This is a genomic window from Paenisporosarcina sp. TG-14, assembly GCF_000297555.1.
Classification (GTDB): Bacteria; Bacillota; Bacilli; order Bacillales_A; family Planococcaceae; genus Paenisporosarcina; species Paenisporosarcina antarctica.
In genome coordinates this window covers 1-42,130 of sequence record NZ_AMGD01000009.1, presented here as the reverse complement: position 1 = coordinate 42,130, position 42,130 = coordinate 1, and the positions used below count along the sequence as shown (strand labels likewise).

Annotated in this window: 43 protein-coding genes; 8 read left to right on the top strand and 35 right to left on the bottom strand. The window is 36.3% G+C overall.

All coding sequences use genetic code 11. The features are described 5' to 3' along the window. Positions 1-87 precede the first annotated feature (87 nt). The 20 genes from C406_RS0104260 to C406_RS0104165 form a co-directional block, all read right to left on the bottom strand. Positions 88-804, bottom strand: coding sequence for a DUF881 domain-containing protein (locus C406_RS0104260; RefSeq protein WP_017379356.1), 717 nt, complete (start codon positions 802-804; stop codon positions 88-90). Continuing rightward, positions 785-1,573 carry a cell division protein FtsQ/DivIB gene (locus tag C406_RS0104255; RefSeq protein WP_017379355.1) on the bottom strand — a complete coding sequence of 263 codons (789 nt, stop codon included), beginning with the start codon at positions 1,571-1,573 and terminating at the stop codon, positions 785-787. Before C406_RS0104255 ends, C406_RS0104260 begins: the two co-directional genes overlap by 20 nt. A 22-nt stretch (positions 1,574-1,595) precedes the next feature. Beyond that, a complete protein-coding gene (gene ftsW / locus C406_RS0104250; protein WP_017379354.1) occupies positions 1,596-2,681 on the bottom strand; it encodes a putative lipid II flippase FtsW in 1,086 nt (361 codons plus the stop codon). Between the two features lie 22 nt (positions 2,682-2,703). Beyond that, positions 2,704-4,056, bottom strand: coding sequence for a UDP-N-acetylmuramoyl-L-alanine--D-glutamate ligase (gene murD, locus C406_RS0104245; RefSeq protein ID WP_017379353.1), 1,353 nt, complete (start codon positions 4,054-4,056; stop codon positions 2,704-2,706). Next, a complete protein-coding gene (gene mraY / locus C406_RS0104240; protein ID WP_017379352.1) occupies positions 4,057-5,028 on the bottom strand; it encodes a phospho-N-acetylmuramoyl-pentapeptide-transferase in 972 nt (323 codons plus the stop codon). A gap of 42 nt (positions 5,029-5,070) precedes the next feature. Further along, entirely contained in the window at positions 5,071-6,990 is a 1,920-nt protein-coding gene (locus C406_RS0104235; protein WP_017379351.1) for a penicillin-binding transpeptidase domain-containing protein, read from the bottom strand. Between the two features lie 57 nt (positions 6,991-7,047). Then, positions 7,048-9,174 carry a penicillin-binding protein gene (locus tag C406_RS0104230; protein WP_337471367.1) on the bottom strand — a complete coding sequence of 709 codons (2,127 nt, stop codon included), beginning with the start codon at positions 9,172-9,174 and terminating at the stop codon, positions 7,048-7,050. Positions 9,175-9,245: 71 nt separating this feature from the next. Beyond that, positions 9,246-9,614: a cell division protein FtsL gene (gene ftsL / locus C406_RS0104225; protein ID WP_017379349.1), complete on the bottom strand. Its 369-nt coding sequence runs from the start codon at positions 9,612-9,614 to the stop codon at positions 9,246-9,248. Beyond that, a complete protein-coding gene (gene rsmH / locus C406_RS0104220; RefSeq protein WP_017379348.1) occupies positions 9,615-10,565 on the bottom strand; it encodes a 16S rRNA (cytosine(1402)-N(4))-methyltransferase RsmH in 951 nt (316 codons plus the stop codon). Positions 10,566-10,755: 190 nt separating this feature from the next. After that, positions 10,756-11,187, bottom strand: a complete 432-nt coding sequence (mraZ, locus tag C406_RS0104215; RefSeq protein WP_017379347.1) for a division/cell wall cluster transcriptional repressor MraZ — start codon at positions 11,185-11,187, stop codon at positions 10,756-10,758. Positions 11,188-11,364: 177 nt separating this feature from the next. After that, positions 11,365-12,978, bottom strand: coding sequence for a bacillithiol biosynthesis cysteine-adding enzyme BshC (gene bshC, locus C406_RS0104210; RefSeq protein WP_017379346.1), 1,614 nt, complete (start codon positions 12,976-12,978; stop codon positions 11,365-11,367). Positions 12,979-13,063: 85 nt separating this feature from the next. Further along, positions 13,064-13,471, bottom strand: a complete 408-nt coding sequence (locus tag C406_RS0104205; RefSeq protein ID WP_036654112.1) for a DUF3397 domain-containing protein — start codon at positions 13,469-13,471, stop codon at positions 13,064-13,066. Beyond that, a complete protein-coding gene (locus tag C406_RS0104200) occupies positions 13,446-14,396 on the bottom strand; it encodes a ketopantoate reductase family protein (protein ID WP_017379344.1) in 951 nt (316 codons plus the stop codon). Before C406_RS0104200 ends, C406_RS0104205 begins: the two co-directional genes overlap by 26 nt. Positions 14,397-14,516: 120 nt before the next feature. Further along, a complete protein-coding gene (locus C406_RS0104195) occupies positions 14,517-16,058 on the bottom strand; it encodes an acyl-CoA carboxylase subunit beta (protein WP_017379343.1) in 1,542 nt (513 codons plus the stop codon). A 45-nt stretch (positions 16,059-16,103) separates the two neighbouring features. Further along, positions 16,104-16,316 (bottom strand): acetyl-CoA carboxylase biotin carboxyl carrier protein subunit, encoded by a 213-nt coding sequence (locus tag C406_RS0104190; RefSeq protein ID WP_017379342.1) that lies wholly within the window; start codon positions 16,314-16,316, stop codon positions 16,104-16,106. Next, positions 16,313-17,671, bottom strand: a complete 1,359-nt coding sequence (locus C406_RS0104185) for an acetyl-CoA carboxylase biotin carboxylase subunit (protein WP_017379341.1) — start codon at positions 17,669-17,671, stop codon at positions 16,313-16,315. Before C406_RS0104185 ends, C406_RS0104190 begins: the two co-directional genes overlap by 4 nt. 165 nt (positions 17,672-17,836) lie before the next feature. Then, on the bottom strand, positions 17,837-18,217 hold the full coding sequence (locus C406_RS0104180) for a hypothetical protein (RefSeq protein WP_017379340.1): 381 nt from the start codon (positions 18,215-18,217) through the stop codon (positions 17,837-17,839). A 76-nt stretch (positions 18,218-18,293) separates the two neighbouring features. Beyond that, entirely contained in the window at positions 18,294-19,055 is a 762-nt protein-coding gene (locus C406_RS0104175) for an enoyl-CoA hydratase/isomerase family protein (protein ID WP_017379339.1), read from the bottom strand. Between the two features lie 86 nt (positions 19,056-19,141). Beyond that, positions 19,142-19,315 carry a 50S ribosomal protein L32 gene (rpmF, locus tag C406_RS0104170; protein WP_017379338.1) on the bottom strand — a complete coding sequence of 58 codons (174 nt, stop codon included), beginning with the start codon at positions 19,313-19,315 and terminating at the stop codon, positions 19,142-19,144. 22 nt (positions 19,316-19,337) lie between these two features. Then, positions 19,338-19,868 (bottom strand): YceD family protein, encoded by a 531-nt coding sequence (locus tag C406_RS0104165; protein ID WP_017379337.1) that lies wholly within the window; start codon positions 19,866-19,868, stop codon positions 19,338-19,340. Positions 19,869-19,991: 123 nt separating this feature from the next. Here C406_RS0104165 and C406_RS0104160 point away from each other — a divergent pair, with 123 nt between their 5' ends. Further along, a complete protein-coding gene (locus tag C406_RS0104160) occupies positions 19,992-21,203 on the top strand; it encodes a nucleotidyltransferase (protein ID WP_017379336.1) in 1,212 nt (403 codons plus the stop codon). Between the two features lie 2 nt (positions 21,204-21,205). On the opposite strand, the gene C406_RS0104155 is transcribed toward C406_RS0104160, so the two are convergent. Next, positions 21,206-22,255: a SepM family pheromone-processing serine protease gene (locus C406_RS0104155; protein WP_017379335.1), complete on the bottom strand. Its 1,050-nt coding sequence runs from the start codon at positions 22,253-22,255 to the stop codon at positions 21,206-21,208. Between the two features lie 157 nt (positions 22,256-22,412). Here C406_RS0104155 and C406_RS0104150 point away from each other — a divergent pair, with 157 nt between their 5' ends. Next, positions 22,413-23,246 carry a hypothetical protein gene (locus C406_RS0104150; RefSeq protein ID WP_237740506.1) on the top strand — a complete coding sequence of 278 codons (834 nt, stop codon included), beginning with the start codon at positions 22,413-22,415 and terminating at the stop codon, positions 23,244-23,246. A 22-nt stretch (positions 23,247-23,268) separates the two neighbouring features. Here the strand turns inward: C406_RS0104150 and coaD are convergent, their stop codons facing one another. After that, positions 23,269-23,754 (bottom strand): pantetheine-phosphate adenylyltransferase, encoded by a 486-nt coding sequence (coaD, locus tag C406_RS0104145; RefSeq protein ID WP_017379333.1) that lies wholly within the window; start codon positions 23,752-23,754, stop codon positions 23,269-23,271. After that, positions 23,747-24,316 carry a 16S rRNA (guanine(966)-N(2))-methyltransferase RsmD gene (gene rsmD, locus C406_RS0104140; protein ID WP_017379332.1) on the bottom strand — a complete coding sequence of 190 codons (570 nt, stop codon included), beginning with the start codon at positions 24,314-24,316 and terminating at the stop codon, positions 23,747-23,749. Before rsmD ends, coaD begins: the two co-directional genes overlap by 8 nt. Positions 24,317-24,433: 117 nt before the next feature. Here rsmD and C406_RS0104135 point away from each other — a divergent pair, with 117 nt between their 5' ends. Beyond that, a complete protein-coding gene (locus tag C406_RS0104135; protein ID WP_017379331.1) occupies positions 24,434-24,823 on the top strand; it encodes a DUF7147 family protein in 390 nt (129 codons plus the stop codon). Position 24,824: 1 nt separating this feature from the next. Here the strand turns inward: C406_RS0104135 and C406_RS0104130 are convergent, their stop codons facing one another. Continuing rightward, positions 24,825-25,097, bottom strand: a complete 273-nt coding sequence (locus C406_RS0104130) for a YlbG family protein (RefSeq protein WP_017379330.1) — start codon at positions 25,095-25,097, stop codon at positions 24,825-24,827. Between the two features lie 490 nt (positions 25,098-25,587). On the opposite strand from C406_RS0104130, the gene C406_RS0104125 reads away from it, so the two are divergent. After that, on the top strand, positions 25,588-26,496 hold the full coding sequence (locus C406_RS0104125; protein WP_017379329.1) for a glycerophosphodiester phosphodiesterase: 909 nt from the start codon (positions 25,588-25,590) through the stop codon (positions 26,494-26,496). Positions 26,497-26,581: 85 nt separating this feature from the next. On the opposite strand, the gene C406_RS0104120 is transcribed toward C406_RS0104125, so the two are convergent. Both C406_RS0104120 and C406_RS0104115 read right to left on the bottom strand, forming a co-directional pair. Continuing rightward, complete coding sequence (locus tag C406_RS0104120; RefSeq protein WP_017379328.1) at positions 26,582-27,031, bottom strand: YlbF family regulator; 450 nt, start codon at positions 27,029-27,031, stop codon at positions 26,582-26,584. A 462-nt stretch (positions 27,032-27,493) separates the two neighbouring features. After that, a complete protein-coding gene (locus C406_RS0104115) occupies positions 27,494-28,954 on the bottom strand; it encodes a UDP-N-acetylmuramoyl-L-alanyl-D-glutamate--2,6-diaminopimelate ligase (protein WP_017379327.1) in 1,461 nt (486 codons plus the stop codon). Positions 28,955-29,065: 111 nt separating this feature from the next. Here C406_RS0104115 and C406_RS0104110 point away from each other — a divergent pair, with 111 nt between their 5' ends. Then, positions 29,066-29,809, top strand: coding sequence for an amino acid kinase family protein (locus C406_RS0104110; protein ID WP_017379326.1), 744 nt, complete (start codon positions 29,066-29,068; stop codon positions 29,807-29,809). Here the strand turns inward: C406_RS0104110 and C406_RS0104105 are convergent. Continuing rightward, complete coding sequence (locus tag C406_RS0104105; RefSeq protein WP_017379325.1) at positions 29,803-30,879, bottom strand: CAP domain-containing protein; 1,077 nt, start codon at positions 30,877-30,879, stop codon at positions 29,803-29,805. The two genes, C406_RS0104110 and C406_RS0104105, sit on opposite strands and share 7 nt — an antisense overlap. A gap of 151 nt (positions 30,880-31,030) precedes the next feature. On the opposite strand from C406_RS0104105, the gene C406_RS0104100 reads away from it, so the two are divergent. Next, on the top strand, positions 31,031-31,396 hold the full coding sequence (locus C406_RS0104100; RefSeq protein ID WP_017379324.1) for a YugN family protein: 366 nt from the start codon (positions 31,031-31,033) through the stop codon (positions 31,394-31,396). Positions 31,397-31,499: 103 nt separating this feature from the next. Then, a complete protein-coding gene (ytvI, locus tag C406_RS0104095) occupies positions 31,500-32,558 on the top strand; it encodes a sporulation integral membrane protein YtvI (protein WP_017379323.1) in 1,059 nt (352 codons plus the stop codon). 44 nt (positions 32,559-32,602) lie between these two features. On the opposite strand, the gene C406_RS0104090 is transcribed toward ytvI, so the two are convergent. From C406_RS0104090 to cyoE, 7 genes are all read right to left on the bottom strand, one after another. Continuing rightward, positions 32,603-33,064 carry a DUF420 domain-containing protein gene (locus tag C406_RS0104090; protein WP_017379322.1) on the bottom strand — a complete coding sequence of 154 codons (462 nt, stop codon included), beginning with the start codon at positions 33,062-33,064 and terminating at the stop codon, positions 32,603-32,605. A gap of 39 nt (positions 33,065-33,103) precedes the next feature. Continuing rightward, entirely contained in the window at positions 33,104-34,018 is a 915-nt protein-coding gene (ctaG, locus tag C406_RS0104085) for a cytochrome c oxidase assembly factor CtaG (RefSeq protein ID WP_017379321.1), read from the bottom strand. Positions 34,019-34,336: 318 nt separating this feature from the next. Beyond that, on the bottom strand, positions 34,337-34,669 hold the full coding sequence (ctaF, locus tag C406_RS0104080) for a cytochrome c oxidase subunit IVB (RefSeq protein ID WP_017379320.1): 333 nt from the start codon (positions 34,667-34,669) through the stop codon (positions 34,337-34,339). Position 34,670: 1 nt separating this feature from the next. After that, positions 34,671-35,297 (bottom strand): cytochrome (ubi)quinol oxidase subunit III, encoded by a 627-nt coding sequence (locus tag C406_RS0104075; RefSeq protein ID WP_017379319.1) that lies wholly within the window; start codon positions 35,295-35,297, stop codon positions 34,671-34,673. Continuing rightward, positions 35,297-37,162, bottom strand: coding sequence for a cytochrome c oxidase subunit I (gene ctaD, locus C406_RS0104070; protein ID WP_017379318.1), 1,866 nt, complete (start codon positions 37,160-37,162; stop codon positions 35,297-35,299). The genes C406_RS0104075 and ctaD overlap by 1 nt, the downstream gene beginning before the upstream one ends. A 34-nt stretch (positions 37,163-37,196) precedes the next feature. Next, positions 37,197-38,285: a cytochrome c oxidase subunit II gene (gene coxB, locus C406_RS0104065; RefSeq protein ID WP_017379317.1), complete on the bottom strand. Its 1,089-nt coding sequence runs from the start codon at positions 38,283-38,285 to the stop codon at positions 37,197-37,199. 98 nt (positions 38,286-38,383) lie between these two features. Beyond that, the gene (gene cyoE / locus C406_RS0104060; RefSeq protein WP_017379316.1) at positions 38,384-39,301 is read right to left on the bottom strand and encodes a heme o synthase; all 918 of its coding nucleotides are present in this window, start codon (positions 39,299-39,301) and stop codon (positions 38,384-38,386) included. A 320-nt stretch (positions 39,302-39,621) separates the two neighbouring features. Between cyoE and C406_RS0104055 the strand changes: the two genes are divergently transcribed. Then, the gene (locus C406_RS0104055; RefSeq protein ID WP_017379315.1) at positions 39,622-40,539 is read left to right on the top strand and encodes a COX15/CtaA family protein; all 918 of its coding nucleotides are present in this window, start codon (positions 39,622-39,624) and stop codon (positions 40,537-40,539) included. A gap of 100 nt (positions 40,540-40,639) precedes the next feature. Here the strand turns inward: C406_RS0104055 and C406_RS0104050 are convergent. Beyond that, positions 40,640-42,130, bottom strand: a 1,491-nt coding sequence (locus tag C406_RS0104050; RefSeq protein ID WP_017379314.1) for a biotin/lipoyl-containing protein, incomplete at its 5' end; no start/stop codon positions are given.

Here is a 42,130-nt window from a genome sequence, read left to right as displayed (position 1 = left end):
AGCTTCAGAACCTCAGACGAAAGAAGCTTTCGTATCGGTTCTTCCAGCGCCGGGGTTGAGCTAGATGGCGCTTTACGCCTTTCAATGTTATAACGCGGGCATTTGTACTTTTGATTTTTTTTCAATTGTTACTACAATATTATCGTTAACTAATTGGTCTAATACTCCACCTGTAAGTTGGAGTGATGGTACTAAAACTGATGGATCACCGATTGCTTCGATAATGAATGGTGCAGGAAATTGTTGTCCATCTACAGTAATAACAGGGCCGTTACATTTAATATACGAATTTGCATGAAGTCGTTGACCATTAATAGTGATCGCTTCTGCTCCTGATATTTTCAATTCATTTAACACTTGAAAGACATGACTTTCGTGGACGATATAGTCATTCGGATTAACTGATGCTGGATTATACTCTGCATCTTGAAGCTGCACTTTTACACCTTCACCTGTAGCTGGAAGCATGCCAATCAATAGGCGTAAATCTTCAGCCTCACCAATTAAACTCTCATATTGTTCTTCACTACCCGAAAGAGACTTTTCAATTTCTCTTACTTCAAGTTGTCTCGTTAGTAGTTCATTTTCCAATTCTTTATTACGTTCTTTTTGGTGAATTAGATCTTCACGATAGCTTTCCTCTTTTTCAAAGTACTTGCTACTGTCAGCTACTCCACTTAGCTTCTTGCTGCTAGATAAACTATAGGAATAAGCTAAAATAAAACCTAAAACTAAACATACTAAGGAAAAAATAATACGTTTGTTGACAAGTGATCGAGTTTGTTTATTCTGGAGTTTCTTCAATTTCCTCCTCCTTAGGTTGCGGATTATACACGTCTAAATATGTTTGGAAAAATGAACCCACTTCAATATCTATGACACCTTTTTCGGTTTTACCAATTTGTGCAATTATTGACGGGTAATAGTTCATTTTATCAGCAAATGACGAAATAACGGCTCTTACTTCATTTCCATCATTCATAAATAGTCTAATACGATAAGGATCAACTTCTGAAGGAGTTGATTCAATTTGAGATATCATGGATAATACTTCACCTTTTACTTTCGCAAGTTCTTTTACCATGCGCATTGTGATTTTTTGATTCTCAAAATTACTTAATAAAGGTGCATCCAGCGGTGCAATCGTATGATCAGATTGAAAGACTGAACCATTTTCAAGCACGATATCATAACCAGATTCTGATTGAATATACGCCGATTTTTTCCATTCTTTCACAACAATAGTTACGGAAGTGAATCCACTTCGTTTGACTATAACATCTTGAATCCACTCGTTTTTTTGTAAATGTTTTTCTGTATTGCTTGTCCTAACTTCCCACATAGATTGTCCATTTTGTATACCACTTTGTTCAATATAGTCATCACTGGATGCTAAATCTGCTCCAATAACAACTATCTTTTGTACATGACTATACGGAGATTGAAAATAGAGGAGACCAAGTAAAGTTAGCAAGAAAATAACGAGTAATAACGTGAACTTGCGATTTGTTCTCTTTTTCCGCCGCTCCCTAAGCGTTGGTATTCGGTCTTCAATATCGATAATCTTATCCACGTTATTCACTCCTTTCATAACTCTATATGTCTTTTGAAAAACGAAGAATGAGTCCTACTATTAGCCAAGTTGACAGTAGTGAAGAACCACCATAACTTATAAATGGCAAAGTCACTCCTGTCACAGGAAATAACCCAACGACAACACCAATATTTAAAAATATTTGGAAGCCAATCATGGACTGAAGTCCTGCTATTGCAAAAAAACCAACTTTTGTAGGCGCGAGAATAGCTAATCGGTAACCTGTGTATAAGAAAAGTATAAACAAACTAATAAGAATTAGCGCACCAAAAAAACCCATTTCTTCTACAATTATAGAAAAGATAAAATCATTTTGAGGTTCTGGTAAATATAAAAACTTTTGCCTACTGTTACCAAATCCATGCCCGAATAAACCTGATGGGCCAATAGCTAGAAGAGATTGAATGCCTTGAAATCCACTGTTTAACGGATCTGCCCAAGGGTCAAGAAATGCATATATACGCTGTAATCGATAGGGTGCTGATGCGATTAAACCAACAATTCCTAGTACACCAATTACCCCAATACTAACAAAGAAGCGCATGGGTAAACCAGCAATAAATAAAAGAGAAAATCCACCTACTATTAATAAAAAAGCAGTTCCAAAATCAGGTTGCACTAAAATGATACCAGCTGGAACTAGACAAATAAGTAATGGTCTTATAAAGGACTTAGTCTTGAGATTTGTACCTTTTGCTAGAATACATGCCAAAAATCCTATGACTGAAATTTTCACAAATTCAGCAGGTTGCAAACTAAAACCAGCTATTTGAATCCAGCTCTGCGAACCATTTCGAACTACACCAAGACCAGGGATATAAACGGCAAATAATAAAAGTATGGATAAAATATAAGCACTTAACCAAAATTTATGATTACTTATAAAATTGGCTTTCAAAATTATCCACGCACAAAGCATCCCTAAAGTTCCATAAAAAAATTGTTTCCAGAAGAATGGTAGGCTATCTTCGTAATGGACTTTCCCCCAGTAGGAACCGGCAGAATAAACAAAACAATAACCAATAACGGTTAATAGTAAACTCGTAAACAGAAAAATATGTGTAGGTTTTTTCTGCAGTTTTGGCATCCTTTCATCTGGTATTTATATATTATTTAATTTGAAAAACAGCTTTGATAAAATCGTTTCCTCGCAACTCGAAGTTTGCATACTGATCCCAACTTGCACAAGCAGGTGAAAGTAAAATAATATCATTAGGTTCTGATATAGCTGTTGCCACCTTCACTGCTTGTTCAATATCATCTACTTTTTTCAAATAATCTACACCGCAGGATGCTGCAAATTCAACGAGACGACTACTTGTTTCTCCAAATGAGACTAAAGCTTTCACATGCTCCATATAAGGTCGCATTTCTTCGAATGAATGTCCTCGCTCTAAACCACCAGCTATTAAGATTACAGGCTGTTCAAATGCCGCTAACGCACTTTTGGTTGCTAACGTGTTTGTTGCTTTTGAATCATTGTAGAATTTACGTTTCTTCCACTCACGTACGAATTGTGTGCGATGTTTCACTCCTGTAAAGGACGTCAAGACATGTTGAATTGTTCCTTTAGGACAACCCATTAAAATAGAAGTCGCAACAGCTGTTAGTATATTTTCAAGATTGTGCTCTCCAGGTAATGCAATCGTTTTTCTCTCTAAATAAGGTTCACCCAGCCAATAAATAGTCGTGGCGTCTGCACTTATTCCTTCTGCTCTTCTACCTTTAGTTGAAAATGGCAAAAGTTTTGCCTTTGTAAGTTCTGCATATTTAACAACAGCAGGTTGATCAGCGTTATAAATAAATAAATCTTCATTCGTCTGATTTTTAGTTACCGCAAATTTTGCATCCGCATAATTTTCAAACGTACCATGGTAATCCAAATGGGATTCATACAAATTGATAAGAATCGAAATTTTCGGTTGGAATTTATTAATTCCCATCAACTGAAATGATGAAAGTTCAGTTACAATCACTTGATCAGCTTGGGCATCTTCAGCAACTTTACAAGCAACTGTTCCTATATTCCCAGCAATTAAAGGTTTTTGACCACCTTGATTTAACATGTGGAATAGCAAAGTCGTAGTGGTTGTTTTACCATTCGAACCTGTTATCCCAATAAATGGAGCTTCACTAATCATGTAAGCTAATTCCATTTCTGTCCATACTGGAATACCTCGTAATATAGCATCACTAACAATAGGATTATTATAAGGAATACCTGGATTTTTAATTACATATTCAAATCCTTCGTCAAGTAAATCCTCTGGATGTCTTCCACAAATAACAGTAATGCCTTTACTTAATAAGTTCTGCGCGTCCGGACTTTCATCAAATGGCTTTGCGTCATTAACTGTAACAAATGCGCCTAATTTATGAAGAAGTTCAGCTGCCGCAACACCACTCTTTGCAAGTCCTAGCACAAGTACTTTTTTTGATGTGAATTCAGAAATGTAATTCATTTATAATACCTCCAGCATAACTACGATAAAAGCTGCTAGGAAAGCAGTTGACCAAAAGACAACAACTATTTTCCATTCAGACCAACCTGACAATTCAAAATGATGATGGATAGGACTCATTTTGAAAATTCGTTTGCCCGTTGTTTTAAAGCTGATAACTTGTATGATAACCGATAACGTTTCGACAACAAAAACTACACCAATGATCACCAGCAAAAGCTCTTGTTTAACTAAAATAGACCCCATTGCAAGGGCACCACCGAGAGCAAGTGAACCTGTATCACCCATAAATATTTTTGCAGGATTTGCATTAAAAATTAGGAACCCAAGAAGTGCTCCTGTCACAGCAAAAGCAAATATAGCAATATCTTGTTGTTGATAGATTAAGGCTAAAACGCCTAATGTAGTAAATGCAATTGATGCTGTTCCAGAAACAAGACCATCTAGACCATCCGTTAGATTCACAGCATTTGAAAATCCAACAAGCCAAAAAATCATAAAAGCAATATACGCTATCCCAAGATCAATCGACCAACCAGTAAAAGGGACACTAACTGTCGTTTCAAATGGACCTTGTATAAGTAGCATAAAAGAAGCAATAGCTATCACAATTTGCCCGATTAATTTTTGTAGTGAAGTCAATCCTAAATTGCGTTTAAGGGCTACTTTAATAAAGTCATCTAAAAACCCAATGAGACCAAATCCAACAAACACTAAAACTAAAACAATCGTTTGTGTGGTTAACATTTCTAAGTAAAAGGCAACTCCTAGTGTTGTTAAGACTATAGAGATAATAAAGACAAATCCACCCATAGTAGGTGTGCCTGCTTTTTTCATATGAGATTGTGGACCTTCTTCTCGGATACTTTGACCAAATTTCATCCGTTTGATTACCTGAATAAAAAGTGGGGTTAAAAGAACCGTAAGTAAAAAGCCGATTCCTACAATCATAAATGTTGTTACGAGTGTCATGTGTAATCTCCTTAAAATAAACGATTGTATTCTTAATTTCTATTATTCACCTAAGTATAAATGAATTGTACCGTCTATAGACAGTAAACTTTCTGCTTTGGGTATTTGGGATACAATTTTTGTCCCAGTACCATGCCATTCAATTTTAAAGGGCTCTTCTATCATCACAATTTTACTTTTCTCTTGCCCGACGAGTTCAGGAACTCTTCGTTCTATAGAATCTCCCCATCTATACTCTTTTTGGATTTGATCTTTGTTGTAATTAAATCCTATAAAAGGCGCACTATCTTCAAGAATTTCCCCTACAATAGGTGCTGCAATAACTCCGCCAAATTGTACAATATGTTTTGGATTGTCTATAGCTACATAAACGACTATTTCAGGGTCGTTAGCAGGGGCGAATCCAATAAACGATACAATGTACTGTCCTTCAACGTACCGACCATTAACAGCCTTCTGTGCGGTCCCTGTTTTCCCGCCAATCCTCATTGTATCACGAAAAGCATTACGTCCTGAACCATTTGCCACAACAGACTCTAACGCTTCCCGAACTTTTTTTGATGTATCTTCTGATATAACTTGTCGTACTTTAGTTGGTTTATTTTCTTTTATTACTTCGTTCGTTTGTTCATTATAAATCCTTTTCACTACATACGGTTGAAACAAAGTTCCCCCATTGACAGCTGCTGAAACGGCTTGAACTTGTTGAATTGGGGTCGTCGATATTCCTTGACCGAAAGAGGTAGTCGCATGTTCAACTGGTCCATATGCTTCTTCAGAGAACAAAATACCTGTGGACTCTCCAGCAATGGAGGATCCTGTTTTTTGCCCAAAACCGAAATCACGTATGTATTTCGATAGCTTCTCCCGACCAACACGTTGACCTAGTTCAATAAAACCTGGATTGCATGAGTTTTCAACCACTTCTAAAAAGGATTGCTCTCCATGTCCTTCTCTTTTCCAACAACGTAATCTTGTACCCTCTACCATTGCATAACCAGGGTCGTAGAATGAATCCTTTTTCAAATCTACTTTTCCTTCTTCAAGCGCAGCGGCAAGCGTAATAATTTTAAATGTTGACCCCGGCTCAAATGTCATAGACACTGGCAAGTTTTGATTATAAACGCTCGGACTTACTTTAGCATATTGTAATGGATGAAAAGTAGGAAAGGATGCTATAGATAGAATCTCACCCGTTTTCGGGTTCATTGCAATTCCCATAGCTTGGTCAGCATCATACTTTGTCATTGCTTGGGAAAGCACACGTTCAACAACCTCTTGAATATCTAAGTCAATCGTTAAATCTACTGTCGCACCATCAGTCCCTTTGCCCCATCCGTCATTCACATGAGGTAATGAATTCCCTTTAGCATCAGTAAATAAGCGTAATGTCGATTGTCTTGATGTCAAGTACTTATTATATTGAAATTCAATTCCGGCTAAGCCTTGATGATCATATCCAGTAAACCCAATAAGACGTGACAATAAATCATCATGTGGATAATCACGCACATAATCAACACCTGCATACAAACCAGGAATTTGCATTGATTGTACTTCAAGCGCTTTTCCAAGATCAATATTCTTGCCTTCAGGTGCCAATTTAATTAGAAAAGTTTTTTTACTCATTTGCTCGACTAGCTTTTTTTCATCGATATTTAAAGCCACACTTAGTTTGGTTGCAGCACTTTCAACATCTTCGTTTTGAGCAGGCATAAAATAAAGTGTCGGGGCAAGCTTACTCCCAACAATCAATTCTCCATCACGATCTCGAATGTTCCCTCTGGTTTGTGAAAAAGGTATTTCTCGATCCCAATTCTCTTCTGCTTTTTGCGTGAGCCATTCATACTGAAAAAACTGCATAACAATTAGTTTCCCTACTGACGCGACACTTAAGCAAAAAAATAATAAAACCATTGTCCGAACTCTAATTTTCAATTGATGAGGCACTCCTGCCTTCATATATCCACACCTTGTTTTATATCAGCGTATGATAGAAAAGGAGTGCCTATTCACTGTTTATTCTTCAGGAGGTGTTTCCTCTTCATCTTCTTCTGTTTCTTTTTGGACATTTTTATTGGTTTCTTCTGGCGTTTGTAATTTAATAACAATTGGTGTTTGTTTTTTTGACACTGTCCCTTTGGTGACACTTTGACTTACAACATACCCGTCTCCGAGCACTTCAATGTTTAGTCCAGATAACACTTGATAAACTAAAACATGTCGTTTTGACCAATTTGTAAAATCAGGAATCGTTATAGGACCATTAGTTTTTAACAAAACTAGACTTCCAGGAAGAGTTTCAGTACCTGAAGCAGGGAATTGTTCTTTTACTTTGCCAGTATCACCAATTAAAACTGGATTTACTTTTTGTTCGACCATTTGATTTTGGGCAACGGTAACATCTTTCCCCTTAACTTCTGGAACAGTAACGGTAGGGATAGATTTTACTTCTTCAGGTTTAATATTCATGTACTTTAAACTATTTTCTGTAACGGATCTAAAAATCTCCGATACAGGCATAGAACCCACTTCATTGACTTCTAGTTTAGGTTTGCTCACTGCAATGTAGACAACAAGTTGAGGGTCTTCAGCAGGGGCCATTCCAATAAATGAATACAAGTAACTATCTGTACCCGATAAATAGTTCCCTTTACCATCTGGTTGTTGAGCAGTACCGGTTTTACCTGCAACTGAATAATCGCTTAGTTCAAACCTTTTGGCAGTTCCATTTTCAGACGTAACAGTTGAAGCTAATAGCTCTCGAACTTGTTTTGCGGTTGCAGCAGATATAGGCTTGCCTGCTTCAATTGCTTTATGATTACTGACTACTTCTTTAGTCAGAGGATTTACCACTTTATCAATAACATATGGTTGCATCATAATACCATCATTAGCAATTGCTGTTGTAGCTTGAATTATTTGCATCGGTGTAACAGTAGACCCTTGTCCGTATGTGGTTGTTAAACGGCTGATAGGATTATCTTCAACAATTTTCCCTGAAGCTTCGTTAGGTAGGTCAATACCTGTTTGTTCACCAAAACCAAATTTCTTCACATATTCTACAAACGTTTCGCCTCCTAAACGTTCTAGTAAATAGGCCATCGCCACGTTTGATGAACGTTGGAATCCTTCTAAATAAGTAATTGTTCCCCATCCCACACGATTATGATCACGGATAATTCGGTCATACATTTTATATTGACCAGATTTGTACCAAGCATTCGGTTCCCATTTTCCTTCTTCAATTGCTGCAGCTACAGTGAAAGCTTTCATAGTAGATCCAGGTTCAATCGTATTTTCGATTGCCTCGTTTAACCAGTTTGTCGTCAAACCTTCACGTGTTTCTGGGTCAAAGGACGGTCGCTGACTCATACCTAATATTTCACCAGTTTTTGGGTCAGCTACTATTGCGAGCATTTTTTCTGGTTGGTATTCTTCTTCCACCCGACTCATTGCATCTTCTAAAAAGTTTTGCACTTTTTTATCAAGTGTGACATGAATATTGTAGCCATCTTGTGCAGGTGTTACCATCTTTTCAGAGTTCGGTAACAAATACCCCCACAAATCACTATCATATTGCACTTTGCCATTTTTACCCGTTAGTTGTTTATTATAAATCGATTCAATTCCCATTTTCCCGTTAGTTTTGAATGATAAATCTTCTTGTTCCTCTTTTACAGCAAAACCAATTAAGTGAGAAGCAAATATACCATTTGGGTAAAAACGTTTTAAATCTCTTACAAAGACAATTCCAGGTAAATTCTGCTCCGAAATTTCCGTCATGACTTTATGACTAATATCACGACCGCTAGAACCAAATTCTACTTGGTAAGGGCCTTCTTTAGATAAGCGTTCCACTAATTTTTCTTTGGATATTGGTAAGTATTTAGCTAGTACATCAGCTGTTTTATCCACATCATTTACATGTTTTGGTTTCTTTGCATTTGTAGTAGCTTTCGGACTTATGACAGCTATTAAACGATAACTTAATGTGTCTTCAGCGATTACTTCATTATTTCTATCCACAATTTTCCCGCGACTTGCATTAATTATTTGTTCTCTTTCATATTTAGCGGCAGCCTTAGCAGCAAGTTCTTGACCATCTGCTTCTCCTGTGACTTGGATAAAAATAATCCGTGACAACAATAAAAAAAAGAGCCCTCCGTAGAACAAAAACATCAGAAAGGCTCCCCATTGAAATCTAAACTTCATTTTCATTGTCCCTGTACTACTTTCACATTTTGCTCGTTAAGTTTGAAACCAAGTCCTTTTGCTTTTTCCCATACACGTTCATATGTTGAAAGTTCGCTTACTTGAATAGACAAATCTGTATTTTGTTTTTTCGTTTCATCAATTCGTAGGTTAATTGTTTGTATGTCTTGAGTTGATGAATGAATACTTGCTTGCGTTTGTAAAATCATCACACATAACAGTGCAACTACAGATACAAATAGGACAAGTAGAATTTTTTCACCTTTTGTTACTTTTTTTCTATTAGATTTAATCTCGGGTTTGAATCCAGGCTGCGGGTTAAAGACAGGCTGCTTTATGTAAGTAGATTGTGTTCTAGCATGCATTGCCATCTAATCACGTCCTTTATCAATTATTTTTTCTACAATTCGAAGCTTAGCTGAGCGAGAGCGATTGTTATGCAGTAATTCTTCTTCACTTGGTAAAATAGGTTTTCTTGTGATTAACTTCAAAATTGGTTCCATACCCTCTGGAATGACTGGTAAGTTTGGTGGTAAATCTGGGTATGATGCTGCTTCTTTAAAAATGGTTTTCGTAATACGATCCTCCAGTGAGTGGAACGTAATCACGCTGATTCGACCATTTAATGCCAGCATTTTAATAGCATCTTGAAGAGATTCTTCGGCAGCCCCAAGTTCATCATTAACTGCTATACGAATGGCTTGGAACACCCGTTTAGCAGGATGACCGCCTTTTCTTCTAGCTGGGGCTGGAATGCCGTCTTTAATTAATTCAACAAGTTGTCCTGTTGTTTTTATTGGAGCAATTTCTCTCGCTTCTTCAATTTTACGAGCGATTCGTTTAGAAAATTTTTCTTCTCCATAACGATAGAAAATTCGAACCAAATCATTAAACTCCCAGTCGTTAACAACATCATATGCTGAAAGTGTTGCTGTCGTATCCATTCGCATATCTAGTGGTGCATCATGGTTGTAACTAAAGCCTCGTTCTGGTGTATCTAGTTGTGGTGAAGATACACCTAAGTCGTAAAGAATACCATCCACTTTTTCAATTCCTAGTGCTTGTAATTCTTCTTTTATGTCTCGAAAATTCGCATGGACAAACGTTATTTTATGAAGATGGTCTGCTAATCGTATTTTGGCGTTATCAATTGCTATTGTGTCTTGATCAAAGCAAATCAATTTCCCTTGATCACTTAGTTGTTGTACTAAATATTCACTATGTCCTGCTCCGCCTAAGGTGCAGTCGACATATATCCCATCTGGACGAATGTTCAATCCGTCCACAGTTTCCTGAAGTAATACAGTAGTATGGTTAAACAAAGGATCGTCCTCCTCTTTAAAGTCAAAAATTTGTGTTGCCGTATTGCCTCTATTCGTTATGTCTAGCTCTGCAGGTTAGAACGCGTGCCCATTTATAGGGTCATGAAGGCGTTGCTACAAAATTTCTCAACACTCAATTTTGCGACGAGTAACCGCAGAAGCAGGACGTCGCGATTTTAGCATTCGAACCTTATATATCAAAACCAATCATATTTTCTGCTAAGTCATTAAACGAGTCTTCAGATTCATTGAAATAGGATGTCCAAGCATCTTTCGCCCAAATTTCAATTCGACTTGAAACTCCAAGTACGATACATTCTTTTTCTACTTTTGCATGAGCTAATAAATTACTTGGGATATTAATACGACCTTGTTTATCAATTTCAACTTCTGTTGCGCCTGAAAAGAAGAACCGCGTGAATGCACGAGCATCTTTTTTTGTCACAGGTAGAGCCTTTAATTTTTCTTCGAGTTTTCGCCATTCATTCATAGGATAGCCGAATAAGCAGTTATCAAGACCACGTGTAATTACAAATGTCTCTTCAAGGTGCTCGCGAAATTTTGCCGGAATTATAAGTCGGCCTTTCGCATCAACACTATGTTGATATTCTCCCATGAACATGTTACTCACCCCACTTATTGTCATTAATGTACCACATCCCCCCACTTTCCTCCACCAGTTTTTTAAAATTTCTTACGATACACCAAAAAATGTGATAATAGTACTTGTTGAAACGTCTAAAAAACCTTTTCCCCCATAGAAAAAAGCCGTCTCATAAAAAATAGACGACTTTTAATATTAAAATGAAAGTATTGTATGTTTCCCATTAAATTCGAAAGGTTGTGAAAGTAGCTCCTCAATAAATGTTGGACCCACTTCATTTAAAAATAGCAACGGACTAAACCATCTTTCTTGTAAGGTGTATTCTGGAAAAAGAATACCCTCGATATGATTGTACTTTCGTATCTTCACTTCATGACGTAACAAATCCGTATCTTCTATTTTTCTGCTCAAATAGGTAAACTGCTTGTCATGAAGTTGTAAATTTTTCTTTGTTAATAGATTAAGTTGTTTATCTTTTGCTAAATGATCTTCTAACTTTTGGTATTGTTCAATTAACGTCAGTTTCATTTCTTGAATCATTTCTTCTGCAACAACATCTTTAATATCATTCATAAATGCTTGTTTGTGAGCCTGTAAATCAGCATTAAATACACTTTCCACTCGGAGGTCTATCTCGTCTAAATAGCGCGAAGACTTTCCATCTACTAGTGTAATAGACAGGCGTGGGACCATGACGGGTAACTCCATGTCAAAATGTTCAAACATGGTCTTAAATGCAGCCCAATATGCTAATTCCCCCGGACCTCCAACAAATGCTAATACAGGGAATACCATTTCCTGCATTAGCGGTCGGGTAACTACATTATTACTTAAGCGTTCAGGATTATTTTTGGCGATGTCAAGTAATTGTAGTTTTGAAAATTGATAGCCTGCTACTTCATTTACAAATACTCCATTGTGATGCTTCAATAAGAAACGCTCCCCATTTTCAACAATAAACAAGTTGGCACTATCTTTTGATGCTTGAATAGGCTGACCATAACCTGCTTGTTGAAAACTAGTTTCTTGTTCTACAACTAGTGAAGCAATTTCTTGAGCATGTTCAATCATTTTCACAAAATATGGAGATTCATATTGACGAAGTGGTTGGTATGCGGCATCAATTAATAACAAACCTTCTTTTGCAAAAAAATCATGCATCATCACTGTGAAAAATTCGCTATAAGTAGACACGTGTTGTGCCATTTTTAAGTATTTTTGAAGCATTTGTTTTGTATAAGTCGTTTCAGTAAATTGCTTAAAGACATCACGAATGAATAATTGTAATTTTTCAACTTCCACAGCGGTATGAGAAGCCATTTGCTTTCGATTTGGTCGATCATTATACGTATGTTTTTGTAATTGTCCATGATTTGGAGTGAAAGTAGAGTTAATTTCATCTAAGTCATGGTCCTCTCCAGCAATCCAAAAAACTGGTATAACCGGAATTCCTAAAGCTTCACGTTGTTGTTTGGCTAACAATACAATTGATATTGCTTTATGTATGGAATACATAGGACCTGTAAGTAATCCCGCTTGCTGACCGCCAATGACTACTAGGGCATTTTTTTCTAACTCGCCCAAGTGTAAATCAACTTTATCGCTTTGCGGAAGAAACGCCATGTATTCGCGTATTACTTTTGTCAGTTGCCCTCGGTTTACTGGATGCGATTTCAAAGATAATGCTCGATTTTTATATGAATACTCATTGGGTAAAAAATGGAAAAAATTTAAAAGTTCTTCCTTTTGATTATGGAAATCAACTAGGAAAGAACTACTATTTGGTTGATCAATTTGGTCGAATTTCAATGTGGTAAACTCCTTTTGCGTCTAAATACAAACCGATTATATCATTTGACGACAAGACAGGAAAAACAAACGACTTATAAAGTATTTAATTTAAGTACTTTACTAATCTCACTATTAGACCTAAACACCACACTGCAAAGTAAGTGAGAGTCAGAACTAAAAACAGAAATCTCCATATTTTTTTAATTAGAGGGAGTAATTCAATTTCATTTTTTGATTTCCAATCAAGAAATGTTAATATGGCGCTTATGATTAACGCCATTGCCACTATGCTTCCCCTTGTTTCTATTTGAAATAATGACTGAATGGCAATTGGAACAGTAAAGAACAGTAAGAAGGTCGTCACATCTGCTGCATGTCCAAAAGCTTTTGAAGATTTACCAGTTACTTTTCTTGAGATTATGAAGACTATTAAAAACATGACTATAGGAAATACTAATAGAAAACTGATAACGGATTGAATAACATTACTCAAAAGATTCACCTTTTTCATCAATAGCTAAAACTAAATAATATAGTGTTCTTAAAAGCGGTAAATCTCTCTCTTTAGTTGCAGCCATTTGCAGTAACACCCCTACAATTGATTCAATTTCACTTTTCCGATGATTTAGTCGATCTTGCAGCATAGAAGAATAATTTTGTGATGTTTTGACACAAAGTCCCTTTACGTCTTCAAAAGTAAGTGTTTGTGAAATTTCTGGAAAACTCAACAGAATTTCTTCAAATATAGACTTCATTAGATGAAAAGCATGACTATTTGTAATCAGTTCCCCATTTTTTATTTGTAATATCGCGGTTATTGGATTTATACAAGCGTTCAAAACCACTTTTCGTAAAACAATATTATAAGCGTCCTCTACCATCTCACTTTGAAAGAAAGGAGTTTGAAAGATTGATATATCTATGGGTGCCTTCGATGTCATAATATGAGGGGCAATTTTTGTTAACCCTACTCCTTTATGAAGAACAGTAGTCGCATCTTGCTTCACCGCGCCATGCTCAATGGTAGCTATGTATATCTGTTGATGTTTTAATCGATTAATCCATTGAAGATGAGCAAGTCCATTTTGAACAAATACCAGAGTTGTAGATAGTGGCAGCGATTGTAATTCCTCTTCTATGTTAGTTAATTGATGATATTTAACCGCAACTATCCATAGAGCCTCTGTTGGTGCTTGTCCAAAATCCGCAAAAGCCTGGACTTGCCTATTTACTTTCTCGCTATTTGGTTGAATTAGCGTAATACCTTGTAATCTAAGCTTCTCAGCCTGCACGGTCGATCGTGTTATGTATGTAATTTCATGATTTCTCTCACTTAAATATGAGCCAATGAGTAAACCAATGGCACCCGCTCCAACAATGACCACTTTCAATGCATAATCAACTCCTACTAATTGTTTAATATATTTTTCATTCAAACAATATCCACTCAGAATAAACTGATATTTTCTATCATAAGTCTAAACTTCAAAAAAAAGAAGACCTATTTACATAGGCCTTCTTTTACATAGTAAGCTCCTACTCTAGCTCTTACCTGTTTATACTGGATAAACAGGATGTTTACGAGGCGGTTGAGGAATATGTTTCGTACTATAGGCTTGGAAACGCATCGCAAGAACTTCACGTAAATTACTTGGTGCAACAATCTCATCAATAATCAATTCAGATGCTAATTTATAAATATCAATTTCTTCTTTATATTCTTGATGTTTTTGTTGAACAAATTTCACGCGTTCTTTCGGATCTTCGATTGCCTCTATTTTGTTCGAAAACACAGCATTTACTGCTGCTTCTGGACCCATTACTGCAATTTGAGCAGTAGGTAAAGCGATACAAACATCTGGTTCAAATGCTGGACCAGCCATTGCGTATAACCCTGCCCCGTAAGCTTTTCTTACGATGACTGAAATTTTTGGCACTGTTGCAGAACTCATGGCCATAATTAATTTAGCGCCATGTCGAATAATTCCAGCACGCTCAACTTTTGTTCCAATCATAAATCCAGGAACATCTGCTAAGAATAACAAAGGAATGCCAAATGCATCACATAAATTAATGAATTTCGCAGCTTTGTCAGCAGAATCTCCAAATAATACGCCACCTTTAGCTTTCGGTTGGTTCGCAATAATCCCGACAGCTCGTCCTTCAATTCGCGCAAGGCAAGTAATAATTTCCGGAGCAAATAATTTCTTCACATCAAAGAGTGAGCCTTCGTCAATTAATTGATCGATGGCTTCATACATATCAAATGGTGCATTTTGATTTTCTGGAATAATCGCTTCAAGTGTGCGACCTTCTTTATTAGCTTTTGGTTCTACCATTTTCGGCTTCTCAGTAAAGTTTGCTGGGAAGTAAGCCAAATAACGACGAGCTTCAGAAATAGCTTGTTGTTCACTAGTTACTAATACATCGCCACAACCACTAACGGAACAGTGCATGCGAGCTCCGCCCATTTCTTCTAATGTAACTTTTTCACCGATTACTTTTTCTGCCATACGCGGTGATCCTAAGTACATAGAAGCATTGCCTTCAACCATAATGACGATATCACAAAATGCAGGAATGTAAGCTCCTCCAGCTGCAGATGGTCCGAATAGTAAACAGATTTGCGGAACAAATCCTGACATTCGTACTTGGTTATGGAATATTTTACCTGCTCCGCGTCGGTTTGGGAACATATCTAATTGATCCGTAATACGTGCTCCAGCTGAATCGACAAGATAAAGCATTGGCACTCGTGTTTTCTCTGCTATCTCTTGAATACGAATGATTTTTTCAACAGTACGAGATCCCCATGACCCTGCTTTAACTGTTGAATCATTTGCCATTACACATATTTGTTGTCCACCGACTTTGCCGGTTGCTGTTACGACACCATCCGCCGGAAGATCTCCCGCTTCACAGTTTGCAAAACGACCATCTTCTAAATACTCACCATTATCAAAAAGTAACGCTAAACGATCACGGACAAATAATTTATTTTGTTCGACCATTTTTTCATGATATTTCGAGTGACCACCTGCGAAAATAGTCGTTAGCTTTTCTTCTAAGCGTTCATTGTATGTTGTTTTCTGCGTCAATTATATTGCCCCCTTTGTTTCAATCTCACATACCCCGAGTGAGTTTTATTCGAATGTTACAAGTACGTCGCCTTCATTTACGAAGTCGCCTATTTGAGCATTAACTTTCACAATTTTACCTGCTGTTTCTGCTTCAACCGGAATTTCCATTTTCATTGATTCTAAAATCATGACAGTTTGTCCTACCGTTACTTCTTCACCTTCTTGAACGATGATATTAAATACTGTTCCTGCCATTGTAGATTGGACTTGTTTCATTTTATTTCCTCCTTTTGTTGTTCGAGCCATTGCGGCAATACCGCAGTAGTATAAGTTCCATCTTGGAATGCTTTTGCTCCTAAAAATTCTTGGAACAAATGTACATTTGTTTTAATACCTTCAATCGTAACAGATGAAAAGAATTTTTGTGCTTTAATAATCGCTTCATCTCGTGTTTCAGATTGAATAATTACTTTTGCAATCATTGGGTCATAGAAAGGCGTTACTGTATTTCCTTCTTCATAACCTGCATCAATTCGGATGTCTTCTGTTGATCCCCATTGAAGTTTTTTAATATTTCCTGGAGAAGGGAAGAACGTTTTTGGATCTTCAGCATAAATTCGAAACTCAATTGCGTGTCCTTTTGACTGTATATCTGCTTGATTAATCACCGGAAGAAGCTCGCCCTTAGCGACTTTTAATTGCCACTCTACTAAGTCAAAACCTGTTACTGCCTCCGTCACTGGGTGCTCAACTTGAAGTCTTGTATTCATTTCTAAGAAATAGAATTGATTATCTTCATCCACAATAAATTCAACAGTCCCTGCATTACGATAATTTACTGCTTTAGCAGCATCAACTGCCGCTTGTAATAATCGTTCGAGAGCAGGTTTCGGGAAATTCGGTGAAGGAGACTCTTCAATCACTTTTTGGTTACGACGTTGAACTGAACAGTTTCGTTCAAACAAATGCACAGTATTACCGTGTGTGTCACCGAAAATTTGAACTTCAATGTGACGTCCGCCAGAAATATACTTTTCTAAAAAGACGACATCGTCTCCGAAGTAAGCCTTTGCACGTGTTTTCACGGAAACAAAGTTCTGACTGAGCGCTTGTTCATTATCACAGCGAATCATACCGATTCCACCGCCACCACTGCTTGCTTTAAGCATGATTGGGTAACCTATAAGTTTAGCTTCTTGGATGGCCTCTTCAAGCGTTTCTATACCATCATCAGTACCTGGCACTACCGGCACACCTGCTGCTTTCATCGTTTGACGAGAACCAATCTTATCGCCCATAGTATCTATTGTTTGTGGATCTGGACCGATAAAAATCATGCCCGCTTCTTCAATCTTACGCGCAAAACTTGAATTCTCTGACAGTAGACCATAACCCGGATGAATAGCGTCAACCCCTTCACGCTTAGCTAATGCTAAAATATCATCCACTTTTAAATACGATTGTTGCACTTGGCTTGGACCAATTAAAAATGCTGAGTCTGCTTCTTTTACATAAGGTAAATCAGCATCTGCTTCAGCATAAATTGCTACTGTTTCAATATTTAACTTTTTACATGTTTTGATAATACGTCGTGCAATTTCTCCCCTGTTTGCAATTAACACTTTTTGCATTAGTTGTCCCCCTAAGTTATTCGAACATTAAGTTCCATCTACCTTAGTCTATACGAAAAATGAAAACTATTTCAAGTTTTATTAAAGAAATATTCAAACTAGACAAAAAAATAAGCTGTTTCTTTAAAGATTTAATCTTTAAAGAGACAGCTTTATGAAAATACATTAGTTTTTTTGATGTACAAAGGGACTTTCTAAACATACTCGCTGAATTTGTTGCACATATGTTTTCAACTGAGCATGTTCTTTTTGTAGTCTATTATGCGCTTCTAATAATTCATCATAACTAGACATCGCTTGCTTTAAATGTGTATGCATTGGATGTTGATATTTTTGTTTCGCATTATTTAAGTCTTGTCCATACGTATGTCTTAATGTTTTATTCCATCTAAATCCACAAGCCTGTTTTGTTCTTGAAAGTTTTTCAGCAGCTACTTCAAATGCATAAATTTGTGTGCCACCATTTTTCACTATTTCCAAAACAGTAGTTACTAATTTTTGGTCATCATCAGGAGTCCATTGATCTTTTCTTTTCACTTCATTCATATCATCTTCACCTCGCGTTTTTTCTACTATATGACGCAAGGAAAAAAAATAGAAGTCGGTGAACAATCTATTCAAGTTATTTTCGTTTCTTTAAGAACTTTTGAACAGCCTCATGATGCTCATCAGCTGCCCATAGCTTTGAACAAGTTTTGACTTCTTCTTTTATTTGCTCTAGTAGCTTTTGCTCAGTCCATTTACGTATTAACATCTGTTTATAGGCTCGGTGAACAGATGCTTCTACTTGTTTCATCTCATGCACAAACGTTTCTAACGCTTGTTCTTTGTTACCGTCGTATAGTTGCGTTGCCCAGCCATTATCTAAAAGGCTATGCGCAAGTAAAGGTTTCGCTTCACATAACATTTGCATAGCTATATCTTGCCTAGCTAATTTTTCAAATAAATATGTTCCACCACCCCAACCACTAGTAATAGCAAGGGACCCTTGAATAAATCCAGCTTTTGCGTGTGAAGATACTAATCGGAAGTCACATGCTGTGGCAATTTCACAGCCACCTCCGACCGCATGTCCATTGACAAGTGCAATGACAGGCACAGGAAGGGTTGCGATATTATATAGGGCAGTCGCCATTCGGTTAAGCATGGGAAAAGCATCTTCCTCTGTTTGGAGTCCGTGAAAGATAGACAAATCTCCTCCAGAACAAAACGCTTCATTACCTTCGCCTGTAATGACGACAAATTGTATAGTTGAATCATTATGTACAGATGTAACTAGACTCTCAAATCCAGCAATGACTTCGTGATTTATTGCATTACGAACTTTAGGTCGGTTTATGGTGAAACGTAAAATATTTTCCTCACGATTTATGGTGAATGTCATGTGCAGTAGCCTCCTAGTAAATAGAGAAAAAGACTACCAGAGAGCCATGGTCTCTCTGGTAGTCTTTATATTGAACAAATACTGAATTATTTGCTCATTACTTCTTTCCCTTTGTAATATCCGCATGATTTACAAATATGGTGAGCCAATTTTGATTCATTACAGTTTGGACAAGCTACCATACCAGGTAGGGATAATTTGAAATGCGTACGACGCTTTCGTTTAACTGCTTTAGAAGTCTTTCTAAACGGTACAGCCATTGTGGCACCTCCTTACAGATCGTTATTCGTCTGTTTGATCAAAATACTTAGCTAAATCAGCAAGTCTAGGATCCGATTTTTTAGGTTCATTTTCTTCTTTCACAGACAATTCCTCTTCTGTTAAGTACGACCAGTTTTTGCCGCCAGCAATCGGTAGATGGTTAGCATCTTCCTTAAACACTTGAAAAGGAATTTCGACTAGAATTAATTCTTCAAGTACAGGGTCGACATTTACAACATCACCTTCTACATAATGAATTTCTCCATCGTCTACCTTATGTTTTTCTGACCAACTAAAAAGCTCATCGGTTTGAATATCAAACGGATACTCAACATCTTCCCATGTTCGAGAACATGGTAAAGTTAGGATGCCTGTCAGTTGAAAATGACAAGTCATTTGCTCTGCACCGAATGTGCAGTGCCCTTTTACATGAACGGGTGATATTTTCCGGATGTCCGGGTTACGTGTCATAACATCATCCAATAGAATCGTTTCATCAATTGGCATCCCGTTATGGCGATATTTAGATAGTTGATGAATTGCCCATTTCATTCGTTTATCACCTCAAGACAACAAAGTTGATTATATAATGCAGGAAATTAGATGTCAAGATAATTTCTTGTCACTCCAATTTTTGACCCGTATAATCAATAGTAATGATAGGGGGTCAACAACTTGAAAGCAACCGGTATAATCGTTGAACATAATCCATTTCATAACGGACATTTATATCATATCAAAGAATCAAGAAAAAAAACAGCGGCAGATATTATTATTGCGGTTATGAGCGGAAACTTTTTACAACGAGGAGAACCAGCACTTGTAAACAAGTGGACACGAACTGAAATGGCCTTAAAGGCTGGTGTTGATATCGTGATCGAACTCCCTTATGTATTTGCAACCGCACAAGCTAGCGACTTTGCACGTGGTTCAATTGATTTATTAGAAGCTATTGGGTGTGATGATTTTTGTTTTGGTAGTGAAGAAGGTTCTATAGAACCCTTTGCTCGCTCATATGAAGTAATTACTACACATCAAGAGGATTACCAAAAATTGATCAAACAATACATGAAGCTTGGTTTAAGTTATCCAAAAGCGTTAAATGAGGCTTACACTGAGATAACAAGCAACTCAGAAATAAATTTTGTGGACTTATCAAAACCAAACAATATTCTTGGCTATCATTATTTAGAAGCAGCGTATCAAATAAATGCGCGTATTAAACCTGTTACCATCCAACGCGTTGTAGCTAATTACCATGATGACGTAGAACACAGTCAATCAATTGCAAGCGCTACAGGCATACGTAAGGCTATTTTCGATGATGGATCAATCGAAGCATTGGCAAACTTTATGCCACAAACATCTCTTGAACATTTATTAAACTGGAAAGATTCGATTGGTGTATTTGGTAGCTGGCAACAGTTTTGGCCCTTACTCCGATTTACGATTATTCGTTCTTCTGTAAAAGAACTTGCCACATACGCAGAAGTGACAGAAGGAATAGAGCATTTAATTTACGAAGCAGCAAAGAAATGTGAGACATTTGAAGAATTTATGGCATGTGTGAAATCTAAAAGATACACCTGGACACGTATTCAGCGGATGCTCACACATATTTATACAGGTTTTACGTGGGAAGCTTTAAATTCACATAAAAATCCGAAATATATTCGAGTGCTTGGCATGACACACAATGGACAGAAATACCTTAATCATAAGAAAAAAAATCTTTCATTGCCTCTCGTTAGTCGAGTAGCCGCAATAAAAGACTCTTTATTAGATTTAGATATTCATGCATCTGATTTATATCATTTGGGACTACAATCAAATAAAATTAAGCAGCCCACTGGATTTGATTATCGAAATCCACCCATTATCATCTAAAATTATTTTTTCGGCTCAAGTTTTTCTATAAATTCAAGTGCATCATCTACTGTTTTGACAGGCACGATTTTCATCTTCGTGCCTATTTTTTCAGCCATTTCTTTAGCTTCTAAGTAATTAGAACGCAAAGAAGGATTTTTTTTCAAAACTTCCTCCGGTAACACATCGTCTGGTGCAAAGAAAACCTCTACATCCGCTTTATCAGCAGTAATTACTTTTAAATCAATCCCACCTATACGACCAACTTCACCAGTATCTTTCATTGTGCCTGTTCCAGCCATAGAATAGCCTTTTGTTAAATCTTCATCCATTAACTGATTTAAGATTTCTAGTGTAAACATTAAGCCAGCTGAAGGACCACCAATTTCCTCTGATTTAATCTTCACTGTTGGAGAAGTAGTAATATCTTTATCTTCACTAAATGAAATACCAAGACCTGCTCTACTTTCATCAGACGGGATTGGTTTTAATTCAATTTCGATTGTCTCCAATTTTTCATCACGCTTTATTTTTAAAGTGATGATCTCCCCTACTTTTTTATCTTTCAAATAGTCAATTAAACTTTGTTGGTCACTACTTTCAATACCATCAATTTGCATGATTCTGTCTCCAGCTTTAAGTAAACCGTCGGCCGCTCCATTTGGTAATACATTTAATATAAATATACCTTTAGTAGTTATTTCATATGGTTTTCCTGCTTTTTTAAATGCAATTTGTATCGCATTAAACTGTGATTGTGACATGAGATGCAATTGACGAACCGTATATTCTTCATCATCTTCATCAGGATTTCTCACATGATTTGATTGCAATATTTTTTGTTCATCAGACACTTTAGCCCACGCATATGTAAATGGTGTAGCTTTTGCTAAACCTATGGTCATTAAACTCATAGATCCTTCATCATCTTGGTCCCCATCTTGCACAGTTACTAACGGTTTTAGAGGATAAGCTCCTCCAGGTTTTGTGATGTAAGCATCAACAGGATAAAAAGTAGCGCTTACTAGAAAAATACAAATCAAGAAAAAACTAATCGTACTTTTCTTTGGCATGTTTACTCACCTCCATGATGACAAGCATTCTTTATGCATATATATAGTTTAGCACTTTAACTTTACTTCTGACAAAACGGTTGAAACGGGGTATTCTCACATGCTACATAAAACCAATCTATTCATTTGTTGGTTTCTAATGATATTGTTTATCTTTATGCCTGAAATTACTCATCAAGGTGCACAACTAGGAATTGAAGTTTTTTTAAAGCGTCTGTTACCTTATTTATTACCATATTTAGTCGTCTCTCAATGGTTGTTGTATGAACTTTACAAAAAAAATAAATGGCAATCTCATGTGGGCAATAGTATCAAAATATATACAATTGGTGCTTTTGGTGGTTTTCCGACAGGTGCAGCCACTATCTCAACACTTGCACAATCAAGCATGATTAGTAAACGTCACGCTAGTCACTTACTTGGCATTTGTCATGCACCTAGCCCAATGTTTGTTGTAGGCGTTGTTGGTAGCCAATTTCTTTTATCCGTCAATACAGGTATCTTAATATTGATAATTCTACATAGTATCAATCTCATTTTTTTAGTATTTCTTCATGTGTTTATTCCCATGCCTACTCTTCCAAAAAATGACCAAGTGGCAAAGTCTGTTTCTTCTCCACTAAGTGAAGGCATCCATCAAGCTTCTTCTATTTTACTCTTAGTAGCAACTACAGTTGTGTTCTTCACAACCATTAGTACGGTCATCAGAGAAAGTATGACATTTATTTTTGATGAAATACCTAATCAAGTAACCGTTATCATTTATTCTTTTTTTGAAATGACAGCTGGGCTAGAAATAGCTCACCAGTTGTTTCAGATGGAGGCACTTTTTCCTCTTTTAGCTGTCTCCATTCTTTCCTTTAACGGCTTGAGTATACATATGCAAATTTTTGTATTGGCAAAATCAGCTCAACTGTCGTTAAGACCATATGTTATGTATCGTTTATTCCATTTTCTTTTATTTGTAGGAAGTTGTTTTCTTTTCCTTTAAATAAAATCAAGGAGCTTGCTTTTTATTTAAAACCAAATTTCATTTTCAATGCTGCTTCCACTTGTTTAGGTACTAATTCAGAAATATTCCCACCATATTTGGCAACTTCTTTTACAATGCTTGAACTTAGGAATGAATATTGATTATTTGTCATGATAAAAAACGTTTCAATTTTTTCATTAAGAACTCTGTTCATTGACGTGATTTGCATTTCGTACTCAAAATCTGAGACAGCTCGTAAACCTCTGACAATGGCATGTGCATTGACATTTTTAGCGTATTCTACAAGTAAACCAGAAAAAGAATCAACATGAACATTGGGTAAAGAAGCTGTCACTTCACTAATCAAAGCCATTCTTTCTTCAACCGTAAATAGTGATTTTTTAGATGAATTATTTAATACGACCACATGAATCTCATCAAAAACAGATGCACCTCGCTTAATAATATCTAAATGACCAAATGTTATGGGGTCAAAACTTCCTGGAACCACTGCAATCTTAGACATTTCTTTCTCCTTCTTCCTGTCGATAAATCGAAATAATTGTGCTACCATATATTTCTTTTCTAGTCAGAGTAAACGATCCGTAATGACTTTTAAGGTCCACTCCTTTTTCATGTTCACATAAAATGATGGCATCTTCCGTCAATAAGTTTTTATCAACGAACTGTTCAATTAATTCATAATAGCCTACTTTTTGATAAGGTGGATCCAAAAAAAGTAAGTCTATACGAGCTTGTCTTTTCTCTAAAGCTTTGATTGCACGAGTCGCATCTGCTTTATACACTTCCGCTTGATCTTCTAATTTACACTTTTTTAAATTTTCATAAATTACGGGTATGGCATGTGGGTCCTTTTCAATAAATATACATGTGTCTATACCACGACTGAGCGATTCAATGCCAAGTCCCCCGCTCCCCGCAAATAAATCGACAGCAAGTCCACCATCAAAATAGGGTCCAATCATATTAAAAATCGATTCTTTCACTTTATCAGTTGTTGGTCTGGTGCCTGTTCCTGGCACTGCTTTCAAAGGAAGCCCTTTGCGTGTTCCAGATATTACTCTCATGTAGTTCCTCCTTGTCCGATTCACCGGTATTCATATAGGCATACCTATTTTTTTTCGTATGCTTCATAGCTAATGCCGTGATAAGATGACTGTATGGAAAGGATGTGTCATTCTCTTATGATTCAACGCTTTATTGAACTCGGAGAAGGTTATAGCGATATTTATGAATGGATGGAATTACTTGAAACAAATGAAGGTCGTTTTCACAATGTATGTATTTTCACATCAGTTTTAAAGGACGTCAAAAAATTAAGTGTTGCCCTTATTTTAAAGCCAGCAAGTGAAAGCAAATTTATGCCTATTTACTTCTGTCGAGAAGGTATTGAATATTCACTTGAAAAAACGAGCAAACGAATCCAATTAGTCGAAAAGACGATGAAGGAAAAAAATTACTCCCCACACCGTCTAGAAGTTAAACATTCATCCTATTTTGCAGAACCAGCTTTGTATCATCAGTATTTAACAGGGGTACTGAGATTGCATCATATATTGCCACCTCTAAGCTAACTTATAAGCCAGTTTTGTAATCATATTCTTTCGCTTTATCTGGTTTAGAATTTTCATATTCAGTTTTCACAAAAGGACGGTAAGATGGGCTGACTTCTTTAACAAACGGAAGTTTCTGTAACTTCGTTGAAATTGTTTCAATTTGATCGAGGTCGCAATACATTACAACATACTTTAGTTTTCGAGAAATATATTGAACATGGCCATATTTTCTCAGCGATTTCGCTTGTTTTAAATGATGCACATATACAATTAGTCCTTGTCGGTCATTCATGCGAGTTCCCTCTTTTCTTACTTAGAAGAATACCATATGAAGGAAAATGTTCGCAACTGCTTGAAGCCTGCCAATTTATTTAATGGGATAAAAACGGTTGAAATCCTTATTCATCTGTTGATAAGAATAAGGAGAAAGGCTTCAAAAAAGATTTATTTGAAATTTGGAATACATGAGGTTTTCATTATTTTATTTCTTAGATAAAATTTGTAGGTATGTGAATGCTGGTAAACGGGGCAAAGTTGGAAAGCGTATTACGAAACTCGTTACCGGAAGGCAAACACAAAACACATTTAATAAATTATTTCGATTAAGATTTTACTTACATGCTATTTACATAGAGGTTCCTAAAACCCCTCTTTGTTGATCTAGCTAAAACTACCCAATTCTTTCTTTGGTGAATTCTAGCTAAGTGGCATATACCACTTTCTAATTGCTATAATTTCCTTTATAATAACAAAAGCAATATTTGCATGAGGAGGAATTATGTATGGGAAAGAAGACAAAAGTAGCAATTGCAATAGCAGCAGCTGGTGCCGCTGCTTGGGCAGGCTCTAAAGCTATCTCAAAACCTCAAAAACGACAAGATAAAGTATCACTGCAGTATGAACATCCAATTATTTTAGCTCATCGTGGTGGCTCTCTAATAGCCCCTGAAAACTCAATGGTCGCTTTCAAAAAATCAGCGGAACTTGGTGTCCACGGATTTGAAATTGACATTAGACTAACAAAAAATGAAGAAATCATAGTTTTTCATGACGAATATGTAGATCGTACAACTGACGGTTCTGGACGTGTTGCTGATCTGACACTTTCTGAACTAAAGGCTTTTGATCTTGGTTATCAGTTTGTTAATGACCATCAAGAATTTGAGTATCGCGGTCAAGGTGAAACAGTCATTACGCTAAGAGAATTGTTTGAAGAGTTTCCACAAATGTTAATTAATATTGATATGAAGGATTCTCCTGAAACATATGAAGGTAGTTTAATTCCTTCAAAATTATGGCGATTAATTGAAGAACTTAACGTTCAAAACCGTATTGTCGTCACAAGTTTCTATGACGAACAAATCGACAGATTCAATTTATATGCACAAAATTCTGTAGCTTTAGGTGCTGGCGTAAAAGAAGTTCGTAAAGCATATTCTGCGTTTACAAGTCAATTTGGACATTTATATCATCCTCGTGCAGACGTAGTTCAAATTCCAGTAAAATCTGGTGTTTTCCCTTTAGATAGTGAAGGATTTATTAACTTCTTAACCAACTTAAATGTATCTGTTCATTACTGGACCATTAATGATTCTCAAACAATAGAAAGACTATTACAATTAGGTGCAAAGGGAATTATTACAGACCGACCCGATTTAGCATTGTCATTGCTCCCTGACAATTTTGCATAAGAAAAAGGATGTGCGAGTAATAAGCACATCCTTTTTCTTATGACATTCAATCCTTTAAAACGGTCTAGACCCGAAGCTTTTATAATTAAGCTGAACAGCCGCAAGAACCACCAGTTCCACAACTTCCTGTGCTACAAGATGATGCAGTTGTAAAGAACGGATTGCTTACTGGGACCTCGACTGATTCAGATACGGTTTTACCTATTAGTAAGCTGACTCCATCTAACAAATCTTGTAATTCGTTTTCAGCTAATTTTAAAGTGGCAACGCGTTCATTCATATCGAGTGCGCGTTTTTGTACACGAATAGACTTCATCACTTGTTGATAGTCAGGATGATACCTTCCGAAGCGTTGAACTTCTTCATACTGTTCTTTTAAACGTGTAAAAGAAGCAATTTGTATTTTTAATAAGTCATCTGTATAGACTTCAAAATAAGCTTCTTTAAAGCGTTCAGCCTGTTCGGAGGATAAAATCATCTGAGTTAAACTATCTCCTTCATCCATGATGTTTGCCCATTCTAATGTCATCATCATCGGACATTCCCCCAATCTATTCTTATCATAACAGATTGACTGACGAAATTAAATCAACTGAATTTGCTAAAATTTAGGAACATTGAAATGAAAGAACAGCTATACACGCAATTTCAAAATATTATCGAGCAGTCCACAAACGAAGATTTATCCATAATTATTAATTGGATGGATGGTTAAAAAAAGAAACAATCTGGGGAACTATCCACCTATTTAGAAACTGGTTTACATATGGAATAAATGTTGACTGACGATTCCTGCATGGTTACAATCCAATGCAAACCATTCACTTCTGAAAGAATTTACAGTTGTTACGACGAACTTATCCATACATTATTTAGCAACAGCTACGACAAAAGGTCATTTACATCATGCTGCCTTTTCTCATAAAGGCCGAAAAACGATATATATAGTTCCTGATGATCAAAAAAAGCATTGCCAATTGTACAACTTCATTTTTCGCTATTCCCATTTAGTAGAAAATGAAGATAAAATTGTCCGAACGGTTAATTCATCAGAAAAAGGAACTATATGCTTACCAATGTGTTGTGTCGCCTCATGCCCCTTCCCAGCAATGCATAGTAAGTCTCCAGGCTGACATGAGCGCAGTGCCTGTTCAATTGCAGTTGCTCGATCAATTTCTATATGGATTCTATTAGATGGCGGTAAATCTTTAATGATTTGCTGACAGATTTTTAAGGGATCTTCTGAACGAGGATTATCCGATGTAACCCATAAGTTCTGCGCGTAAAGTGCTGCAATTTCACCCATTTCACTACGTTTAGATTGATCACGTTCGCCTCCACACCCAAATACAACAAGTAGTCTCCCTTGTGTTATTTGCGCTGCAGATGAAAGAAAGTAATTCAAAGCTTCGGGCGTATGTGCATAATCAATGACGACTTTAAACGGCTGATTGATGATAAATTGAAATCTACCTAAAGGTAATGTTAATTGTGGAAGAAAAGGAATAATCGAGGTCATTGGAATACCCATTTGCCTAACAGTCGCAATGGCTGCTGCAATATTTAATATATTGTAAATTCCCGTAAACTCCACTTCAAAGGAAACTTCTTTTCCTTCATCATTGACCTTCAAGTTCATCGATAACGGTTTTAATTCTTCTAACGATATATGCTGCTTTCCAAACCATTTAAGTTCCTTATTACTTTTTTTTCCAATTTCATACCAAAATGGATCGTCTTCGTTTATAACTATTTTATTTGCTAAATGCATTAATCTGCATTTGGCATTTCTGTAAGCATTTACTCCGTTGTGATCTTCTATATGATCATGACCAATATTTAGAAAAACACCTTGTTTAATTGAACAATGGTCCAATCTATGTTGCTCTAACCCCATTGAAGACGCTTCAATAATCACGTGAGTTATGTTCATTTTTAAAAGTCTCATAAAAGTCTCATGTAGATAAGGTGCAGGCCATGTCGTTAATCTCGGGAATTCTTCTTCTATTTTTTTACCATCAATAGAAAGTCCGAGAGTCCCTATCACAGCAGTTTTATATCCAAGAAATGTGAGTATTTGACCAATTAGATGACTTACAGTTGTCTTTCCGTTCGTTCCAGTAACTGCTACAACGTGTAATCTTTCTGAGGGATTGCCATGAATGCGAGAGCTCGCATGTGAAAGAAAACTCCTTGTATTTGGCACAATTCCAAAAGCAACATTTTGGCTTCCCCGATCATCTTCCCTCTCTTCCGATATGATACAAACAGCACCATTTCTTATAGCTTCGTCTATATAGCTAGCACCATTGGCATGTCTTCCTTTAATCACAACAAAAACATCACCTGGTTTCACGTCTCTCGAATCATCTTTGACGCCGTTTATCCATTCGTTAATTGACCCATGTAACCACGTACACGGCCAGTCTTTTAATAACTCAGCAATGACAAATGCCATTGTAACCCTCCTACACAAAATTAAATTGACGGAATACATTACAGTCAAGGTAAGTTCATCGTATGTAAGAATACGGGAAAGTGACACTCATGAAAATAAGGAGAGGGTTAAATGATTGTCCAGAAATTTGGAGGCATTGCAATGAGAGATGCTGCATCGCGTGAAAAATGTATTCAACACATAAAAGAAGGTTTATCAAAATACAAAACCGTTATAGTGGTCGTATCGGCAATGGGACGCCTTGGAGACCCTTATTCAACCGATACGTTAATTCAAATATCAGACGCATTTCAAACAGCACCTGAAGCTAAGGATGTTGCAGCAATATGTGGAGAGTTACTGTCTTCATCCGTATTATTTGCAGAGTGTTTAAAACAGCAAATCCCTTGTCAATTAGCATATGGATTACAAGTAGGAATCTATACAGATGACAGATTCGGAGATGCTTCAATTATTAAAACAACCAATGAAGGCATTGAAGAATTACTTCAAAACGTTCCTTGTGTCATTGTTCCTGGATTCCAAGGGATTACGACAGATCACCGTTTTACGACACTTGGACGTGGAGGTAGTGATTTAACTGCAATCGTGTTAGCCTCTATGTTGAAAGCTAAGGCAGTCGAATTTTATAAAGATGTACCAGGAGTTATGTCGAGTGACCCTAAAAGTTCAACAAAGGTTCAAAAATTGTCACAAGTCTCATATATAAAGCTTCAAAATTTATGTGAGACGGCCAAACATCCAATCCTACAAAAAAAGGCAGTGGAGATGGCCGCTAAACACCACATTCCACTGCATATACGTCCTTTTGGTTCCTCTGAAGAAGGAACCTGGATAGATTCCACCATTTACTGATTTTCCTGATCATTAATCTGTCGCTTTAAAAAGTTTTGGGTATAGTACTTGCCAAATGTCCCAACACCTAAATGAGTAAAATCTTCTTTAAGTAAGACTTTTCGATGTTCTATTGAATTGAACAAACTATGCACAACCTCAGCTGAATCATAATAATTTGAGGCACTATTTTCAGCTGCACTGTCATATGAAATTTGCGCATCATCCAATCGATTTTCTAAATTCCCAGAAGCAGAAGACTGGTTTGAAAAATAGTTTTGCATCGCCATATCTTCACTATGTTCCCTTGCAACTAAGCTTAGAGCCTGGTCTTCTTCCAAAGTAGGAATAGAATGCCTTGAGCGATATACATTTGTCAACTCAAATATTTGACGTTCATTTGATTCATCAATTAATTTCTGCATGGCTGTTGAAGGAACCGCCGGAGCTAGCGAATCTCCTTTATAGGTCATTTCATATGGTTGATGAAGTACTAAAGTCCTTGGATCAGTAAATCGAATCGCTTCTACTTCTTCATCCACATTGTCCACATAAATTTGTGCAAATAATCCATCAAATTTCACTAATAATCGATTCCTATTATCTAATTCATTGATTGAGAATATATAAACATTTGAATCAATTTGTACAGAGATTTCCGATTCAATAATGGTAAAGCGATATAATTCATCAATCGTTTGTCCAACTTGGTAAGGTGAAGCATCCAGATTTTCTCCAGCAATGTACACTTGATTTATAATACCTTTGGATATACCTACCAACATAAAAGTAGTGAGTGAATTGTTGTAGACCCACCAATCATAGCCAAAAGCGGAAGGCTCAATTCTATTGGGTTCACCAAAAGTATCTATCAGCTTATTTGTTTTTTGACCTACAAATGTAGAAAGTCCCTTATCTGGTCGGGAAATCGTATCTGTTCCTGAAAGAGGAAACAATTTTTCTTGTGGCAATGCTTGACCTGTCGAACCCGGCGCTTCTAGTAATTCATTTTCTTGGATAGTTTGATCCGAATAAAACATGACAGTTAAGATAATTGCTAATATAATTAAGGTTCGAACCAATACCTTCAATAAGGACAGCTCCTAACTAAGAAATTGATAAGTATATTATATCAGTTTAAAACACTTTGACACAATGTTGCCATTGCAACAACCGAGAAATTACACTATTATTAAATGGAGTTCGTGACATAAGGTAAGCATGTAAAAGGAGGACGATTGTATGTATTTTGAAAACACAGGTATTGAGAATACAGCAGCAGATTTAGAATTATTAGATGAAATCATGTTAAACCATGGTCTTGTACGTGAAGGACAATGGGATTATGAACGTGTTACATATGACAAGAAATTTGAAATTAAAGAAGGTACATTCTACTTACGTATTTTCGGCTTCACAAAAAATGGAGATGTTGGTGCTCACGATGCGATCATCACATTGATGAAACCAGTTGTTGGTAAACACTACTACCCACACGGGGTTGAGTATGGTGATCAAGAAGTCTTTCCGTCACATCTAGTAAAATCATGTCAACAAACATTAATAGCTGTTAAACAAGACATAAAAGCATTTGAAATCCGCTTATAATAAGACGCTGAAGAATATTCTTTCTTCAGCGTTTTTTCTTTGTCTGTTCAAATGGTTAGATGTTGTTTATACTTAAATTATATGGACAAATGAGGTGTTGCGAATGCCAAAATGGATTACTAAGAAATTTTTGATTATTGCTTTAATGATTTTATTACTAATTGTCTTCATTACGTTTGTACTCCCTCTTGCAATACCAATTCTGTTAGCGTTATTGACAGCATTCCTACTTGAGCCTGTAGTAAAATGGAGCAAAGAAAAACTTAAATGGAACCGAAAACCAGCAGTCATTACAGTATTCATTTTATTTTTGGTCATTATTACTGCTATTTTATATTTAATTATCACACAATTAATTGGTCAAATTATTCAATTCACTAAATTTGCACCTGATTACTTTAACACATTGACACTTGCTTGGATGAATGTTCAAAGTAAATTATTTAGTTTTACACAAGGAATGCCAATTGAAGTTGTTTCTTCGATCAACAAAGAATTAGATCAATTTTTAAAACTTATGCAAGAAGCAATTTTAGCTTTTGTTAGCTATGAAAGCATCACCAATTTATTAACAGGTATTCCAAATTTCTTAGTCAGTTTCATTGTATACATAATCACATTGTTTTTATTTATGTTAGATTTAACAGATTTAAAGAAAATGGTATTTCGTCATTTAACACCCGCAACTGCTGAAAAAGTTCGTTTTATGACTTCTCGATTAAATTCTGTCGTATTTGGTTTAATAAAGGCACAGTTCCTCGCTAGTTTATTTATATTAGTGGCTAGTTTTATTGGTTTGTTATTTATTGCACCTAAATATGCCATCGTGATGTCTCTAGTTATTTGGATAATCGATATTATTCCTATATTAGGTTCAATTGCAATAGTTGGACCATGGGCATTGTATCAATTTGCTACTGGAGACATTGCGCTTGGAACAAAATTAGCAATTTTAAGCCTAGTGTTGCTAGTCATTCGAAGAGCAGTTGAACCAAAATTAATGGGCTCTCAAATTGGTTTGTCACCTCTTGCCACACTAATTGCTATGTTTATTGGATTACAACTCTTTGGCTTTCTAGGTATTTTAATAGGACCATTTATCGTCATTATTTTCACAACAGCTAAAGAAGCAGGCATAATAAAAACGGAATTTAAATTATAAAAAAGTACCAACCTCTAATTATTATTAGAAGGCTGGTACTTTTTTTAAAATCCTAAAATAGCTTTAAAAACAGAAGTTGTTTCTCCACCATGGTATATAACATAGAGAAGTAAATAAACTGCTACTCCTGTAATGGCTGTAAAAAACCAAATAATACTCGTTATTGGTCCAAGCTTGCGATGTCTCGTTAAATTATTTTTATATCCAGCCCAGATTGTGAATAGACCAAAAACCGCACCTGTTGTAGCAAGTATTATGTGAAATACTAAGAATATTGTGTAGTAAATTTTATATTCTTCAGGGCCACCAAATGCCGTATTTCCAACGAACACCGTTCTTGACGCGTAGATAATGAAGAATGATAGTGCGGCAATAGCTGCGGCAAACATTACTTTTTTATGGGCTTCAATTTTCCGTTGAATAATCAACGTCCAACCTATAGCCACAAGAATTGCACTTAACACAATAAAGAAGGTACTAATTGTCGGTAATAAAGGTAAACTCATTTAATTTTCTCCTAACACTCACTAAAGTATGAAAGCTAATTATTTGTTTGCTGCAAAAGCTTGTCTATCTAACAACGCTTGATTAGTAATCTCTTCTGCGTTATCTTGTTCAGATCGATACCACTGGAAGAACACCATCGCTAAGATTACTCCATAAATCACTTCTTGAATCATTTTCATAATCACGCCACCTAATTGCTGATCTTCAATGGCTGGCATACTTGTAAAAAGTTCTGGACCTGATAATGTCAATCCTGACAAAACGGAAGCAGGAACACACAGCTCCATTGCTTTTAACCATGCTTCTCCACTTGTATAAGTTGCATACATCGGTTGATCTGCAAAAATGATTAATGCACAAGCAGGAGTAATTAGAATTGCACTACCAATTATATAGCCAATCTTACTTAAGCCATGTACTTGATGTTCACCTTCTAATTTATTCATAATTGGCCACCATAAGAAAATGGATGATATAAATAGAATTAATGTAAATAGACTATGATAAATTTCATTTTGTTTAACCACATCAAAAATGACTGGAATATGATAAAACGAGAACAAACCACTAAATACGATTAAAGCTAATAAAGGTTTTGTAAAGAATCGAAACATAGGTTTAATAAATCGATTGTCAACTACTTTCCGCCATATCCAAATTGGAATTCCTGTAATTAATAACGGAGGAATTAACATTAAGAGTATGGCCATCTGCGCCATATGAACAGAAAACAAAATATGACCTATCAAATCTACTGGTGATCCCTTCACAGTGTAAAGTAATACAATAGCAATCACAAAAGCGCTTGCTTCTTTTTTACTCAAAGCTTGACTACCTTCAAACAGATGTCGTTTTTTGATAGTAATAAAAAAGTACATAGCAATTAAAACTATGGTTGATAATATGAAAAACGGACTCCACAAAGCTTGAAATCCAAATATACTTAAAGGCATCGAATATCACTCCTTTTTCTTCAGTACCCTTATTATAAATCTCCAGCTCCATAACATCAATGAACGAAGTATGAACAATTCACCAAAGAAAAACGAGTAGCAGCTTTTAGCTCAATAATTATGTTTGGAAGTCTAATTAAACGCGACTGCACGACTCTCCAATTCCTAGAGACCCTAATTTTAATAGCAGTGTGGCCTTTGGCGTTAGACATAGTTATCAAAGTTCCAATCTATAGCTCTAAAAAACTTATTCTTTCTCATCCCACAAAAAAAGAGCGAAGAAAATGTTATTTTCCTCGCTCTTTTGAATTATTAAATTTACCACCAAACAATTGTTAAAAACGTTAAGACCGTAATGAACGCAATGATTACACCAGTGTATAAGAACAATGTTGTAGTACCGTGGCCTTTTTGGCTCATGTGCATGAAATAATACAGTTGTAAAACTACTTGTACAGCTGCTAATAACAAAATAATTGGTACAACTAAGTATGCAGAGAAATCAGCATAGACTGCTGTGAATGCGATTAAAGTTAAGAAAATCATTATCGCAAACGTAGTCACTTGTCCACGCATTTCATTTGCTGAACGGCGACGGCTATACTCATACTCAGTTTGATTTTTTACATGAGTGTTTACATCGTGTCCCATATTAATTCACCATTCCCATCAAGTATACTACCGTAAAGATAAATACCCAAACGACGTCAATAAAGTGCCAGTATAGTGACGCTGTGTAAAACTTAGGTGCATTGTAAAGATTTAATCCACGTTTTGAATTACGAAGCATTAAAAGTGTAATCCAACCTAGACCAATTAAAACATGCAAACCATGTGTTCCTACTAATGTAAAGAACGCTGTACCGAATGCACTTTGAGTAAATGTAAATCCTAAATGTACGTAATGATTAAACTCATAAATTTCAAATCCTAAAAATGCTGCACCGAGTAAAACGGTAATGAGTAACCAAGCTTGCATCGATTTGAAATTATAGTTTCTCATGTGATACATCGCGTAAACACTTGTTAAAGAAGAAGTTAAAAGTAACATTGTCATGATAAATACTAATGGTAACTCAAACAACTCTTGTGTAGTAAATTCCATACCACTTGGTCCTTTATTTTTAAGAGCCAAGTAAGTTGCAAATAAACTTGCGAATAGAACAGTTTCGCCACCTAGGAAAAGCCAAAAACCTACGAATTTATTTTTTCCTTCAAGTGTTGAGTGTTCTGCATGTTCCGGCCACGATTGTGGGGTGTACTTAGTATTTAAGTCCATTAGTGTTTACCCCCTTTGTCTTTCATTAAATCTTCTTTATGAACGTGATAGCCAAGATCATCTTTCAATGAACGAGTAGCCATTGCTGTAAAAGTTATGATTAACCCTAAGATTAATACAGGAATTGCCCAAACCTGTTCTCCATTGTATAGAGCACCAAATGCACCAACAAACAATCCGAATGACATAACAAAAGGAATAATACTATTGTTTGGCATATGAATATCGCCAACTGGTTCTGCATAAATCATGCCTTCTTTATTGCCTTCTTGTTTTTCAATCCAATAAGTGTCTAAACCACGTACTAGTGGTGTTTGTTTAAAGTTATAGAAAGGAACTGGTTGTGGGATTGCCCACTCGAGTGTACGACCATCGCCCCAAGGATCGCGGCCAACAAGTTTATTTCTCGAGATTGTCATAATGATATTGACAACTAATACAATTACAGCAACTGCCATGAAAATGGCGCCTATTGAACTGATTAGATTAAATAAATCCCATCCTTGATCTGTTCCGTAAGTGAACACACGACGAGGCATCCCAAGTAATCCTAAGAAATGTTGAATAAAGAATGTTAGATGGAATCCAATTAAGAATAACCAGAACGTTACTTTTCCTAATGTTTCATCCAACATCGTATTGAACATTAACGGCCAGTAGAAATGTAAACCAGCTAATAATCCAAGGACTACTCCACCTATAATAACGTAATGGAAGTGAGCTACGATGAAGTAAGAATCATGTAATTGATAGTCTAAAGGCGCTGAAGCTTGCATAATTCCCGTTATACCACCAGCTGTAAATGAAGGAATGAACGCAAGCGCATATAACATGGGAGTTGTAAATTTAATACTTCCTCCCCACATGGTGAGAAGCCAGTTAAAGATTTTAACCCCGGTAGGAACAGCAATCGCCATTGTAGCTACTGAGAAAATCGCATTAGCTGTTGGTCCCATACCTGTTGTAAACATATGATGAGCCCAAACCATGAATCCTAAGAAACCGATTAATACAGTTGCAAATACCATAGCAGAGTAACCAAATAAACGTTTACGAGAGAATGTTGGGATAATTTCAGAGAATATACCAAAGGCCGGTAATGCTAAGATATATACTTCAGGATGTCCGAAAATCCAGAATAAATGCTCCCAGATAACCGTATTACCACCCATTGTATGATCGAAGAAGTTTCCTCCAAACATTCGGTCAAAAATCATAAAGAATAACCCAACAGTAAGTGGAGGGAAAGCAAATAAAATTAGTGCAGATGCCACAAATGTAGTCCATGTAAATAGCGGCATACGCATATAAGTCATCCCTGGCGCACGCATGTTAATGATTGTTACAAGGAAGTTAATTCCGGCGATTAACGTACCACCACCTGAAATTTGTAACCCTAAAGCATAAAAGTCAATACCATGACCTGGAGATGCTATAGATAAAGACGCATAAGACGTCCATCCTGCATCAGGTGCTCCACCCATGAACCATGATAAGTTTAAGAAAATCCCACCAAAGAAGAACATCCAAAAACCTAAAGAGTTTAAAAATGGAAACGCTACGTCACGTGCACCAATTTGCAATGGTACAACAGCGTTCATAAACGCAAATAAAAGTGGCATAGATGCCAAGAAAATCATGGTTGTACCATGCATAGTAATAATTTCATTATATAATCCTGCACTCAAAAAATCATTATCCGGTTGTGCAAGTTGGATCCTAATAAGCATTGCCTCAATACCACCGATAACGAAGAATATTCCACCGGCAATGAGGTAAAGGATGGCAATTTTCTTATGATCAACTGTTGTTAAATAGTCCCAAATTACTGAGCCAATTCCTTTTTTCTGTGCGACTGAACTCACAACTTTAACCTCCTTTTCATCAATCTGTAGAACATCAATCTTCTACAGTTAGTCCCATTAAGTATTCTGTCAGAGCTGTGAGCTCTTGATCTGAAAATTTATTGCCATTATTAAGCTCTTCAGGTTGAGGCATTAAGTTACCTGGTTTATATTCTTCTGGATTGTTAATCCATTTTTTAATATTATCTTCAGTGTGATCCATAAATCCAGCTACACGGTTACGATCACCAAATGTTGCTAAGTTTGGACCTACACCACCAGCTGAGCCTGCACCTGATACAGCATGACATGCGATACAACTAGTGTTGAAAATTTCTTGCCCTTGCTGTGCAACATCGCCTTCTGGTGTTTGCTCTTCAGCAGAAGCTTGCATATTTACAACCCAAGCATCAAAGTCCTCGCGGTCTAAAGATTTCACTTTAAAGTCCATTAAAGCATGTGAAGGACCACAAAGTTCCGCACACTTACCATAGAAAACACCATCTTTAAGACCTTCTGAAGAGTTATCAAAAGTTAAATAAAATTGGTTTATGTTTTCAACATTAGTATCTAATTTACCACCAGCCGCTGGAATCCAGAATGAGTGTTTTACATCAGCAGCTTTAAGGTTAAAGTAGACCTTCTCTTTCGTTGGAACAACCAACTCTTGAGATGTTATTATCCCTAAATCCGGATATTCAAATTCCCACCAATAAAGATTCGCTTCAACATTTACAGTTACTGCTTTTTTATTACCATCTTCATCTACTTTTTCCATACCACTGACATCTGCCAAGTTATATGTGTAAATTACAGTTGGAACTGCTAAAATTAATAGTAAAACTATTGGAATGATAGTCCAAAGAAGTTCTAGTTTGTGACTTCCCTCTACTTGAACTGGAATTAAATCTTCGCCTACTTTAGAACGACGGAATTTGACGATTGTAAGAATGTATACAATCGTTACCACAATAATAACAAGTGTTACAATTGCTCCTGAAATTAACAATAAATTATATTGATCTCTACCAACTTGTCCCGCTGGATTAAGTGTCGATAAGTGCTCTGCACCACATCCAGATAAAAAGACCGTTAAAGCTGTCAGCAGTGAAAAGAGACGCCACTTTTTGATCCCTTTCATCATAGCTTAATCAAACCCCTCTTTCGTAGTTATATTCTGTCTAAATTGAACGGTGTTTCTATTCTATATGAATTCTATATTCAAAGAAAGAATCCCAAATGTTAGCTGAAAATCGAGAAAATAATCATGGAAACGAACATAATAGTCATGTAATTTAGAGAATAAATAAACATTCCATTTGCCCATTTTAAATCATCTTTCGCTTTAAAGCCTTTTAAAGAAAGTGCTAACCAACCAAAATTTAACACTGTTGCTAGGACGAGGAACCATGTCCCAAGTTGCATGAGTAGAAATGGGAGAGGGAAAAGTACTAAAATCCAAAGAAGCATTGAGCGCTTTGTATAAGCAAATCCTTTAATAACCGGCAACATTGGTATTCCTGCTGCCCGATATTCTTCCGTTCGTTTCATAGCAAGTGCGTAAAAGTGTGGTGGCTGCCATACAAACATGATAAGAAATAGTGCAAGTGCTCCCCATCCAAGTGATGGTTCAACTGCTGCCCATCCAATAACAGGTGGAATTGCTCCAGAAATACTACCTACTATTGTATTGCTAACATGCTTTCTTTTTGACCACATGGTGTATAAAACAACATAACTGATAATTCCAGCTAGTCCCCATACTCCAGCTGAAACCGACGCCATAAATAATAAAATCTCACCAACAACTAAAAAGGTTAGAGAAATAGATAATACGGCTATAGGTTTAAATCTACCGGTCACCGTTGGTCTAGATTTTGTTCTAGTCATAAATGGATCAATGTCACGATCGATAAAGTTGTTCATTGCTCCTGAACCACCAATAATAAGTGCTGCACCAATAAGGGTGTAAAGCATTAAATTTATCTCATCTAAAAAGTGACGGTTTGAAAATTGAAAGGCTAACCACAACCCCGTAAAAGTTGTCACAAGGTTTGAGTTTACAATTCCAATCTTGATTAAAGCAAGAAAGTCCTTAACAAATGATGTTGTTAGCGGATCTGCATCAGTTTCTGCATTAATCGAGCGACCGTTTGACATGAAATTACCCCTTTCAAAGTTGTAAGCATATTCCGCTACTCTTACTATATCGAAAAACTAACATTAATTCTATAAGTAAGTTAAAATTCGATAAAAATCAAAGTAGTTTAAACTAAAAGTCACTCTACATATCTATAATAAAGCATTTTAAGGAAAGTATTGTGAATAGAAAGGGAATACTTTATGAACAATTTGTGAAAAGGGCTATCTCATGCGATGAGATTATGGGCTAGACATTGTATTTTTGAACTTTCTTAGCTATTATCAAATATGCAGGTATTGTATTTTCGTGACAAGTATAGGCAAAGTAGGTGTCATTCATGCAACAAAGTAAATACTTAAAGTGGTTTGCTGTTGCTGCAACAATTGGTATGTTGCTCATTCTTCTAGGCGGCGCACTTGTGTCAAAAACTGACAGTGGTATGGGATGTGGCAGAAATTGGCCCGGATGTAATGGACAATTAATTCCAGATGTAATCACTCCAGAAGTGTTAATTGAATTTTCTCACCGGGTTGTTACTGGCTCTGTAGGTTTTCTTATTCTAATATTATCGGTATGGTCATGGAGAACTATGAGACATATACGAGAAACTAAATTATTAGTCTTCATGGCTATGTTTTTCTTGATTTTACAAGCACTTATTGGAGCTGCACAAGTTTTATGGGGGCAAGGTGACTTTATTTTAGCACTTCACTTTGGAATCTCCTTAATTTCTTTTGCTTCTGTATTATTGTTAACACTTTTAATTTTTGAAGTAGATCGAAAATTTGATGCGGATAAATTACGCATTGGGTCAAAGTTAAAATGGCATACGATTGGTGTAACCTTATTCTCGTATATAGTCGTTTATACAGGAGCTCTCGTTCGACATACTGACTCTAGTTTAATTTGTTCTGATTGGCCAATGTGTCAAAATGGTAATTTCTCTTTACCTTCAAACCTGTATGAATGGGTGCAAATGGGCCATCGAACTGCTGCAGCAATGATTTTTATTTGGATTTCCATTATTGCTTGGCATGCTTTTAAACATTATAAAGATCAACGAGTGTTGTTTTATGGATGGATGATCGCTTTTATTATCGTCTCACTCCAAGTCATATCTGGAATGATCGTCGTATTAACGAAACTTAATTTATACTTTGCTTTACTACATTCTCTATTGATAACATTATTATTTGGTTTATTATGTTATATGATTTTGCTGCTATCACGTAGTAGTTTTAAAAAGCAGAAATAAAAAAACGGTTCCGCAAAATTGCGGAACTATTTTTTTGTCACAGAGCAGAAAAATAAAAACACAGATTGCACCATTAATGGTACAATCTGTGTTTTTCTAATTACTCTTTTTCCATTTCAATTAATAGATCGCCTGTCGCAATAGACGAGCCAGTCGAGACGTATATTTCTTTAATAACACCATTATATGGAGCTTGAACAGTTGTTTCCATTTTCATGGCTTCTGTAATAAGCAAATGATCGCCACGTTTTACACGGCTACCATTAGCTATTGCAACTTTTAATACAGTTCCAGGCATTGTAGCACCGATATGATTTGGATTCGCGACATCCGCTTTCGGTTTTTGCGTAACATCAGATTCAATTGTTATGTCTTGTATAATAACTTCTCGAGGTTGTCCATTTAATTCAAAATAAATGACCCGATTACCATCCGATTGTGGTTGGCTTATTGAAACCATTTTAATGATTAGCGTCTTGCCTTTTTGAATCTCCACTTCAATTTCTTCACCTAATCGCATTCCATATAAGAAAGTTGGCGTATCAAGAACAGATACATCTCCAAACTTTTTCTCCATAACTGAATATTCATCAAACACTTTAGGATATAACGCATAAGCAAGTACTTCATGACTATCTACTGGACGATTTAGTTTATGGAAAAGTTCTTCTTTTAATTCATCAAAATTAACAGGTTCTAATAATTCACCTGGACGAACTGTAATAGCCTCGCGATCTTTTAAAATCACTTTTTGCAATTCTTTAGGGAACCCACCATAAGGTTGTCCAATATATCCTTGGAAAAACTCGATAACTGAGTCCGGGAAATCAATAGTAAGTCCTCGTGATAGCACCGTTTCTTCTGTTAGATCATTTTGGACCATAAATAGAGCCATATCCCCTACCACTTTGGAAGAAGGAGTAACTTTTACCACATCACCAAACATTAAATTAACGACTGAATACATAGCTGTCACTTCTTCAAAACGTCCACCAAGTCCCACTGCTTTTGCTTGTTGCTGCAGATTACTATATTGTCCACCTGGCATTTCATGCACATAAATTTCAGTATGCGGGCTCATCATACCAGACTCGAATACCTGGTAATATTTCCGTACATCTTCCCAGTAATTTGATAATTGTTCTATTTCTTTAATGTTTGTACGAATTTCTCTTTTAGCACCCTTTAAAGCATACGTGAGACTGTTTGCACTAGGTTGTGAAGTTAATCCAGCCATCGTTCCAAGTGCAGTATCAACGATATCTACGCCCGCATCAATTGCTCTTGAATATAAGTAGATACCGTTCCCGCTTGTATCATGAGTATGAAGATGTATTGGCAATGAAACTGTATCTTTTAGTTCAGAAACGAGACGATATGCAGCTTCAGGTTTTAATAAACCTGCCATATCTTTAATTGCTAAAATATGAGCACCTGCAGCTTCTAATTCTTTGGCCATTTCTTTGTAATATGAGACCGTATATTTCGCACGGTTATCATCTAAAATATCCCCAGTATAACAAATAGATGCTTCTGCAATTTTACCCGATTGTCTTGCAGCATCGATAGCAACTTCCATCCCTTTAATCCA

Bases quoted from the DNA above. Each gene is read 5' to 3' on its own strand.
- C406_RS0104055 (WP_017379315.1), top strand. From the start codon at position 39,622: ATGCAACAAAGTAAATACTTAAAGTGGTTTGCTGTTGCTGCAACAATT.
- C406_RS0104110 (WP_017379326.1), top strand. From the start codon at position 29,066: ATGATTGTCCAGAAATTTGGAGGCATTGCAATGAGAGATGCTGCATCG.
- C406_RS0104165 (WP_017379337.1), bottom strand. From the start codon at position 19,868: ATGAAATGGGCAATTCATCAACTATCTAAATATCGCCATAACGGGATG.
- murD (WP_017379353.1), bottom strand. From the start codon at position 4,056: ATGAATTACATTTCTGAATTCACATCAAAAAAAGTACTTGTGCTAGGA.
- C406_RS0104180 (WP_017379340.1), bottom strand. From the start codon at position 18,217: ATGAATGAAGTGAAAAGAAAAGATCAATGGACTCCTGATGATGACCAA.
- ytvI (WP_017379323.1), top strand. From the start codon at position 31,500: ATGCCAAAATGGATTACTAAGAAATTTTTGATTATTGCTTTAATGATT.
- C406_RS0104115 (WP_017379327.1), bottom strand. From the start codon at position 28,954: ATGGCATTTGTCATTGCTGAGTTATTAAAAGACTGGCCGTGTACGTGG.
- C406_RS0104125 (WP_017379329.1), top strand. From the start codon at position 25,588: ATGGGAAAGAAGACAAAAGTAGCAATTGCAATAGCAGCAGCTGGTGCC.
- C406_RS0104235 (WP_017379351.1), bottom strand. From the start codon at position 6,990: ATGAAGGCAGGAGTGCCTCATCAATTGAAAATTAGAGTTCGGACAATG.
- ctaG (WP_017379321.1), bottom strand. From the start codon at position 34,018: ATGCCTTTAAGTATATTTGGATTTCAAGCTTTGTGGAGTCCGTTTTTC.
- C406_RS0104120 (WP_017379328.1), bottom strand. From the start codon at position 27,031: ATGATGATGACATTAGAATGGGCAAACATCATGGATGAAGGAGATAGT.
- mraY (WP_017379352.1), bottom strand. From the start codon at position 5,028: ATGACACTCGTAACAACATTTATGATTGTAGGAATCGGCTTTTTACTT.
- rsmD (WP_017379332.1), bottom strand. From the start codon at position 24,316: ATGAGAGTAATATCTGGAACACGCAAAGGGCTTCCTTTGAAAGCAGTG.
- C406_RS0104075 (WP_017379319.1), bottom strand. From the start codon at position 35,297: ATGGACTTAAATACTAAGTACACCCCACAATCGTGGCCGGAACATGCA.
- mraZ (WP_017379347.1), bottom strand. From the start codon at position 11,187: ATGTTCATGGGAGAATATCAACATAGTGTTGATGCGAAAGGCCGACTT.
- C406_RS0104205 (WP_036654112.1), bottom strand. From the start codon at position 13,471: ATGAAAAAGGTGAATCTTTTGAGTAATGTTATTCAATCCGTTATCAGT.
- C406_RS0104185 (WP_017379341.1), bottom strand. From the start codon at position 17,671: ATGCAAAAAGTGTTAATTGCAAACAGGGGAGAAATTGCACGACGTATT.
- C406_RS0104090 (WP_017379322.1), bottom strand. From the start codon at position 33,064: ATGAGTTTACCTTTATTACCGACAATTAGTACCTTCTTTATTGTGTTA.
- C406_RS0104150 (WP_237740506.1), top strand. From the start codon at position 22,413: ATGCCTGAAATTACTCATCAAGGTGCACAACTAGGAATTGAAGTTTTT.
- rpmF (WP_017379338.1), bottom strand. From the start codon at position 19,315: ATGGCTGTACCGTTTAGAAAGACTTCTAAAGCAGTTAAACGAAAGCGT.
- cyoE (WP_017379316.1), bottom strand. From the start codon at position 39,301: ATGTCAAACGGTCGCTCGATTAATGCAGAAACTGATGCAGATCCGCTA.
- C406_RS0104175 (WP_017379339.1), bottom strand. From the start codon at position 19,055: ATGACATTCACCATAAATCGTGAGGAAAATATTTTACGTTTCACCATA.
- coaD (WP_017379333.1), bottom strand. From the start codon at position 23,754: ATGTCTAAGATTGCAGTGGTTCCAGGAAGTTTTGACCCCATAACATTT.
- C406_RS0104155 (WP_017379335.1), bottom strand. From the start codon at position 22,255: ATGCCAAAGAAAAGTACGATTAGTTTTTTCTTGATTTGTATTTTTCTA.
- C406_RS0104190 (WP_017379342.1), bottom strand. From the start codon at position 16,316: ATGAAACAAGTCCAATCTACAATGGCAGGAACAGTATTTAATATCATC.
- C406_RS0104130 (WP_017379330.1), bottom strand. From the start codon at position 25,097: ATGAATGACCGACAAGGACTAATTGTATATGTGCATCATTTAAAACAA.
- ftsL (WP_017379349.1), bottom strand. From the start codon at position 9,614: ATGGCAATGCATGCTAGAACACAATCTACTTACATAAAGCAGCCTGTC.
- C406_RS0104135 (WP_017379331.1), top strand. From the start codon at position 24,434: ATGATTCAACGCTTTATTGAACTCGGAGAAGGTTATAGCGATATTTAT.
- C406_RS0104100 (WP_017379324.1), top strand. From the start codon at position 31,031: ATGTATTTTGAAAACACAGGTATTGAGAATACAGCAGCAGATTTAGAA.
- ctaF (WP_017379320.1), bottom strand. From the start codon at position 34,669: ATGGGACACGATGTAAACACTCATGTAAAAAATCAAACTGAGTATGAG.
- coxB (WP_017379317.1), bottom strand. From the start codon at position 38,285: ATGATGAAAGGGATCAAAAAGTGGCGTCTCTTTTCACTGCTGACAGCT.
- ftsW (WP_017379354.1), bottom strand. From the start codon at position 2,681: ATGCCAAAACTGCAGAAAAAACCTACACATATTTTTCTGTTTACGAGT.